The 56414-nt window shown below is 73.1% G+C and carries 48 protein-coding genes and 1 pseudogene (2 of these 49 only partly in view); 19 read left to right on the forward strand and 30 right to left on the reverse strand.

The features are described from left to right. Together ACZ5CW_RS05385 and ACZ5CW_RS05390 are read left to right on the forward strand one after the other, a co-directional pair. Window positions 1-218, forward strand: a pseudogene (locus ACZ5CW_RS05385) (ROK family transcriptional regulator) (it extends 968 nt beyond the left edge of the window). A 118-nt stretch (window positions 219-336) separates the two neighbouring features. After that, window positions 337-3063, forward strand: a complete 2727-nt coding sequence (locus ACZ5CW_RS05390; protein ID WP_468598576.1) for a glycoside hydrolase family 2 protein — start codon at window positions 337-339, stop codon at window positions 3061-3063. Window positions 3064-3103: 40 nt separating this feature from the next. Here ACZ5CW_RS05390 and ACZ5CW_RS05395 read toward each other — a convergent pair whose 3' ends face one another. Further along, window positions 3104-4552, reverse strand: a complete 1449-nt coding sequence (locus ACZ5CW_RS05395; RefSeq protein WP_468598578.1) for a hydrolase — start codon at window positions 4550-4552, stop codon at window positions 3104-3106. 225 nt (window positions 4553-4777) lie between these two features. Between ACZ5CW_RS05395 and ACZ5CW_RS05400 the strand changes: the two genes are divergently transcribed. Next, a complete protein-coding gene (locus ACZ5CW_RS05400; RefSeq protein ID WP_468598580.1) occupies window positions 4778-5041 on the forward strand; it encodes a GlsB/YeaQ/YmgE family stress response membrane protein in 264 nt (87 codons plus the stop codon). 9 nt (window positions 5042-5050) lie between these two features. Here ACZ5CW_RS05400 and ACZ5CW_RS05405 read toward each other — a convergent pair whose 3' ends face one another. Together ACZ5CW_RS05405 and ACZ5CW_RS05410 are read right to left on the reverse strand one after the other, a co-directional pair. Continuing rightward, window positions 5051-5827 carry a GNAT family N-acetyltransferase gene (locus tag ACZ5CW_RS05405; RefSeq protein ID WP_468598582.1) on the reverse strand — a complete coding sequence of 259 codons (777 nt, stop codon included), beginning with the start codon at window positions 5825-5827 and terminating at the stop codon, window positions 5051-5053. A gap of 41 nt (window positions 5828-5868) precedes the next feature. After that, window positions 5869-6255: a MerR family transcriptional regulator gene (locus ACZ5CW_RS05410; protein WP_468598584.1), complete on the reverse strand. Its 387-nt coding sequence runs from the start codon at window positions 6253-6255 to the stop codon at window positions 5869-5871. 164 nt (window positions 6256-6419) lie between these two features. Between ACZ5CW_RS05410 and ACZ5CW_RS05415 the strand changes: the two genes are divergently transcribed. Together ACZ5CW_RS05415 and ACZ5CW_RS05420 are read left to right on the forward strand one after the other, a co-directional pair. Then, window positions 6420-7577, forward strand: coding sequence for an MFS transporter (locus ACZ5CW_RS05415; RefSeq protein ID WP_468598585.1), 1158 nt, complete (start codon window positions 6420-6422; stop codon window positions 7575-7577). Further along, a complete protein-coding gene (locus tag ACZ5CW_RS05420) occupies window positions 7561-8052 on the forward strand; it encodes a nucleoside deaminase (protein WP_468598587.1) in 492 nt (163 codons plus the stop codon). Before ACZ5CW_RS05415 ends, ACZ5CW_RS05420 begins: the two co-directional genes overlap by 17 nt. A gap of 3 nt (window positions 8053-8055) precedes the next feature. Here the strand turns inward: ACZ5CW_RS05420 and ACZ5CW_RS05425 are convergent, their stop codons facing one another. Together ACZ5CW_RS05425 and ACZ5CW_RS05430 are read right to left on the reverse strand one after the other, a co-directional pair. Then, window positions 8056-8913 (reverse strand): GNAT family N-acetyltransferase, encoded by an 858-nt coding sequence (locus tag ACZ5CW_RS05425; RefSeq protein ID WP_468598589.1) that lies wholly within the window; start codon window positions 8911-8913, stop codon window positions 8056-8058. 216 nt (window positions 8914-9129) lie between these two features. Continuing rightward, the gene (locus ACZ5CW_RS05430; protein ID WP_468598591.1) at window positions 9130-9792 is read right to left on the reverse strand and encodes a chaplin; all 663 of its coding nucleotides are present in this window, start codon (window positions 9790-9792) and stop codon (window positions 9130-9132) included. 283 nt (window positions 9793-10075) lie between these two features. On the opposite strand from ACZ5CW_RS05430, the gene ACZ5CW_RS05435 reads away from it, so the two are divergent. Together ACZ5CW_RS05435 and ACZ5CW_RS05440 are read left to right on the forward strand one after the other, a co-directional pair. Then, window positions 10076-11680: an alpha/beta hydrolase gene (locus ACZ5CW_RS05435; RefSeq protein ID WP_468598592.1), complete on the forward strand. Its 1605-nt coding sequence runs from the start codon at window positions 10076-10078 to the stop codon at window positions 11678-11680. 151 nt (window positions 11681-11831) lie between these two features. Further along, complete coding sequence (locus ACZ5CW_RS05440) at window positions 11832-12356, forward strand: DUF4232 domain-containing protein (RefSeq protein WP_468598594.1); 525 nt, start codon at window positions 11832-11834, stop codon at window positions 12354-12356. 113 nt (window positions 12357-12469) lie between these two features. On the opposite strand, the gene ACZ5CW_RS05445 is transcribed toward ACZ5CW_RS05440, so the two are convergent. Then, window positions 12470-13249 carry an alpha/beta fold hydrolase gene (locus tag ACZ5CW_RS05445; protein ID WP_468598595.1) on the reverse strand — a complete coding sequence of 260 codons (780 nt, stop codon included), beginning with the start codon at window positions 13247-13249 and terminating at the stop codon, window positions 12470-12472. Between the two features lie 156 nt (window positions 13250-13405). Between ACZ5CW_RS05445 and ACZ5CW_RS05450 the strand changes: the two genes are divergently transcribed. Both ACZ5CW_RS05450 and ACZ5CW_RS05455 read left to right on the forward strand, forming a co-directional pair. Further along, a complete protein-coding gene (locus ACZ5CW_RS05450) occupies window positions 13406-14500 on the forward strand; it encodes a baeRF3 domain-containing protein (RefSeq protein WP_468598597.1) in 1095 nt (364 codons plus the stop codon). An 83-nt stretch (window positions 14501-14583) separates the two neighbouring features. Continuing rightward, window positions 14584-15594 (forward strand): Gfo/Idh/MocA family protein, encoded by a 1011-nt coding sequence (locus ACZ5CW_RS05455; RefSeq protein ID WP_468598598.1) that lies wholly within the window; start codon window positions 14584-14586, stop codon window positions 15592-15594. A gap of 55 nt (window positions 15595-15649) precedes the next feature. Here the strand turns inward: ACZ5CW_RS05455 and ACZ5CW_RS05460 are convergent, their stop codons facing one another. Beyond that, window positions 15650-16063 carry an SsgA family sporulation/cell division regulator gene (locus tag ACZ5CW_RS05460; RefSeq protein WP_468598599.1) on the reverse strand — a complete coding sequence of 138 codons (414 nt, stop codon included), beginning with the start codon at window positions 16061-16063 and terminating at the stop codon, window positions 15650-15652. A 346-nt stretch (window positions 16064-16409) separates the two neighbouring features. On the opposite strand from ACZ5CW_RS05460, the gene ACZ5CW_RS05465 reads away from it, so the two are divergent. Continuing rightward, complete coding sequence (locus ACZ5CW_RS05465) at window positions 16410-17840, forward strand: PP2C family protein-serine/threonine phosphatase (RefSeq protein WP_468598601.1); 1431 nt, start codon at window positions 16410-16412, stop codon at window positions 17838-17840. A 43-nt stretch (window positions 17841-17883) separates the two neighbouring features. On the opposite strand, the gene ACZ5CW_RS05470 is transcribed toward ACZ5CW_RS05465, so the two are convergent. Continuing rightward, window positions 17884-19377, reverse strand: coding sequence for a DNA-binding protein NsdB (locus ACZ5CW_RS05470; RefSeq protein ID WP_468598602.1), 1494 nt, complete (start codon window positions 19375-19377; stop codon window positions 17884-17886). Window positions 19378-19666: 289 nt separating this feature from the next. On the opposite strand from ACZ5CW_RS05470, the gene ACZ5CW_RS05475 reads away from it, so the two are divergent. Then, entirely contained in the window at window positions 19667-20812 is a 1146-nt protein-coding gene (locus ACZ5CW_RS05475) for an aminoglycoside phosphotransferase family protein (protein ID WP_468598604.1), read from the forward strand. A 311-nt stretch (window positions 20813-21123) separates the two neighbouring features. After that, window positions 21124-23094 (forward strand): N-acetylmuramoyl-L-alanine amidase, encoded by a 1971-nt coding sequence (locus tag ACZ5CW_RS05480; RefSeq protein WP_468598605.1) that lies wholly within the window; start codon window positions 21124-21126, stop codon window positions 23092-23094. Between the two features lie 14 nt (window positions 23095-23108). Here the strand turns inward: ACZ5CW_RS05480 and ACZ5CW_RS05485 are convergent, their stop codons facing one another. From ACZ5CW_RS05485 to ACZ5CW_RS05525, 9 genes are all read right to left on the reverse strand, one after another. After that, entirely contained in the window at window positions 23109-23606 is a 498-nt protein-coding gene (locus ACZ5CW_RS05485) for a hypothetical protein (protein ID WP_468598607.1), read from the reverse strand. Window positions 23607-23714: 108 nt separating this feature from the next. Continuing rightward, window positions 23715-25145, reverse strand: coding sequence for a 3-hydroxybutyrate oligomer hydrolase family protein (locus ACZ5CW_RS05490; protein WP_468598609.1), 1431 nt, complete (start codon window positions 25143-25145; stop codon window positions 23715-23717). Window positions 25146-25284: 139 nt separating this feature from the next. Then, window positions 25285-26610: an extracellular catalytic domain type 1 short-chain-length polyhydroxyalkanoate depolymerase gene (locus ACZ5CW_RS05495; RefSeq protein WP_468598611.1), complete on the reverse strand. Its 1326-nt coding sequence runs from the start codon at window positions 26608-26610 to the stop codon at window positions 25285-25287. A 208-nt stretch (window positions 26611-26818) separates the two neighbouring features. Further along, window positions 26819-27721, reverse strand: coding sequence for a universal stress protein (locus ACZ5CW_RS05500; protein WP_468598613.1), 903 nt, complete (start codon window positions 27719-27721; stop codon window positions 26819-26821). Between the two features lie 117 nt (window positions 27722-27838). Beyond that, on the reverse strand, window positions 27839-28081 hold the full coding sequence (locus tag ACZ5CW_RS05505) for a DUF397 domain-containing protein (RefSeq protein ID WP_468598615.1): 243 nt from the start codon (window positions 28079-28081) through the stop codon (window positions 27839-27841). Window positions 28082-28163: 82 nt separating this feature from the next. After that, a complete protein-coding gene (locus ACZ5CW_RS05510; RefSeq protein WP_468598617.1) occupies window positions 28164-29330 on the reverse strand; it encodes a thiolase domain-containing protein in 1167 nt (388 codons plus the stop codon). Then, entirely contained in the window at window positions 29327-30397 is a 1071-nt protein-coding gene (locus ACZ5CW_RS05515) for a thiolase domain-containing protein (RefSeq protein WP_468598619.1), read from the reverse strand. Before ACZ5CW_RS05515 ends, ACZ5CW_RS05510 begins: the two co-directional genes overlap by 4 nt. Continuing rightward, on the reverse strand, window positions 30394-31335 hold the full coding sequence (locus ACZ5CW_RS05520) for a Zn-ribbon domain-containing OB-fold protein (protein ID WP_468598621.1): 942 nt from the start codon (window positions 31333-31335) through the stop codon (window positions 30394-30396). The genes ACZ5CW_RS05515 and ACZ5CW_RS05520 overlap by 4 nt, the downstream gene beginning before the upstream one ends. A 14-nt stretch (window positions 31336-31349) precedes the next feature. After that, entirely contained in the window at window positions 31350-32150 is an 801-nt protein-coding gene (locus tag ACZ5CW_RS05525) for a crotonase/enoyl-CoA hydratase family protein (RefSeq protein WP_468598623.1), read from the reverse strand. Between the two features lie 187 nt (window positions 32151-32337). Here ACZ5CW_RS05525 and ACZ5CW_RS05530 point away from each other — a divergent pair, with 187 nt between their 5' ends. Together ACZ5CW_RS05530 and ACZ5CW_RS05535 are read left to right on the forward strand one after the other, a co-directional pair. After that, window positions 32338-33954: an acyl-CoA synthetase gene (locus tag ACZ5CW_RS05530; protein ID WP_468598625.1), complete on the forward strand. Its 1617-nt coding sequence runs from the start codon at window positions 32338-32340 to the stop codon at window positions 33952-33954. Between the two features lie 262 nt (window positions 33955-34216). Beyond that, entirely contained in the window at window positions 34217-35971 is a 1755-nt protein-coding gene (locus tag ACZ5CW_RS05535; protein WP_468598627.1) for an alkaline phosphatase family protein, read from the forward strand. A gap of 55 nt (window positions 35972-36026) precedes the next feature. Here the strand turns inward: ACZ5CW_RS05535 and ACZ5CW_RS05540 are convergent, their stop codons facing one another. Then, on the reverse strand, window positions 36027-36731 hold the full coding sequence (locus ACZ5CW_RS05540) for an alpha/beta fold hydrolase (RefSeq protein WP_468598629.1): 705 nt from the start codon (window positions 36729-36731) through the stop codon (window positions 36027-36029). A gap of 11 nt (window positions 36732-36742) precedes the next feature. Continuing rightward, window positions 36743-37636 carry an alpha/beta fold hydrolase gene (locus ACZ5CW_RS05545; protein WP_468598631.1) on the reverse strand — a complete coding sequence of 298 codons (894 nt, stop codon included), beginning with the start codon at window positions 37634-37636 and terminating at the stop codon, window positions 36743-36745. A 218-nt stretch (window positions 37637-37854) separates the two neighbouring features. On the opposite strand from ACZ5CW_RS05545, the gene paaK reads away from it, so the two are divergent. From paaK to ACZ5CW_RS05560, 3 genes are all read left to right on the forward strand, one after another. After that, window positions 37855-39150 (forward strand): phenylacetate--CoA ligase PaaK, encoded by a 1296-nt coding sequence (gene paaK, locus ACZ5CW_RS05550; protein WP_468598632.1) that lies wholly within the window; start codon window positions 37855-37857, stop codon window positions 39148-39150. 101 nt (window positions 39151-39251) lie between these two features. Next, complete coding sequence (locus ACZ5CW_RS05555; protein WP_468598634.1) at window positions 39252-39584, forward strand: ArsR/SmtB family transcription factor; 333 nt, start codon at window positions 39252-39254, stop codon at window positions 39582-39584. Window positions 39585-39683: 99 nt separating this feature from the next. Further along, window positions 39684-40565 carry a TIGR03620 family F420-dependent LLM class oxidoreductase gene (locus ACZ5CW_RS05560; protein ID WP_468598636.1) on the forward strand — a complete coding sequence of 294 codons (882 nt, stop codon included), beginning with the start codon at window positions 39684-39686 and terminating at the stop codon, window positions 40563-40565. Here ACZ5CW_RS05560 and ACZ5CW_RS05565 read toward each other — a convergent pair. Genes ACZ5CW_RS05565 through ACZ5CW_RS05575 form a run of 3 tightly spaced genes read right to left on the reverse strand, consistent with a single transcriptional unit; the run spans window position 40555 to window position 44764 of the window. Continuing rightward, window positions 40555-42051, reverse strand: coding sequence for an acyl-CoA synthetase (locus ACZ5CW_RS05565; RefSeq protein WP_468598638.1), 1497 nt, complete (start codon window positions 42049-42051; stop codon window positions 40555-40557). The genes ACZ5CW_RS05560 and ACZ5CW_RS05565 overlap by 11 nt on opposite strands. Window positions 42052-42104: 53 nt before the next feature. Continuing rightward, a complete protein-coding gene (locus ACZ5CW_RS05570) occupies window positions 42105-43655 on the reverse strand; it encodes an acyl-CoA synthetase (RefSeq protein ID WP_468598640.1) in 1551 nt (516 codons plus the stop codon). Then, window positions 43652-44764 carry an NAD(P)H-dependent flavin oxidoreductase gene (locus ACZ5CW_RS05575; protein ID WP_468598642.1) on the reverse strand — a complete coding sequence of 371 codons (1113 nt, stop codon included), beginning with the start codon at window positions 44762-44764 and terminating at the stop codon, window positions 43652-43654. Before ACZ5CW_RS05575 ends, ACZ5CW_RS05570 begins: the two co-directional genes overlap by 4 nt. Before the next feature lie 163 nt (window positions 44765-44927). Between ACZ5CW_RS05575 and ACZ5CW_RS05580 the strand changes: the two genes are divergently transcribed. Continuing rightward, window positions 44928-46727, forward strand: coding sequence for a serine hydrolase domain-containing protein (locus tag ACZ5CW_RS05580; RefSeq protein WP_468598644.1), 1800 nt, complete (start codon window positions 44928-44930; stop codon window positions 46725-46727). 19 nt (window positions 46728-46746) lie between these two features. On the opposite strand, the gene ACZ5CW_RS05585 is transcribed toward ACZ5CW_RS05580, so the two are convergent. The 5 genes from ACZ5CW_RS05585 to ACZ5CW_RS05605 form a co-directional block, all read right to left on the reverse strand. Further along, window positions 46747-48309, reverse strand: coding sequence for a phytoene desaturase family protein (locus ACZ5CW_RS05585; RefSeq protein WP_468598646.1), 1563 nt, complete (start codon window positions 48307-48309; stop codon window positions 46747-46749). A gap of 94 nt (window positions 48310-48403) precedes the next feature. Continuing rightward, on the reverse strand, window positions 48404-50605 hold the full coding sequence (locus ACZ5CW_RS05590) for a serine/threonine-protein kinase (RefSeq protein WP_468598648.1): 2202 nt from the start codon (window positions 50603-50605) through the stop codon (window positions 48404-48406). Between the two features lie 133 nt (window positions 50606-50738). Next, window positions 50739-51581: an oxygenase MpaB family protein gene (locus ACZ5CW_RS05595; RefSeq protein WP_468598650.1), complete on the reverse strand. Its 843-nt coding sequence runs from the start codon at window positions 51579-51581 to the stop codon at window positions 50739-50741. A 10-nt stretch (window positions 51582-51591) separates the two neighbouring features. Next, window positions 51592-52770, reverse strand: coding sequence for an acyl-CoA dehydrogenase family protein (locus ACZ5CW_RS05600; protein WP_468598652.1), 1179 nt, complete (start codon window positions 52768-52770; stop codon window positions 51592-51594). A 128-nt stretch (window positions 52771-52898) separates the two neighbouring features. Further along, complete coding sequence (locus ACZ5CW_RS05605; protein ID WP_468598654.1) at window positions 52899-53270, reverse strand: four-helix bundle copper-binding protein; 372 nt, start codon at window positions 53268-53270, stop codon at window positions 52899-52901. Window positions 53271-53434: 164 nt separating this feature from the next. On the opposite strand from ACZ5CW_RS05605, the gene ACZ5CW_RS05610 reads away from it, so the two are divergent. Beyond that, entirely contained in the window at window positions 53435-53800 is a 366-nt protein-coding gene (locus tag ACZ5CW_RS05610) for a DUF6479 family protein (RefSeq protein WP_468598656.1), read from the forward strand. Window positions 53801-53884: 84 nt separating this feature from the next. On the opposite strand, the gene ACZ5CW_RS05615 is transcribed toward ACZ5CW_RS05610, so the two are convergent. The 3 genes from ACZ5CW_RS05615 to ACZ5CW_RS05625 all read right to left on the reverse strand — a co-directional run. After that, window positions 53885-54340: an RpiB/LacA/LacB family sugar-phosphate isomerase gene (locus ACZ5CW_RS05615; RefSeq protein ID WP_468598657.1), complete on the reverse strand. Its 456-nt coding sequence runs from the start codon at window positions 54338-54340 to the stop codon at window positions 53885-53887. 319 nt (window positions 54341-54659) lie between these two features. After that, a complete protein-coding gene (locus ACZ5CW_RS05620; RefSeq protein WP_468598659.1) occupies window positions 54660-55910 on the reverse strand; it encodes an ANTAR domain-containing protein in 1251 nt (416 codons plus the stop codon). Between the two features lie 126 nt (window positions 55911-56036). After that, a protein-coding gene (locus ACZ5CW_RS05625) for an STAS domain-containing protein (protein ID WP_468598660.1) crosses the window boundary here: on the reverse strand, window positions 56037-56414 show its 3' portion. It continues 72 nt past the right edge of the window; the window shows 378 of its 450 coding nt (coding positions 73-450); its start codon lies beyond the right edge, outside the window; its stop codon occupies window positions 56037-56039.

The raw sequence follows: 56414 nt of genomic DNA on the forward strand, positions 1-56414 counted from the left end.
GCTCGACCCGGACCTCGTGGTGCTCGGCGGGGGCGTCGGGCACAGCGTCGACCTGCTGCTGCGCCCGGTCCAGGAACAGCTGCGCGCCCTCACCCCCCCTGCGCCCGCGGATCGCGCCGAGCCGGCTCGGCGAGGACGCGGTGCTGCTGGGTTCGGTGGCGACGGCCCTGGACACCGCCCGGGACCTGGTCTTCGAGCGCCGGACGGGCGACAGCTGACCGGTTCCTGCCGCCCGTCGAGCCGCACGGCCGCTACGGTCGTTGACACGCCCCTCGCCGGGTCCTACCGTGGCCCGAATTAGTAAAGTTTCCTAACTTTACGAGGCTGGAGACCACCGTGTTCCCTCGCCCCGCCCCCGGACGCAGGCTCGTCACGGCCACCGTGCTCCTGGGCCTGCTCGGCACCCTCACCACCGGCGCCTGGGCCGGGCCCCGGGACCGGAGCCCGGTGCCGCACGAGCGGCGGGCCGGGGTCACGCGCGTTCCCTCCGCCGCCGGCTCCGCCACCGCGCTCGCGGGGTACGCGATCCGGTCCACGGCCGAGGTGACCGACTCCGCGGCGACCGTCTCCTCCCCCGGCTATCCGGCCAGGGGCTGGCACCCGGCGGGCCCCCGCTCCACGGTCCTGGCCGCCCTGCTCGCCGACGGCGTGTACGCCGACCCCTTCTACTCCACCAACCAGCAGCAGATCCCGCGGGAGGACTTCCAGGTCCCCTGGTGGTACCGCTCCGACTTCGAGGTCGACGACACCTCCCGGCGCACCCACCTCGACTTCAGCGGGGTCGTATCGGCGGCCGACGTCTACGTCAACGGCCGGCGGGTCGCCGAGGCCGCGGACGTGACCGGCGCCTACACCCGCCACGAGCTGGACATCACCTCGCTGGTGAAGTCCGGGACCAACACGGTGGCCTTCCGGATCCGACCCAACGACCCGAACAAGAACCTCACCATGAGCTGGCTGGACTGGATCCAGCCGCCGGCCGACCGGAACATGGGCATCGTCCGTGACGTCCTGGTGCGCAGGGGCGGCCCGGTGGCACTGCGCGACGCACACGTGACGACCAGCCTGGCCGTGCCGTCCCTCGCCGCCGCGGACCTCACGGTCAAGGCCCAGGCCCGCAACGACACGGGGACGCCGGTCACGGCGGAGATCTCCGGCCGCGTCGGCGGGACGCACTTCACCAGGACCGTGCCGCTCGCGGCCCACGAGACCAGGACCGTCGCCTTCTCCCCCGCCGACGTGCCCGGCCTGCACCTGACCGAGCCGAAGGTGTGGTGGCCGGCCGGGATGGGCGGGCAGCCGCTGTACGACCTCGACCTCACCGCCACCGTCGCCGGCACGACGTCGGACACCGCGCACGAGACGTTCGGCATCCGTGACGTCCAGGCGCCCCTGAACCCGGACGGCGCCCGCCAGTACCGGATCAACGGCCGCAAGCTGCTGATCAAGGGCGGCGGCTGGTCGCCGGACGAGTTCCTGCGCTGGGACCCCGCCTATGTCGAGGACCGGCTCAAGTACGCCCTCGACCTCGGGCTGAACACCATCCGCCTGGAGGGCCACCTCGAGCCGGACGAGTTCTTCGACCTGGCCGACCGCCACGGCGTGCTCACGCTGCCCGGCTGGCAGTGCTGCAGCAAGTGGGAGGGCAACGTCAACGGCACCGAGGCCGGGGAGAAGTGGACCGCCGCCGACTACCCCGTCGCCAAGGCGTCCATGGCCGCCGAGGCCGCCCGGCTGCGGGACCACCCGAGCGTGATCTCCTTCCTGATCGGCAGCGACTTCGCGCCCGACGCCACGATCGAGAAGAACTACCTGGACGCCCTCGAGGCCGCCGACTGGCCGGCCCCGGTGGTCTCCGCCGCCTCCGACACCTCCTCGCCCCGGCTGGGCCGTTCCGGCATGAAGATGACCGGCCCGTACGACTGGGTCCCGCCGAACTACTGGTACGCCAAACGCGAGGGCGGGGCGACCGGCTTCAACTCCGAGACCAGTGCGGGCCCGGACATCCCCACCCTCGACACCCTGCGCCGGATGATGACACCGGCCGAGCTGGACACGCTCTGGAGGAACCCGGACGCCCGGCAGTACCACCGCTCCCCCTCGTCCGCCTTCGGCACGCTGAAGATCTACGGCGAGGCCCTCTCCGGCCGCTACGGCGCCCCCACGGACCTCGCCGACTACGTCCGCAAGGCGCAGCTGGCCCAGTACGAGAACGTCCGCGCCCAGTACGAGGCGTACGAGCGCAACGCGACGGACACGAGCAAGCCGGCCACCGGGCTGATCTACTGGATGTTCAACAGCGGCTGGACATCGCTGCACTGGCAGCTGACGGACCGGTACCTCGATCAGGGCGGCGCCTACTTCGGCGCGAAGAAGGCGAACGAGCCGCTGCACATCCAGTACTCCTACGACGACCGCTCGGTGGTCGTCGTCAACAACCGGCACGACCCCGCCGGCCGGCTCACCGCGCGCGCGACCCTGTTCGACCCCGACGGCACACAGAGGTACGACAGGACCGTGACCGGAATGACCGTGGGCGGCGACGGGGCGCACGGCACGGCGCTCACCCTGCCGTCGTCGGTGAGCGGACTGGCGGACACGTACCTGCTCCGGCTGACCCTGACCGGCGAGAACGGTAAGGAGGTGAGCAGGAACGTGTACTGGCTCTCCACCCGGGCCGACACGCTCGACTGGGCGCGCACCGACTGGTACCACACGCCGACCACGGGCCACGCCGACCTCACGGGGCTGTCCTCGATGGCTCAGGTGCCGGTGTCGGCGACGGCGTCGACCTCCTCGACCGGCGGTACGTCGACCACCACGGTGACCGTGCGCAGCACGGGCGGCGGCAGGACGCCGTCGCTGCTGACGGACGTCCATCTGGTCGACGCGCAGGGCAGGCCGGTGCTGCCGGTGCGCTGGTCGGACAACGAGGTGAGCCTGTGGCCGGGCGAGTCGGTGACGCTGACCGCCACCTACCGGACGGCCGACCTGCACGGCTCGGCACCGCACGTGCGGGTCACCGGGTGGAACACCCCGGAGCGGACGGTGCCGGCGAGCTGACCGGAGGGGGTGGGCGCATGAACCCACCCCCCGGCACGGTTCAGCTGACGTCGAGCGCCGTGTCGTCGACGACGAACGACGTCTGGAGGGTGGAACCCTCCGTACCGGTGAACTTGATCGTGACGGTCTGGCCCGCGTAGCTCGCGAGGCTGAAGCTGCGCCGTGTGTAGCCGCTCGCCGCATTCAGGTTCGAGTAGGTCGCGAGAGTCGACAGCACGGTGCCGCTGCTGCTGAGCACTTGCGCCTTCAGGGTGTCGTAGGCCGTCGAGGTGGTCGTCTCGGCGGTGTCGACGTGGAGGTAGAAGCTCAGGGTGGCGCTCGTGCACCCGGCGGGGACGGTCACCGACTGCGCGAGGGTGTCCGTGTGGGCGGCGCCGTAGCCGTTCAGCCAGGCCTTGTAGGAGCCGGTGCGGGCCGCCTCGCCGGTGTCGGCGGTGATGACGCCGCTGGAAGCCGTCCAGGTGGTGGCACCGGACTCGAAGCCGTTGTTGCCGAGAAGCTGGGCGGCGGTGCAGGTGCCGCCCCCGCCTCCTCCGCCCCCGGTGGAACCCGCACCGGCCAGCCAGGCGGTGGCGTTGAGGGCGAGCGGCGCGTTGGTGGCGCTGGAGTCGTTCCAGCCGTCGTAGAGGGTGTTGCCGGACTGGCCGGTGCCGTCGTCGACCGGGGAGCTGTCACCCCAGAAGGCGACCCGGCCGCTGCCGAAGGTGCTGGTGGCGAAGAAGGCGCCGGTGTTGCCGGAGTAACCGGTGCGGTACAGCAGTCCCTTGACGCTGGAGTTGTCGGCGGGCTTGAGCGTGGCCGTCGTACCGCTGGCGATCAGGCTCTTGGTGACCGTGCCGAACGAGCCGTGCAGCACCGGGTCGGCACTGTCGCTGATCGCCGAGGGGTGGTCGGAGCTGACGCTCAGCGAGTCGATGGAGAAGCCGAACGGGTCGGTGGAGTCGACGCTGTTGTTCGACATCAGGTCGTTGAAGATCTCGACCGCGTCGTAGCCGTCGTTGTTGCGGTCCGCTCCGGTGTGGTCGGAGATCATGAACAGACCGCCGCCGTTCTTGACGAACGTCATGATGGCGGTCTTCTCGGCTGCGGTGAACAGCGTGTTCGGCTCCGGCAGGACCAGCGTGTCGAAGTTCGACAGATCGGTCGCCGAGGAGCCGCCGTAACTGAGACCGGAGCCCGACGGCAACGTCTTCTGGCTGTAGCCGCCGGCCTTCTGCAGCGCGACGCCCCACGAGGAGAGGGCGCCGGTCCAGTCGGTCTCGGCGGACGGGGAGGAGGCCTGGCCGAGCGGGTCGGGCTGGCTGGTGGAGATGATCCAGTCGGCGTTGCCGGCCGTCTCGGCGTGGGCGTTGTCGAACAGGATGCGGTGCGTGGTGGCCGCGCGGGCAGGGGTACTGGTGCCGACCTGGAGGGCGGCTGCGCCGAGCAGCAGCCCGAATCCGGCCAGGGCGGTGGTGAGTCTGCGGCGGGATCTCCTGGATCCGAGCATCCGGCGAACCTCCATGAGGGGTGGGGAGAAGGCGGTGCGGGCGCCAAGTCTGCGCGCGTAGAACCCGCTTGAGGGTTCTACACGCGTCGATTGGTTGAAAGGTACATGGCATTAAGGCCCGGTGAACAGAAGCTCCCGGCAACAACCGGAGCGGAGTGCCTCCGCTTACAGCGGGCACACCCACCTCAGCGGGGTTCGCTGCGAAGAGCGTGGAAAGGGCGGGCCATGGAGATCTCCGGCATCATCAGCGCCATCGTCATCGGCCTCATCATCGGCGTACTGGGCCGGCTGGTCCTCCCCGGGCGCCAGCGCGTCGGCGTCCTGTGGACCATCGTCGTCGGCATCGTGGCCGCGCTGCTGGGCTCGGCGATCGCCGCCGGGTTCGGGGTCGCGGACACCAAGGGGCCCGACTGGGTCGAGTGGTTCATCCAGATCGCGCTGGCCGCACTGGGCATCGCGGCGCTCGACCGGTCGCGGGCCCGCCACTGAGTGCGGCGGTCAACTCCCGTACAGACAAGGGGTCGTGACGCTCAGCGCCCGGAAGCCGAGGCGTTCCAGGATCGGGCGGCTCATGGCCGAGGCGTCGACCTGGAGGTAGCGGTACCCGCGGGCGGCGGCGACACGGGCACGGTGGGCGACCAGGGCGCGGTAGACCCCCCGGCCCCGCCAGGCCTCGACCGTGCCGCCGCCCCACAGCCCGGCGAACCGGGTGCCGGGCACCAGTTCCATCCGGGCGGCGCTGACGGGTTCGTCGCCGGCGAGCGCGACCACCGCGACGACCGTGCCGGGATCGGCGGCGAGTCGGGCGAGCAGCCGGTGCCGCAGCCGGGTGCCGTCGGTGCCGAAGGCCTTCTCGTGCACCTCCACGACGAGGTCGACGCCGGCCGGGTCGGTGGCCGGCACCAGCCGGATGCCCGCGGGTGGTCCGGTGTCCAGGGCGAGGTGGGCCGCCTCGCCGATCATGAGCGTCTCCTCGGGCTCGGCCCGGAACCCGGCGGCGGCGAGCCGGGCGCCGAGATCCACCGGCCGGTCGTGGCCGTAGAGCTTCCACTCGAAGTCGAGGCCGAGGCCGGTGAAGTACGCGATCTGCTCCTGGATCGCCCGGTCGGCGCCCGCCGCGTCCAGCCCTGACCACAGCACGCCGTTCCAGCCCCGCGCGTCCGCGACCTGCCGCACCACCCGGCCGACCCGCTCGATGCGGGCACCGGGGCCGTCGGGACGGGCGCCCTCGCGCATGTCCCGGTCGTACAGGGCGAGCACCGCCGTGTGATCCATGCGTTCACTGCAGCACGCCGGCCCGGAGCGCGGCAACGGAGTTACCGGTCGCCCGGCGCACCCGCCGTCGGCCGGACGGCGGCCAGATAGGCGGCGAGCCGGTCGCGGTTGCGGCCCAGGCAGTCGATGCGGGCCTGGATGCGGTCGATGTGCCCCTGCAGCAGCGCCGCCGTCTGCGGGGTCACGCACTCGGCGGGCGGGTGGAGGTCCCCGGGGCCGGAGAGGTAGGGCAGGATCACGCGGATCATCTCGGTGGTCAGGCCGGAGTCGAGCAGGCCCCGGATCTGCTGGACGTCCGCGACCGCCGCCTCGGGATAGCTGCGGTAGCCGTTGCCGGTGCGCCCGGGGCGGAGGAGGTCCTGCTCCTCGTAGTAGCGCAGCAACCGGGTCGGTACGCCCGTGCGACGCGACAGTTCACCGATCCGCATGCCGACCTCCGGGGCCCTCGCTTGACCTTCACACTGATGTGAGGCTTCGACCATGGTCGCATGTCCGAGTCCTCCCAGGTCAGAGGCGGTCGGCTGCCGTGGTCCGGGCTGCTGGCCCTGTCCTGCGCCGCCTTCACCGCCGTACGGCGGGCCTGCTGCCCGCGATGGCACCCCCGCTCGGGGTCGCCGAGTCCCGGATCGGTTTCCTCGTCACCGCCTACGCGGCCGCCTCCTTCGTGGCCGCGGTCCCGGTGACCGCCGCGCTGCGCGGGCTGCCGCGGCGGCGAGTGCTGTGCGGTGCGCTGTGGGGATTCGCCGTCAGCAACGCGCTCGTCGCGCTCTCCTCGTCCTATCCGCTCACCTTCGCGGCCCGGCTGCTCGCCGGGGCGACGGGCGGCACGCTGTGGGCGATGCTGGTCGGCTACGCGGCCCGGATGGTGCCGGCCGAGCGGCGCGGCAGGGCCATCGCGATCGTGCTCGCCGGGATCACGCTGGCCCTGTCGCTGGGGGTGCCCGCCGGTACCGCGCTGGCCGGGGCGGTGGGCTGGCGGGCCGCGTTCGGCACGCCGGCCGTGCTCGCCGTCCTGCTCGTGGTGTGGGTACGGCTGCGGGTGCCGGACTTCCCCGGGGAACCGCCGTACGCGCGCGTGCCGCTCACCCGGGTCGCCCTGCGCCCCGGGATCCGCCCGGTGCTGTCGGTGACACTGTTCCTGCTGCTGGGCCACCAGGTGATGTACACGTACGTGGCCCCGTTCGCCGCGCGGGCCGGGTTCGGCCGTACGGGCCTGCTGCTCGCGGTGTTCGGGACCGCCACGGTGGCCGGGATCTGGGTCACCGGTGCGCTGATCGACCGGTGGCTGCGCCCCACGCTGCTCACGGCGCTCGGTGTGCTCACCACCGTCCTGCTGGTGCTGGGCCTGTGTGCCGGGCGGCACGCGCTGCTGGTGGGCGCCGTCGCGCTGTGGGGCGTGGCCTTCGGCGGGGCGCCGACGCTGATCCAGACCGCGCTGGTCGACGCCTCGGGTCCCGCCGACGCCGACGTGGCGACGTCGTTGCAGACCACGGTGTACAACGCGGGCATCACCGCCGGTTCGCTCACCGGCGGTGTGACGCTGGACGTCCTGGGTGCCGGTGCCCTGCCCTGGACCGCGCTGCCGCCGGTCCTGCTGGCGCTCACGACGGTCGCGGCGGGGCGCCGGTGCGCCTTCCCGGCCGGGCGGCGCGCCGTCGCCCCGGAGGCGGAGCCGCCCGCGGTGGCCGTAGTCTGCACCGCCGGGGATCATGCCGTCAGGAGGTCGGTGACCGATGGTGAAGGACAGTGAGTCGCGGCATCTGCGCCGCTGCGTGGAGCTGGCGGCCGAGGCGCTGGAAGCCGGGGACGAGCCCTTCGGGTCCGTGCTCGTGGCGGCTGACGGCACGGTGCTGGCGGAGGACCGCAACCGGGTGGCCGGCGGGGACCGGACCAGGCATCCCGAGTTCGAGCTGGCCCGCTGGTCGGCCGCGCACCTCACGCCCGGTGAGCGGGCGGCGGCGACCGTCTACACCTCCGGCGAGCACTGCCCGATGTGCGCGGCGGCACACGCCTGGGTGGGGCTCGGCCGGATCGTGTACATCGTCTCCTCCGAGCAGCTGATGGGCTGGCTGGCCGAGGCGGGCGTGCCCGCGCCGCCGGTGCGGCCCCTGCCCGTGCGGGAGGTCGCGCCCGGAGTGACCGTGGAGGGGCCGGTGCCGGAGCTGGTGGCACAGGTACGGGACCTGCACCGACGCTTCCGGGCGGCGCGCGCCGGATCCGCCTGAGGGTCAGCCGAGTTCGAGCGTGGTGACGCCGAACACGCGCTCCTGGGCGAGGTCGCGCACCGGGCCCGTGTACATGCGGGCGGTCTCGAACGAGGCGTGGAATCCGGCCGCTTCGGCGAGCGCGATGCCGGCCGTGTTCGGTTCGGGCACGTCGATGGCGACCTCGTGGCCGGCGGCATCGGCGACGAGGGCGGCGAACAGGGCGCGGGCGTCCTCGGCGGTGTCCGCGAAGAGGGGCCCGATGCGCAGGCTGTCGTGGCCGGGGCGGATCACGCCGTAGCCGACGAGCCGTTCGCCGTCGTGGCGGACGAAGGCGCGGTGGCCGGGTCCGGTGAGCCACGCGGCGAGGAAGCGCGGCCGGTCGGCCGGACAGCAGGCGCTGTCGTAGGCGGCGATCGCGGCCCGGTCCTCGGGCCCGGCAGGCCGTACGCCGCGGGCGGCGGCCTCCCCCTCGGGAGCGATGCCGGCGAACCGGATGGTGCGGTGGGCGAACGCGAAGCCGGACTGGCGGTAGTTGTCCTGCTGGGCGACGACCCCGTCGAGGCCCACGGTGCGGTCGCCGGCGTGGGCGAGGGCGGTCTTCCAGGTGGTGAGGCCGTGACCGTGACCGCGCAGGTCGGGGCGGACGAGATAGCAGCCGAGGAAGGCGTAGTCGGGGCCGTGGTTGACGACGGAGATGGCCGAGACCGGCTCCCCGTCGATCCGGCCGAGGAAGAAGCCGTCGGGGTCCTGGGCGAAGAACGCGGGTCCGTCGGACAGGCCGGGGTTCCAACCCTCCGCCGCCGCCCACCCGCTGATCACCGGCCAGTCGGCGAGGGTGGCCTGCGTGACGACGAGGTCGTGGGGGGCCGCAGAGGTCATCGGTGCGCTCCGTCTTCCGTCGGGGTCGGACTGCCGCGCAGCATCCTTCCGGATCAACGGGGGCCGCGCCACGGGGAGATCAGCCGTCCCGCACCGTGCGCCTCGGCCGCTCCCGCGCGGCCCGACCGGCCTCGCCCGCGCATGCCGTCGGCGCCGAGGCGCCTTGCGGCGCGTCCCCACCGAACCGGGGTGCGGTGGGAACGCGCAGGAGCCGGATCAGTGGCCGCGGCCCGGACGGAAGCGCCGGTACAGGACCGTGCCCGTGAGCAGGAGCGCGGCGCTGCCCGCGACGGCGGGGGCCGTCAGATCCGTCCCGGTGCGGGCCAGGGAGGAGGTCGCCGGCAGCGGGTCGGAGTGGCGCGGGGCGGGGTGGGACTCGGCGGGGGCCGGCGGCTTCGGGGCCGGGGTGCGGGGGCTTCGGGGTTTCTCGCCGGGGCCGTTGACCGACTGGTTGCCCACGGCCGGGTTGCCCACGCCGACCACGTCGACGCTGTTGCCGCTGATGTTCACCGGCAGGTGGACGGGGAGCTGGATGTCGTTGCCGGAGATCACGCCCGGCGAGTCCGTCACGTCCGCGTGGGCCACCGCCCCGCCGGACGAGGCCGATCCGTCCTTCCCGGTGCCGCCGGTGTTCGCGCAGGTGTTGCCCGCGGCCGGGTTGAGCAGCCCCACGACGTTCACGGTGTTGCCGCACAGGTTCACCGGCACGTGCACCGGGAGCTGGATGCCGTTGCCGGAGATCAGCCCGGGCGAGCCGGCCGCGGAGCCGTCGGCCGCGGCACCGTCGGCCGCGAAGGCGGCGGACACCGGCAGCGCCACGGCCATCGCGCCGGACGCGGCGGCGACGGCGATCACACCGTTTCGGGTAGCCCGTCTCATAGGTTCCCTGCCTTCCAGACATCGTCGCGGGCACTCGCCCGCATCTCTTCAAACGCACACGCACCATCCGAGTTATGGCTTATCGGTCTTTCACCCCATCGAGTGGCAGACTTATCGAACTGCACGTAAAGCCGCTCAATGATCATCAAGAGGGCCGTAGGGCGCGAAGGGTACGGCACCGAGTGCCGCCCCGCTCGTCGGGAGGCGGGCCGTCCGGGGCCCGCTTATGGTGATCCGAGGGCGCCGTACCCCGGTCCGTGACGGGCGCCCCGGGAGGCGATCGATGCTGGTCAAGCTGACCCCACGGCCCGCCGTCCGGCGCTGCACGGCTGCCGGAGCCCTCACTCTGGCGCTGCTCGGAGCCGGGCTGTCCGCGGCTGCCGCCGACGATCCGCAGCCCGACCTGTCGCGTTTCTACCGGCAGAAGGTGGCGTGGGCCGCCTGCGAGGGCCCGGATCTGCCGAAGGACCTCCAGTGCGCGAAGGTCACCGTGCCGCTCGACTACGCCCATCCGCGCGCGGGCACGCTGGACGTGGCACTGGCCCGCTACCGCGCCACGGGGAAGTCGCGCGGCTCGGTACTGCTGAACTTCGGCGGCCCCGGTGGTGCGGGCGTCGGCGAACTCGCTTCCGACGGCCGGCAGTTCATGGACCTGACCAACGGCTACGACGTGGTCACCTTCGATCCGCGCGGGGTCGGCCGCTCCTCCCCCGTCAGCTGCGGGGAGGGCGGCGACGACGCCTCGGCCGTGACGAACGAGAACGCCGACCTGGCCCGGCCGCAGGCAGTGCTGAAGAAGTTGCGGCAGGCCGCCGAGGAGTGCGCCCGGCACTCGGGGCCGGTGCTGCCCCACATCGGGACCGTGAACGCCTCCCGCGACCTGGACGTCATCCGCCAGGCACTCGGCGACAAGAAGCTCAACTACCTCGGCTTCTCCTACGGAACGCGGCTCGGCGCGGTGTACGCGGCACAGTTCCCGCACAAGGTGGGCCGGCTGGTCCTCGACGGGGTGGACACGCTGACCGAGCCACTGTCCGAGCAGGGGATCGCGGGCGCCGCGGGGCAGCAGACCGCGCTGGACGACTTCCTGGACTGGTGCACGACGGATGTCGCCTGCCCGTTCGGCAGAGACCGGCGCGCGGCCGGGGCCCAGGTCGTGGCCGTCGTGCGCTCCCTGGACGAGAACCCGGTGCCGACGGACTTCGGCGGCTCGTTCTCCGGCCAGGACCTGGTGGGCGCCATCGGGCAAGGCCTCTACGACAAGGAGCTGTGGCCCTCGCTGGAGCGTGCGCTGGCCTCACTGGTCGAGGACGGCGACACCCGGGGCGTGCTGAACTTCTCGGCCGCCGGCGCCGGCGTGGTGCGCGAACGGCACGGGAAGGACGGCGGGCTCGTCGACCCGGACGAGGTGCCGGCGGACAACCTGCCGGCCGCACTGATGGCGATCAACTGCGCGGACGACCCGGACCGGCCGACCGAGGCCCGGATCGCCAAGGACCTCAGGGAGCTGCGGGCGGCGTACGAGCAGGCCTCGCCGGTCTTCGGCCGCTTCCGGCTCACCCAGTTGCTGATGTGCTACGGCCGCCCCCGGGGCACGGACTTCATCCGGGACCGGGTCAAGGACGTCGACTCGGCGAAGATGCTGCTCGTGGGCACGCGCGGCGACCCGGCGACGCCCTACCGGTGGACCGTGGAGACGGCCGAACGGCTCGGCCCGTCGGCCGTGGTCCTCGACAACAAGGGCGAGGGCCACACCGGCTACTCCTCCTCCACGTGTGTGCACCGCAAGGTCAACGACTTCCTGCTCTACGGCTCCCTGCCCGCGAACGGCAGCTCCTGCCCGGCGGACGGGAGCGGCTGGAGCGGCAGCACGAACACCTCCGACTGAAGGCGCGAAATCCGCCCATCGATGACAGGAACGACACAAGCGCGCAACAGGGCCGAACCCGGAACAACCTTCCGGCCGCCCCGGCCGTCACACTGGGCAGGCGCGCTTCGGCCGCCATGTCCCGCACGTGACCGCGACAGGGGGAACCATCATGCGCATCCGCACCGCCATCGCCGTACCCGCCGCCTCGGCCGCCGCCGCTGCCCTGCTGCTGACCGCGCCGCAGAGCCAGGCCGCCACGGGCCGGGCCCAGCCCGCGCGCTGCACCGAGCAGGCACTGACGGTCCGGGCGAAGGCCGCGGCCGCCGACCGGACCGTGGTCCGCGTGAGCGTCACCAACCGGGGCACCCGTGCCTGCGTCGTCGACCGGGTGCCCACGGTGACCTTCGGGGATCTGGACGGGGCCGCCCTGCCGGTGCCGGAGGGCGGCACCGGCAGCTACCGGCTCGCGGCGGGCGGCACGGCCTACGCGGACGTCCGGACCATCGGCGACCCGGCGGACCCGGAGGCCCGCCGGGTGGACTCGCTCACCGTGGCCGCGTCGGCGGCGCACTGGGGCCGCTCCTTCACCGCCGCGCGGCTCGGCACCGGGAAGGAGGTCCTGGTGTGGGAGCCGGTGACGACGTGGTGGCAGCGCACGGCGGCGGCCGCGGACCGGGCCATCGGTCTCGGCTGAGGGCCGGCTCGGGCGCGCGGGCGTCCGGCCGGCGGGCGAGGTCCGGGGTGCGTGCCCTCGCCGGCGCCGTCAGAACGGGCCCGGGGTGAGAACCTCCTCGACCGCCGTGCGGTTCACTGCTTTCCCGTCACGAAACGGTCGAGCACGGCGGTCAGTTCGGCAGGCTTCTCCACGGGCAGTTCATGGCCCGCGTCCAGGATCCGCACGACCGCGTCCGGGTAGGCCTTGGCCATCCGGAGCATCTGGCGCACCGGCAGCTGGACGTCGTGGTAGCCGTGCACCATCAGGGTGGGCGTACGGATCTCACCGGCCCGGTCGAGGAGGTCGAAGGCGCGCATCGCGCCGTACAGGGTCATGACGACCTCGCGCGGGGTACCCGCGGAGGCACGGACGTGCTCCCGGATCTCCTCGCGCGGGTACCCGGGCGCGAAGGCCCGCTGGATGTTGGCGGCGACGAACAGCTTGAACGGCACCAGCGTGGAGGCCGCCATCAGCAGGCCCCGGCCGCGGCTGTACGCCATCCTGCCGATGGAGTTGACCAGCACCATCCGCTCGAGTCGCGCGGGGTGGGCGAGGGCGACGGTCTGCGCGATCATCCCGCCCATGGAGTGGCCGATCAGCACGAACCGCTCGACCTCGAGGTGATCGAGCAGGGACACGACGTCCTCGGCGAGTTCCGCGATCGTCCGCACTCCCGCCCCGGTGCTGTCCCCGTGGCCGCGCAGGTCGAGGCGGATCACCCGCCGTCTGCCGGAGAAGTGCGCCAGCTGGTGGTCCCAGCGGTGCCGGTTCGCGGTCCAGCCGTGCACGAACACCAGGGGCACGTCCTCCGCGTCGCGGGGCCCCTCGTCGTCGTACGTCAGGGCCGCTCCGTCGACTTCGAACTGCGGCATGGGGGCCTCCTGGGGCGCGGTACGGGGCGGTTACTGACGAGTACGGTAACCGGCCGTGCGGCACCGCGTCACCGGCGTCCGCCGGAGAGACCCCCCGCACCCGCGGCCCGGATTACCCCGAATGCCGTAGCGGCGAATCCGCCCTATCGTCGTCTCATGGAGCACGCACTGAGTCCCGCTACCCTCGCCGAACTGCGGCGCCCGCGTCCCTATCCGGCGGTGTCCGTGCTGACCCCGACACACCGCCGCGAACCCGAGAACGGCCAGGATCCGGTCCGGCTGCGCAACGTCGTGGCAGAGGCCCGCAAACGGCTGGAGTCCGACCCGGCCGTCACCCGCGACCGGCGCGCCGAGGTCGAGGCACAACTCGACCGTGCGCTGGCCGAGGTGGACCTGGCGCACGCCGAGGACGGCCTGGTGATCTTCGCCGCCCCCGGCGAGCACCAGGTCTGGTCCCTGGGCCGCACCGTCCCCGAACGGGTCGTCCTCTCGGACACCTTCCTCACCCGCAACCTGGTCGCCGCGCAGGCCGCCGAACGGCCCTTCTGGGTGCTGTCGGTCTCCGCGGACCGCGTCACGCTGTGGAGCGGCGGCCCGGACCGGGTCGTCGAGGACCGCTCCGCCGGCTTCCCGCTCGTCCGGAACCGGGAGAACTTCGACGCCGAGCGCCAGATGCGCGTCGGCGAGGTGCCGAGCACCTTCCGCGACGAGGGCACGCGGCAGTTCCTGCGGGAGGCCGACACCGCGATGGGCACCCTGCTGCGCGAGCAGCCCCGCCCGCTGTACCTCACCGGTGAACAGGCGGCGCTCTCCCTGCTGGAGGAGGCCGGCACCGTCGCCAAGGCCGCCGTGCAGGTGCGCCGCGGCGGGCTCGCGCACGCCGGTCCCGAAGCCGTGTGGCAGGCCATCCTGCCCGTCCTGGAGGCGGAGACGACCAAGGACACCTCGTCCGTGGTCCGGGAACTGACCTCCGCGCGCGGCCATCGCACCTTCGCGGCCGGGCTGGACGAGCTGTGGCAGAGCGCCCGCGAGGGCCGGGTACGGCTGCTCGCCGTGGAGGAGAACTACCGCGCGACCGTCCGTGACCTCGGCGCCCATCTGATACCGGCCGAGCCCGGTGACCTGGACGCCCGCGACGACATCGTGGACGAGATCGTCGAGCAGTGCCTGGAGACCGGCGCCGAGGTGCGCTTCGTACCCGACGGCGCCCTGGGCGACGCGGACGGCATCGCGGGCGTACTGCGGTACTGACCCGGTTCTCCCGAGGCCCGGGGGTAAGCGCTCTCCCGTCGGCGTACGCTACGGCGTGATCGTCGACGGGAGGGAGCGCGCGCATGGGTGACCTGCTGGGTGTGGCCGTACTGGGTGCCGGACACATGGGAGCCGACCACGTACGACGTCTTGGCCAAGTGGTCAGCGGCGCCAGGGTCGCGGCTGTGGCCGACCCCGACGTCGAGCGGGCGAAGGAAGCGGCGGCAGGCCTCACCGGCGTGACGGTGCATGCCGATCCGTCGGCCGCCCTCGACGCGCCCGGGGTGGAGGCCGTGCTGATCGCGTCCCCCGGTCCCGCCCACGAGGAGGCGCTGCTCGCCTGCTTCGCCCGCGGGCTGCCGGTGCTGTGCGAGAAGCCCATGGTGCCGGACGCCGCGGGCGCGCTGCGGGTCGTGGAGGCCGAGGCGCGGCTGGGGCGCCGGCTGGCGCAGATCGGCTTCATGCGCCGCTACGATGCCGAGTACCGGCGGTTGAAGGCCCTGCTGGACGGGGGAAGCCTCGGGCGGCCCCTGATGCTGCACTGCACCCACCGCAACGTCTCCTCGCCCGCCGGCTTCACCAGCGCCATGCTGATCAACAGCTCCGTCTCCCATGAAATCGACGCGGCCCGCTGGCTGCTCGGGCAGGAGCTGACGGCGGTGACCGTGCTGCGGCCCAGGTCTTCCGCGGGCGCCCCCGAGGGCCTGGCCGACCCGCAGTTCGTCCTGTTCGAGACCGAGCGGGGCGCTCTCGTCGACGTCGAGGTCTTCGTCAACTGCGGCTTCGGCTACCAGGTGCGCTGCGAGGTCGTGTGCGAGGCGGGCAGCGCCCGGATCGGCGCCGAGCACACCATGGTGGTCACCACCAGGGGCAGCGCCGCCGAGGAGGTGGCCCAGGACTACCTCGAACGTTTCGCGGACGCCTACGACCGCGAGGTGCAGGCCTGGGTCGACGCCACCCGGCGCGGTGAGGTCACCGGCCCGGACGTCTGGGACGGTTACGCGGTCTCGGCCGTCGCCGAGGCGGGGGTCCGGGCGCTGGAGACGGGCGGGCGGGTCACCGTGGACCTCGCCGAGCGCCCCGGCCCGCGGTAGGTGCGCGCCCCGGCCCGCGGTGGCGGGACGCGGCCGGGTGGACCCGGGCCGCGCCTCACACGCCGTCGAACAGGGCACTCAGCCCCCGCTCCACCAACGCCGCCATGTCCTCCTGCCCGGCCGCCACCACCTCATAGGTGTGCAGGAGGAACCGGCGCAGCGCCGAGGCCTGGAAGTGCACCAGGGCGAGGCCGTAGGGCGAGTGGAACTCCAGCACCGTCCGCGTACGGCCGTACGGCCATATCTGCACGTCCCCGTGGCCGGCCGGGGCCCGCAGCCCCTGATCGAGCAGGGAACGCGCGAAGGTCCAGGTCAGCTCCTCGCCGTCCAGGGCGGCCTCGGCGGGGAAGTGCACGAAGACGGCGAGCGGGTCGTCCGTGCTGTACCGAAGGGTGGCCGACACCGGGATCTCCCGGTCCTCGGCGGTGACGAGCCGGGCGAGCGCGGGCTGTTCGATGGAGAAGTCCATGCCTTTATGGAGTCCGCGGAGGCCCCGCGCATGGCGCCAAATCCGGTCAGACTTCGGCGGATACCCGTCAGTCGAACACGTCATGGAACACGCGAGCGTCGAACACGCGATTGAGCGCCGTGCCGGAGCCGTCGACATGCCCCAACTCCCGTAGAATTCCTACGACTTGTATCCGCAGACGCGTACGTCATCCGTACCCGAGGATCACTCCGGGAAGACTCTGGCATATGCCGGAAGCACCACCGTATCGTGTGTTGCCAAATCCCTTACGGGGCGTCGCGGGCTGTGCGACAGTCGTAACGGTCCCCCGTCCCCCTTGGCCGTATCGTCCCCATCGGAGTGCGTCATGCCGTCCCCAGTCTCCGCGGACCGCTCAGCCGCCCAGCCGCCAGGGCGTGGCTCGGTCGAGGCGTTGATCACGCAGGCGCGGCGACTCAAGGGCGACGTGGACGCCGTGCGGCGGGACACCGGGAACGACGGTTCGGACCCCGAGGAACGCTGGCAGCGCGCTCTGTGCGACCTCGCACTGCATCAACTGGAGGATCTGGACACCCACTTGGCGCAGCTGCGGGACGGCCCGGAGCCCGCCCCGGAGGAGTCCGCCGACGCCCCGGCCGCCCGGCCGTCCCCCGTCGGCACTCCGCGGGGATCGCTGCTCAGCCGCGTCGGCAGCGCGGAGTGGAACCTGCTGACGGACGAGGCCACGTGGTCCGGGGAGCTGTACCAGATCCTCGGCCGCGACCCGGCCGACCCCGCCCTCACCCTGGACGAACTGCCCTCCCTGGTCCTGGAGGAGGACCGGCCGAAACTGACCGCGATGGTGACGGACTGCCTGGTCGACGGCAAGCCGATCGACGGGGAGTTCCGCGTCCTGCGCGCCGACTCCTCCCTGCGGACCGTGCACATGATGGGCGAGCCCGTGCTCGGCGCCGACGGCGGCACCGCCTCGATGTGGGCGGTGCTGCGGGACGTCAGCGAACTGCGCCGCAGCCAGCGGACGGTGCGCGAGACCCGTGACTCGCTGCAGCACCGGCGCCGGCAGGAGCAGACCGAGCACCGGATCGCGGCCGAGCTGCAGGAGGCCGTGCTACCGCCATGGCGCGGCTCCCTGCGGCTCCCGCACCAGCGGCCGCCGGTTCTGGACCTCGCCGCCCACCACCTGCCGGCGACGACGGGCACGCTCATCGGCGGGGACTGGTACGACGCGCTGGAGCTGCCCGACGGGCAGACCCTGCTCAGCGTCGGCGACCTCACCGGGCAGGGCGTGGCCGTCGCCTCGGGCATGGCGATGCTGCTCGGTGCCGTACGCGGCATGGCGATGGCCGGCACGGCACCCGGCCAACTGCTCGCCATGATCAACCAGTTACTGGACGCCACCGTGCAGCCCGCCCTGGGCAGCGCCGTCTGCTGCCGCTACCGGCCCGAGACCCGCACCCTGCTCTGGGCACAGGCCGGACACCCCGCCCCGCTGCTGTACCGCGACGGGACGGGGCGCAGGCTGAACGCGCCGGACGGCGTCCTGCTCGGTGCCACCTCGGGCGCCGTCTACGGGCAGGCCGAAGTGACCCTTCAGCCGGACGACCTCCTCCTGCTGTACACCGACGGACTGTCCTCGGGACACAGTGGCTCGACGGCCGTGGACGGACTGCTCGACCTCGCCCCACGGTTCGACGCGGCGCGCACCGCGCAGGACTGTGTGCGGACGGTGGTGGAGGAGTTCGGCGGATCCGGGCGCGAGGACGACGCGTGCGTACTCGTCGCCAGGGTCACATCGTGAACCGACCTCGCTGACCTACCCGGATGACCCTGCGCACAGGCTCCTAGGCCTGTGCGCTGTTGTCGCCCCTGGCCCTCGGCTTGGGCAGGACGAGTCTGATCTCCTCCCGCAGTTCGTGGATCCTCGGGTATCCGGCGTACTCCGCGGTGAGCCGGTACATCTGGCGCAGCCGGTCCCAGGTGCGACGGGAGGAGTTCGACCCCATCGACATCAGGGCGAGCCGTGCGTAGCGGTCGGCCTGTTCGGGGTCGTCGGCGATGAAGCAGGCCGACGCCATGGACAGATGGTCGAAGATCTTCGACCGCTCGCGTCCGTCCACGCGCAGGGCGAGGGCCTTCTCCGCATAGTGCTGGGCGTGCGCGGCCGCGCTCGGGTCGAACTCCGCCAGCGTGCGGTAGGCCAGGGCCTGCATGCCGTACAGGTCCTCGTCCTTGAAGGTCTGCATCCAGTCCGGCGGTTCCACGTCCTGCCGGTCGGAGACGAAGAGGTCCTCCGCCCGGCCGAGCGTGCGGCGCATCGCCTGGCCCTTGCCCATCGACGCCTGCGCCCAGGCCTCGATGGTGTGGAACATCGCCTTCGTGCGCGGCTGCAGGCGGTCGCCGGCTCCGGACTGGGCGAGCTTCATCAGGTCCAGCGCGTCGTCCGGCCGGCCGAGGTGCACCATCTGCCGGGCCGCCCGGGACAGCGCCTCGCCGGCCCGGGGCCGGTCACCGCCCTCACGGGCGGCGTGGGCGGCGATGACGAAGTACTTCTGCGCCGTGGGCTCCAGGCCGACGTCGTGCGACATCCAGCCCGCGAGGACGGCGAGGTTGGCGGCGACGCCCCACAGGCGCCGCTGGAGATGGGGTGGGTGGTGGTAGGCGAGCATGCCGCCCACCTCGTTCAGCTGGCCCACGACCGCCTTGCGCTGCAGGCCGCCGCCACGGGCCGCGTCCCAGGCGCGGAACACCTCGACCGAGCGCTCCAGCTCCTCGATCTCCTGCGATCCGATGGGGGCGGCCTCGTAGCGGTCGAACCCGGCGGGGTCGGCGTGCAGAGGGTTGTCGAGAACAGGGGCGTCGGCCTTGAGGGCCGGGTCGGTGTGCAGCCAGTCGTACATGGCGCTGCTGAGTGTGGATCCCGCGGCGAGCGCGGCACCCGCGCCCACCAAGCCGCGTCGGTTGAGCATGAGGTCCATTCCCGTGAATTCGGTGAGGACCGCGGCGGTCCGTTCGGGCGGCCACGGCACTCCGTCGGGATGTTCCTCGATCCCGTCGCCCTGCCGTTTCCCCGCACGCCCGTGCCGTACCAGACCGAGGTCCTCGATGGTCACGACACGGCCGAGACGCTCGGTGAACAGAGCCGCCAGCACCCGCGGCACGGGATCACGCGGGACCTCGCCCGTGTCGATCCACCGCCGCACCCGGGAGGTGTCGGTCGCCAGCTGGGGGTGGCCCATGGCCGCCGCCTGCCGGTTGACCAGTCTCGCGAGTTCGCCCTTCGACCAGCCGGCCAGGCCGAACAGGTCCGCAAGGCGGGTGTTGGGTTGTCCGCTCACATCAAGCCCCCAGGTTCTCGGCTGAGTTGACAGTAGCCCGCTGGAGGTTGCCGGGCGACTATTCGCCACGGTTCGCCAGGGTCCGCCAGATGGTGTGCCACTGGGCATCGGGTGTCAGGTAGGAACGCGCCACCCCGACCCGGTCGCAGCCCTCGACACGAGGGCGCGGGACGGCAGTTGACGGCATCCGCCGGGCACATTCCCCAGGGTGTACCCGGGCGACCGGGCCGGGTTGCGCGTGAGACGCACAGGCAGGCACTGCAGGCACACGAAGGGACCTGTATCTCCCATGTACGCAGCATCGTCCTCCGTGTCCGCCCCGCCCCGGCCACTTCGCCCCCGCCCCGCGGGTGGCGGGCCGTACCTCGACCCGGTGGCGCGGCCGGGCGCGCCCGTGCTCGGCACAGGCCGGCTCCGGCGGGTGCCGGGTCAATCCGGTACCCAACCGCTCAGCGGGAGACTGGACCTGTCCGGCCCCCAGGGCGCGCAGCTCCGCACCGCGATCGCGTCGGTGCACCGGATCTGTCCGGAGTTCGCTCCGGTGCAGGTGCTGCGGCGCAGCGGACGGTCCGTCCTGCTCGTCGGGACGACAGGGCGCAGCACGGCCGTCGCCAAGTGTCTCCTGGACCACTCGCCCGCCTGGGCGGAGCGGATCCGCCACGAAATAGCCGCATACCGCTCGTTCGTCCGGCACCGGCCCCCGGTCCGCGTGCCGAGACTGATCGCGGCGGACCCGGACAACTGCACCCTGGTCGTCGAGCGGATGCCGGGCCGCGTGGCGGCGCTGCAGCGGCATCCGTCGGAGGCCCCGCCCCGCGCGGACGTCCGGACCGCGCTGGGTGCGATCTGCCGGCTGAACGCCTGGCGCCCCCCGGCCGGCACCTTCGACATGCCGCTGGACTACGCCGCCCGGATCTCCCGGTACCACGAGCTGGGCCTGCTCACCGACCGGGACCTGGGGGACCTGCAGAAGCTGCTGCACGGCATCGCTCATGAGGTGGGCCGGCACGGCATGCTCCAGTTCTGCCACGGCGATGCCCTGCTCTCGAACATCCTGCTCTCACCGGCCGGTCCAGTGCTGGTGGACTGGGAGCACGCGGGCTGGTATCTGCCGGGGTACGACCTGGCGACACTGTGGCTGGTGCTCGGGGACGCGCCGGTGGCCCGGCGGCAGATCAGCCAGATCGCCCAGTCGGCGGGCCCGGCCTCCCGGGACGCCTTCCTGGTGAACCTGATGCTCCTGCTCACCCGGGAGATCCGGACGTACGAGACGGCCGTGCAGCGTTCGATGCACGACACGGCCCCGGCGGCACCGGGTGCGGCCCACCCGGGTGCTGCGCCGTCCGGCGAGGAACAGCGGCTGCTGCTCAGGCGGCTGCACGACGACTGCCAGATGGCCCGCAAGGCCGTGCGCGCGGCGGTCGGCACTCGCTGACGGGGACGACGGCTCCGCGGTGCGCCCAGAGCGGCGGCGCACCGCGGGCCTTCGTGTGTACCCGGCCTTCGGACCCCGTGCCCGCGTCCGTCGGCCTTGCCCCGCATGCGTGCGGCCGCCCTGTCCACTGGTGTATGCCAGTGACGCTCCGCAGGCCCGCGCACCGCCGCCGCGAAACTCGCCGAAAACCCTCCGTGACGTGGGAAATCACCGCCGTGAAGGCATCATTGACGGATCGTCGGCAAGCCGGTACCACTGACCCAGCTCGGCGCCGCACGCCCCGCCACGCCCGCCCGTCACAGGAGGCCGCATTGCGAGGTTCCGCCACCGACCCCACGTCCGCCCCCGGCCACAGACATCTCCGGCGCACCGTCGGCCCGCTCGCCTCCGCGGCCCTGCTGCTGCCACTGCTCGGCGCGGTCCCCGCGCACGGTTCCACCGACTCCTCCACCACCCGGTTGCAGCACGCGTTCGCCACCGCCGCGGCCGAACACCACGTGCCGCAGAGTGTCCTGCTGGCCGTCTCCTATCTGCAGTCCCGCTGGGACCGGCACGGCGGCGCGCCCAGCGTGACCGGCGGCTACGGCCCGATGCACCTGACCGACGCCCGGACGGCGCTCGCCGCCACGGAGCACTTCGCCGAGGGCGCGGAGGACGCCCGGGGCGACGGCGCCCGCGCCGCCCTGCACCCCGCCGTCGAGGAGCCGGCCGCATCCGCGGTCCCGGCCCGCCTGCAGACGCTGCCGAAGGCGGCGGAGCTGACCGGCATCCCGGCCGAGCGGCTGCGTACCGATCCGGCGGCGAACGTGGCCGGCGGTGCCGCCCTGCTCGCCGCCGCGCAGAAGGACCTGGGCGAGCCGCTGAGCACCGACCCGGCCGACTGGTACGGCGCGGTGGCCCGGTTCTCCGGCGCCGACGACACCGCGACCGCCGCGGCCTACGCCGACGACGTCTACGACGTGCTGCGCACCGGCGAGGAACGCACCACCGACGACGGCCAACTGGTGGCCCTGGCCGCCCAGCCGAATCTGACCGCCGACACCGCCCAGCTCGAGCGCGCCGGTCTGCGCACCCTCCCCACGGACGGCACCGAGTGCCCGAGGTCGGTGTCCTGCGAGTCGGTCCCGGCGCCGTACGCGGAGTTCGGGGACAACGACTACGGCAACCACGACCTGGGCGACCGCCCGGCCTCGCAGCGCATCAAGTACATCGTCATCCATGACACGGAGGGCACCTGGGACGGGGTGCTCAACCTGGTCCAGGACCCGACCTATGTGTCCTGGAACTACACCATCCGCTCCACCGACGGCCTGATCGCCCAGCACGTCAAGGCGAAGGACGTGGCCTGGCACGCCGGCAACTGGGACGTCAACGCCCGGTCGATCGGCATCGAGCACGAGGGTTTCCTCGCCGATCCGGACGCCTGGTACACGGAGGCGATGTACCGGTCCTCGGCGCGGCAGGTGCGGTACCTGGCCGGCCGGTACGGCGTCCCGCTGGACCGGCAGCACATCCTGGGCCACGACAACGTGCCCGGACCGACCACGTCCACCATTCCCGGGATGCACACGGACCCGGGTCCGTACTGGGACTGGCGGCACTACTTCCAGCTGCTGGGCCACCCCTTCAAGCGCACGGCCGGCAAGAAGGCCGGGCTGGTGACGATCCTTCCGGACTACGCCGCGAACCGGCCCGTCTACACGGGCTGCACCGCCAAGGGCGAGCCCTGCACGGCGCACGGTTCCAGCGAGGTGCGGCTGTACTCCGACCACGATGTGAACGCGCCGCTGATCAAGGACATCGGTCTGAAGACGGACCCGACCAACGGGGTGAACGACCTGTCGTCACGGGTGTCCACCGGCCAGCAGTACGCGGTCGCCGACCGCTGGGGCGGCTGGACGGCCATCTGGTACCTGGGGCAGAAGGCCTGGTTCGAGAACCCGCGCAAGGAGCCGACGGCGGTGCCCGCGAGGGGGCTCGTGGTGACCCCGAAGGCAGGCCTGGCGAGCGTCCCGGTGTACGGCCGCGCCTACCCGGAGAAGGAGGCCTACCCGGCGGGCGTCCCCGCCCAGTCGGTGGTGCCGCTGCCGTACACGATCCCGGCCGGGCAGAAGTACGTGGTCGGTGACGAGGTACCGGGCGAGTACTACTACGCGGTCACCTTCACCCCCGACTCGCACCGGGTCGTGGTGGGCGAGGACCTGTACTACGAGATCCAGTACGGTCACCGGATCGGGTTCGTCCGGGCGGCGGACGTGACGCTCGAAGGCTCGGCCCGCTAGCGGCGGCCGGTGTCTCAGCCCTGCTGGAAAAGCTCCGCCGGGAGCGGCTTCAGCAGGGCGTACAGGTCGTCGGTGATGGGGCGGTCCCAGGCGGCGATCGTCACGAGGACGCCGTCGCTGCGGTCGAACTGCACACAGGAGATCCGGCTCTCGGAGAGCTTCAGACGCCGCACGATGAGGAGGTTGTCGCCCTGGAGGACCGGCGTGTCCTCGGTCTCGACGACGGTGATCTCCTCGTCGTTCTCCAGCGCCAGCAGGAGCTGGCCCACCTCGAAGGGGATCTCTCCCTCGGCGACCTCGCGGGCCGGGGAGCCCTCCGGCAGATTGCCGATGATCATGGCGGGGCCGCGGCCGCCGAAGAGGTCGTAGCGCAGGAAGACACCCTGGCAGGTGCCGTCGGGGGCGGGCAGCAGGCCCGCGCCGAGGTTGCCCGGCCAGTCGCCCGGGTCCATGGCCAGCACGTCGAAGTCGGGTCCGGCAGGGGTGGCGCTGCGGCGGCGGAGGAACGACATGCGGCCATGGTACGTGCCCGGGCTCGGGTGGGTGACCTGCGGGCGCCGGGCGGCGCACCCGGGCGCGGGCGTACGGCGCGGGCCCGGGCTGATCCGAACGAAGCCCCCCTAGCCCAGGGGGCAGCTGTCGAGCAGCGTGCCCGGGTCCGCGCCGGCCGGGCGGGCGACCGTGTGACCGGCGGGCGGCCGTCCGTGTCCGGAGATCCACCGTTCCAGTGCCGTGAACGCCGAGCGGTGGCAGGGCACCATCGGGCGGAGCCGGCCGGGGAAGGCGTCGACCAGGGAGTCGGTGTGCGTGCCGTCCTCGATGCGGTAGTAGCGCAGCAGCCCGCCGCGCCCGGCCGCGTGGACCATGCGCGCGTAGACGTCGGAGTCCTCACTGATCGGGAGCAGCACGTCCAGGGTGCCCTGCAGGGTGATCAGGGGTTTGCCGATGCGTCCGGTGAGGGCGATGCGGCCGACGGCGCGGTGGACGGCGGCGGGGCGGGACAGGTAGTCGTAGTCGGCGTCGCAGCCGGGGGTGCCGGAGGCGCAGTACGGGGTGCCCGCCTCGGTGGTGCCGTCGTATCCGGGGTCGAGTTCCTCGCGGTAGACGCGCTGGGTGAGGTCCCAGTAGACCTGGTGGTGGTACGGCCACAGGAACTCGGAGCCGGCCGGGAAGCCCGCCCGGTGCAGGGCTGTCCGGGCTTCGGCGGCTCCGGGGCCGCCGGCGGCGTACGCGGGGTAGTGGCGCAGCGCGGTGGGCAGGAAGGTGAACAGGTTGGGGCCGTCGGAGCGCCAGAGGGTGCCTTCCCAGTCGACTCCGCCGTCGTACAGCTCGGGGTGGTTCTCCAGTTGCCAGCGCACCAGGTAGCCGCCGTTGGACATCCCGGTCACGAGGGTGCGGTAGGGGGGCCGGTGGTAGCGCTGCGCGACCACGGTGCGGGCGGCGCGGGTGAGCTGGGTGAGGCGGGTGTTCCATTCGGCGATGGCGTCACCGGGTCGCCGGCCGTCGCGGTGGAAGGCGGTGCCGGTGTTGCCCTTGTCCGTGGCCGCGTAGGCGTAGCCGCGGGCGAGCACCCAGTCGGCGATGGCCCGGTCGTTCGCGTACTGCTCGCGGTTGCCCGGGGTGCCGGCGACCACCAGTCCGCCGTTCCAGTGGTCGGGCAGCCGGAGGACGAACTGGGAGTCGTGGTTCCAGCCGTGGTCGGTGTTGGTGGTGGAGGTGTCCGGGAAGTAGCCGTCGATCTGGATTCCGGGGACGCCGCTGGGCGTGGGCAGGTCCTTGGGGGTGAGACCCGCGTAGTCGGCGGGGTCGGTGTGCCCGGAGGCCACGGTCCCGGCGGTGGTCAGCTCGTCCAGGCAGTCGGCCTGCTGGTGGGCGGCGCCCGGCACCCGCAGCTGGGTCCGCCCGGCGCAGTGCGCGGCGGGTGCCTCGGAGGCCGTGGGCGCCGCCGTCGCCGGGGTGACCAGCAGGGAGCAGGCGGCGGCGAGCGACAGGGCGCCGAGCGCGGCGCGCCGTGCCGGCCGCCCGGTCGGTGACGTGCGGTGGGGAAGCATGCGGTACCTCCGGCGGGTTGGGGACGCGCTGGAGGTTAGGGCGCTGTGAGGGGGCCGGACATGTGTGGGGCCGCCATGATGGCGACCCCTACAGCGTTGCCGGCCACCATGGCGGCTGGTTCCTCCTGCTGACCTTCTGTCAGGGGCAGCCGCTGTCGGCGAGGGTGTAGTAGCCGGTGGGCGACTCCTTCAGGGTGTGGGTGACGAACGTGTTGTACAGACCCATGTTCTGGTGGGAGCCGCTCGCGTAGGTGTAGCCGCCGCTGGTGGTGGCCCGTCCCGCTTGGACATGGGCGTAGTTGCTCGCCGTCCAGCAGGACGCGGTGCCTCCGCCCCCTGGGTCGGAGCCGCCCGGGTCGGAGCCGCCGGGGTCGGAGGTGTCCAGGCCGAAGAACCGGGCGATCCAGCGGCTGGAGCAGATCGAGTCGAGGAAGTACGGGGCGCCGGTGCTGCCGCACTGCTCGCTGCCGGTGCCCGGGTCGACGGGGGTGCCGTGGCCGATGCCCGGGACGCGGTCGACCTCGACGGCGACCGTGCCGTCGGCGGCCAGGTACTGCTCCTGCCGGGTGGCGTCCGGCCCGATGGTCGTCGTGCGGGTGGGGGTCTGGGACAGGCCGTGCAGGGCCGTCCACTGGTCGCGCAGCTCGGTGGCGTTGCGCGGTACGACGGTGGTGTCCTGGTCGCCGTACCAGACGGCCGTGCGCGGCCAGGGTCCGGTGTAGGACGGGAAGGCGTCGCGGACCCGTTGGGCCCACTGGGCCGGGTTCAGGTCGACGCCGGGGTTCATGCAGGTGTAGGGGCTGTTGTCCTTGGTGCAGTCGTAGGGCAGGCCGGCGACGACCGCGCCGGCGGAGAAGACGTCGGGGTAGGTGGCGAGCATGACCGACGTCATGGCGCCGCCCGCGGACAGGCCGGTGACGTAGACCCGTCGGGGGTCGGCGCCGTAGGTGGTGACGGCGTGGCCGGCCATCTGCCGCACGGAGAGGGCTTCGCCCTGGTCGCGCCGGTTGTCGCCGGCCTGGAACCAGTTGAAGCACCTGGTCGGGTTGTTGGCGGTGGTGGTCTCGGCGAGCACCAGCAGGAAGCCGTCGGTGTCGGCGAGTTGCGGCAGCCCGGAGTTGTCCGCGTAGGCCTGGGCGCTCTGGGTGCATCCGTGCAGGGCGACCACCACCGGTGGGTTCGCCGACAGGGACGCGGGACGGTAGACGTACATGGTCAGGGCGCCCGGGTTGGACCCGAAGCCGGTGACCTCGGTGAGGGTGACGGACGCCTGGGCGGCGGGCACGGGACCGGCGAGCGCGGTCCCGAGGACGACGGCGACGACGGCCAGGAGGCGGGGCAGGACGCGGTACCGGCGGCGGGGCGCAGGTCCTTGGGCGTGGCGGGGCAAAGGTCCCTGGGCGTCGGCTCCGGCGACCGGCCCGCGGCGCGCTCCGGGCGGCTTCCTGAACGGGGGCAGTGACATGGGGCGGCTCCTTGGGTGGGCACACGTGTCCCGGCCGCTCCCGCGCAGGGGCGGCGCCTGGAGCGCCGGGTGTGGCGGAACCGTAGGTTCGGGCGTGTCCGGGCACCATGGCGCCGCGCACCACAGCCGTCGGGGCGTCAGTCCGCACCGGACGGATTGCGGGGCGGTGTGCGGTCTGCTACGCCGGGTCCGCCTCCACGCACCGGCCTCACCCCTCCGGCGGTCCCGGTGGCACCACCGCGATCGGGCTCGCCGCGTGCAGCAGCACGGCCTGGGTGACCGAGCCCATCATGCGGGCCGGGACGAGCAGCCGCCGCCGGTGCCGCCCGACGACGACCAGCTCGGCGCCCCTGGAGGCGGCTACGAGGTGGCCGGCCGCGTCGCCGGGCAGCGCCGCGGCGTCGGCGCGGACCTCGGGGTGCCGCTTGCGGTGCGGGGCGAGGAAGCCCTCGGCGAGGGTGTGGATCTCGTGCTCGACGGCGTCCCGGTCGACCGGGGGCGGCACCAGCTGGCCGGGGGCGGACCACGTCTGCACCGGCCACGGGTAGGCGGCGATCACCTGGACCCGGGCGTCGCGCAGAGCTGCCTCGGTGAACGCGAAGGCGAGGACGGCCTCGTCGGGGCTGTCGGCGTGCAGCCCGACGACCACCCGGGGCCCGGGCTCGGCGGGTCCGTCGCCGTGCACCTCGCGGCCGGGCGGGGGTACGACGACCACCGGGCACTCGGCGTCCCGGGCGGTGGCCAGGCCGTTGGAGCCGAGCAGCAGGCTCGCGAAGCCGCCGCGGCCCCGCGAGCCGAGGACCAACAGCTGGGCGTCCGTGCCCAGTTCGGGCAGTACGGCGCCCGGTACACCCTCCAGGGCGACGTACTCCACGGCCGGCTCCCCGGCGCGGCCCGTGAGCCGGGTCCGCACCTCGTCGAGCACGGGATCGCCTTCCGCGTCGGGCGGTCCGGCGACCAGGACGTCGGCCTGGCCCCAGGCGGCGTACTGCCGTACGTGCACCACCCGCAGGGGTGCCGCGCGGCGGCGGGCGGTGGCCAGGGCCCACTCCAGGGCCCGCATGCTGTCCTCGGAACCGTCGACCGCGGCGATGACCGGCGCAGTGCTCATCCTTCCTCACCTCCGGCAACACGACCTTCCCCTTGCTCGGGCCAGCCTCGCTCAGGCTCGGCCCGCTCGGGGCGCTGCTGGTCGCGTGTCCGGAAAACCGGTCGGAACACCCCTCGCTCAGGTCAGGTCGAACTCGCCCTCCCTCGCGCCGGAGACGAAGGCGCCCCATTCCGCGGGGGTGAAGATCAGGGAAGGGCTCTCCGGACGGCCGCTGTTGCGCATGGCGATGAAGCCTTCGACGAAGGCGATCTGGACATCCCCCTGACCTCGGCTGCTGGACTGCCAATCGGCCTTGCTGAGATCCAGCTCCGGCTTGTCCCAGCCCGTGAGCGGCTGCTGCTGGATGGTGCTCTCGGCCACGTCCGTGCTCCTCCCGGTTCGTCGTCCGCGGTCAGCCTAGCGACCGCTCACGACAGCCGACAGGCCACGTGGGAAGGACCTTTCAGGATTCGGGGGGCGCGGACCCCACGAGCCACATGGAGAAGAACTGCGAGCCGCCGCCGTAGGCGTGTCCGAGCACCCTGCGGGCCCCCTCCACCTGGTGTTCTCCGGCCTGTCCGCGTACCTGGAGGGCGGCCTCGGCGAAGCGGATCATGCCCGAGGCGCCGATGGGGTTGGTGGACAGCACGCCACCCGACATGTTGACGGGCAGATCCCCGTCCAGTTCGGTGACCCCGGACTCCGTGAGCTTCCAGCCCTCGCCCTCCTCGGCGAATCCCAGGTTCTCCAGCCACATGGGTTCGTACCAGGAGAAGGGCACGTACATCTCGACGGCGTCGATGTCGCGGCGCGGGTCGGCGATGCCGGCCTGCCGGTAGACGTCGGCGGCGCAGTCCTTGCCGGCCTGCGGGGAGACGAAGTCCTTGCCCGCGAAGAGGGTCGGTTCGCTGCGCATGGCGCCGCCGAGCAGCCAGGCGGGCGGCCGGGGCGCGCGGGCGGCGCCGGCCCGGTCGGTGAGGACCATGGCGCAGGCACCGTCGGAGGACGGGCAGGTCTCGGAGTAGCGGATGGGGTCCCACAACATGGGCGAGGCCTGGACCTTCTCCAGGGTGATGTCGTGCTCGTGCAGATGGGCGTAGGGGTTCTTCAGGGCGTTGCGCCGGTCCTTGTAGGCGACGAGGGAGCCGACGGTGTCGGGGGCGCCGCTGCGCCGCATGTAGGCGCGCACATGGGGGGCGAAGAAGCCGCCCGCCCCGGCGAGCAGGGGCTGCTGGAAGGGAATCGGCAGGGACAGGCCCCACATGGCGTTGGACTCGGACTGCTTTTCGAAGGCGAGGGTGAGGACCGTGCCGTGGACGCGGGCGGCGACCAGGTTCGCGGCGACGAGCGCGGTCGAGCCGCCGACGGAGCCGGCGGTGTGCACCCGCAGCATGGGCTTGCCGACCGCGCCGAGCGCGTCGGCGAGGTACAGCTCGGGCATCATCACGCCCTCGAAGAAGTCGGGTGCCTTGCCGATGACGACGGCGTCGATGTCGGCCCACGACAACTCTGCGTCGGCCAGGGCGCGTCGGGCGGCCTCGCGGACCAGTCCGGCGATCGACACGTCCCGGCGTGCGGCCACGTGCTTGGTCTGGCCGATCCCTGTGACGGCCACGGGCTCCTTGCTCATCGTGGATCCCCTTCGAGTACGGCGACCAGGTTCTGCTGCAGGCAGGGCCCTGAGGTGGCGTGGGCGAGGGCACGGTCGGACGCGCCGCGGTGGATGCGGGCGGCGGCCTCGCCGATGCGGATGAGCCCGGCGGCCATCACCGGGTTGGCGGCGAGCGCCCCGCCGGAGGGGTTGACGCGCACGTCGTCGTCGAGGCGGAGGGCCTTGCGCAGGATCACCTCCTGCGAGCTGAACGGGGCGTGCAACTCGGCCGTGTCCACGGGGCGTTCGAAGGCTCCGGCCCGTTCGGCGGCCAGCCGGGCGGAGGGCGAGTCGGTGAGGTCGCGCACGCCGAGTGCGTGGGCCTCGATGCGGTGGTCGATACCCCGGATCCAGGCGGGCCGCTCGCACAGTTCACGGGCCCGCTCCCCCGCCGCGAGGATCACCGCGGCGGCACCGTCGCCGATGGGCGGGCAGTCGCCGGTGCGCAGCGGGCGGACGCGGTGGTCGCCCTGTGCGACCGTGCCCCTGAGCTGGGCGTGCGGGTTGGTGCGGGCGTCGGCCCGGCTGCGTGCGCCGACGGCGGCGAGCGCGGCCTCGTCGGTGTCGCCGGCGTCGATGAGGGCCTGCGCCTGGAGGGCGGCGAGGGCTATGGCGTCGGGCCACAGGGGGGCCACGTAGTACGGGTCGAGCTGGCGGGTCAGCACGTCCCGCACCGAGCCGGGTGAGCACTTGCCGTAGGAGTACACGAGCGCGGTGTCGGCGTCCCCGGTCAGGAGCTTGGTCCAGGCTTCGTACAGCGCCCAGGCGCCGTCCATCTCGACGTGCGACTCGGAGATCGGCGGCCAGGCGCCGACGCCGTCGAGGGCGAGGGTGAAGGAGAAGGCGCGGCCGGCGAGGTAGTCGCTGGAGCCGGAGCAGGTGAAGCCGATGTCGGCGGCCCTGAGGCCGGTCTGTGCGAGGACCTCGTGCAGGACCGGCATGAGCATCTCGACCTCGGAGGACTCCTCGGTGGAGCGCCGGTGGTCGGTCTGGGCGAAGGCGACGACGGCGATGTCCCGGGGGGCGGGGGCTTTCTCGCGGGTCACAGCAGCTCCTTGTACGTCTCGTAGTCCGCGTCGGGCTCGCCGGTGGGCCGGTAGTGGTCCGGGTAGCGGGCGCCCTCGGTCCACACCGGCTCCACGCGCAGGCCCATGCGGACCCGGTCGTAGGGGATGCCGCCGATCCGGGCGTGGAGGGCGAGGTCGGCGCCGTCGAGGGCGATGTGCGCGTAGACGTACGGCACCTCGATGTCGAGGTTCTTCGCTTTGATGTTGACGATGCAGAAGGTGGTGACCGTGCCTCGGGGTCCCACTTCGACCTGTTCGTGTGTGGCGAGGCCACATGTGGGACACGCACCCCTCGGCGGCACGTACACCTTGCGGCACGAGGGGCAGCGCTCGCCGACGGTCCGCTGCGCGCAGAGGGCGTCGATATAGGCGGACTGGGCGCGGCCGGGCGAGTAGCTGTAGTCGAGGCGGGCGGGGGCGACGATCCCGGTGAGGGGGTTGTCGAACGCGCCGGTGTGGCCGCCCGGTTCCTCCGGTTCGCCGTCGTACGGCTCGAAGCAGGCGATGTCGGTGATGGCGCCGGTGCGGTCCGCGGCCCAGCGGATGCGCACCCGCATGCCGGTGTGCACGGCGTCGGGTCCGGGGGCGTCGAGGGCGTGCAGCAGGGCGGTGTCGGCGCCGTCGAGCCGGACCAGGACCCAGGCGAAGGGGGTGGCCAGGGGCTGGCCGCGGCGGGGGGCGTGGTTCCAGGCCCAGGTGGTGACCGTGCCGGTGCGGGCGACCTCCACCAGGTCGCGGATCTCGTCGGCGGTGACGGGGTCGTACTCGACGGGCGGGACGAGGGTGCGGCCGTCGGTGGTCTTCACGCCGAGGACGACGCCCTCGCGCAGGCCGGTGAGGAAGGCGCTCTGGACGGGTCCGAGGGAGCGGGTGAAGGGGAATTCGACGACGAGTGGCGCTTTGAGTACTTCGGGCATGGCAGCTCCTCGGGTCAGGCGCGCTTGTAGACGGGGGGCCGTTTCTCCACGAACGCGCGGGCGCCCTCCTTGGCGTCGGCGGTGTCGAAGACCGGCCAGCCGCGGATGAGTTCGGTGGCGAGTCCGTCGGTCTCCGTCATCTCGGCGGTCTCGTACACGGACGCCTTGACGGCCTCGACGGCGAGCGGACCGCAGGCGTTGATCTGTTCGGCGATCTCCAGCGCCTTGGCGAGCGCGGTGCCGTCGGGCACGACATGGCCGATGAGGCCGATGCCGGCGGCCTCCCGGGCGCTGTACGGCCGGCCGGTCAGCAGCATCTCCAGGGCGTGGGTGCGCGGGATCTGGCGTTGCAGCCGGACGGTGGAGCCGCCGATCGGGAACAGGCCGCGCCTGACCTCGAACAGGCCGAAGGTCGCGGACTCGCCCGCCACCCGGATGTCGGTGCCCTGGAGGATCTCGGTGCCGCCCGCGACGCAGTGGCCCTCGACGGCGGCGATCACCGGTTTGCGCGGGCGGTGGTGGCGCAGCATCGCCTTCCAGTGCAGGTCGGGGTCGGCCTTGAGCCGGGCGCGGTGGTGCTCCCCCTGCATGCCGTTCCCGGCCAGCGCCTTGAGGTCCATTCCGGCACAGAAGGCGCTGCCGGCCCCGGTGAGCACGACCGAGCGGATCTCGTCGTCCGCGTCGGCCTCGAGCCAGCCGTCGTAGAGGCCGACGAGCATCGGGAGCGAGAGCGCGTTCCTGGCGTCGGGTCTGTTGAGCGTGAGCACCAGCGTGGCACCCTCGCGCTGCACGGTGAGGTGTTCCGTCCCACCCATGGGTCATCTCCCCTCGGTAAGAACGAGAACAGGTTGCAGGAGGCGAGGGGGCACTTCAAGGGTTTCCTGACACCTAGTCAGATTTATTGTCGCGGGCCCTTCCCAGTTGCCGTCCGCTTTGCTCTGATGACCGGCGAACCGGCCGATGCGCCTTTCGTCGTCCGGACCGCCGGGGTCAGGAGGAGCGGTGGAGTACAACCTTGCCGATCTGTTCGAGTCGGTCGTCGACGTGGTCCCGGACCGCGAGGCGCTCGTGTACCTCGACCACCCCGGCACGGGCGGGGAGCGCCGGCTGACGTACGCCGAGCTGGACGCCGCCGCCAACCGCATCGCGCACCACCTGATCGACGGCGGCGTACGCCCCGGTGAGCACCTCGGACTCCACCTGTACAACGGGGTCGAGTACCTGCAGACGGTCCTGGGGTGCCTGAAGGCCAGGGTCGTCCCGGTCAACGTCAACTACCGTTACGTGGAAGACGAGTTGGTGTACCTCTACCGGGACGCCGACCTGGTCGCGCTGGTCTACGACGCGGAGTTCGAGGACCGGGTGGCGGGGGCGCTGCCGCGCACGCCGGGGCTACGGCGTCTGCTGCGGGTGGGCGCGGGGCCGGTGGGGGTGCCCGGGGCGGTGCCGTTCGCGGACGCGGAGGCCGCCGGGTCGCCCGGGCGCGGCTTCCCGGCACGGTCGGGGGACGACCAGTTCATCATCTACACCGGCGGCACGACGGGCATGCCCAAGGGCGTGATGTGGCGTCAGGAGGATCTCTTCTTCGCCGGGCTGGGGGGCGGGGCGCCGACCGGGGAACCGGTGAGGGCGCCGGAGGAACTGGCCGAGCGGGTCGCTGCGGGCGGCTCCGGGATCACCTTCTTCCCCACTCCCCCGCTGATGCACGGCACCTCGACCCTGACCGCGTTCATCGGCTTCCACTTCGGACAACGTGTCGTGCTGCACCGCAAGTTCGTCCCGGAGGAGGTGCTGCGGACCGTCGAGCGGGAGAAGGTCACCAGTATGTCGCTGGTCGGCGACGCGATGCTCCGGCCGCTGATCGACGCGCTGAACGGGCCGATGAAGGGCACCGACTGCTCGGCCCTGTTCAGCGTCTCCTCGTCCGGCGCGATCATGTCGGAGACGGTGCGCGGGCAGTTCCGCGCGCTGGTGCCGAACGCGATGCTGCTGAACAACTTCGGCTCCTCCGAGTCCGGTTTCAACGGGACGGCGACCGACGACTCCGGGCCCGAGCGCGGCTTCCGCATCCGCGTCAACTCCCGTACGCGAGTGGTGGATCCGGCGACGCACGAGCCGGTCGGCGTCGGTGAGATCGGCCGGGTGGCGCAGTGCGGCCATGTCCCGCTCGGGTACTACAACGACCCGCGCAAGACCGCCGAGACCTTCTTCGAGCGGGACGGGCAGCGCTGGGTGCTGCTGGGCGACATGGCGACGGTCGACGAGGACGGTGTGGTCACCGTCCTCGGCCGGGGCTCCCAGTGCATCAACACCGGAGGCGAGAAGGTCTACCCCGAGGAGGTCGAGCAGGCGCTCAAGGCGCATCCGGACGTGTACGACGCGCTGGTCGCGGGCGTGCCGGACACCAGGTGGGGCAATCATGTGGCGGCCGTGGTGCAGTTGCGGGAGGGAGCGCCGCGTCCGTCGCTGGCCGACATCCAGAGCCACTGCCGTACCCGGCTGGCCGGTTACAAGATCCCCCGCCAGCTGGTGATCACGGACGCCGTCCGGCGGTCTCCGAGCGGCAAGGCCGACTACCGGTGGGCACGGGAGACGGCGGTGGCGGCGGCCCAGCGCTAGGCCGGGCGCGACCGGCAGGCGGGGTACGACCGGCAGGCAGGGGCCGGCGGCAGGTCGGGGATCACCGGCAGGTGGGGATCCACCGGAGGGGCGCGGGGTGTCCCGTCCCGGCGATGACCTCGGAGAACTACTCTGTGCGCACAGCCGCCACCGTCCGTGCACGGACGGTGGCGGTCGACCGTCCGGGTGGCGAGGAAGCGGGGAGCCACTCCGCGCCCCGCCCGTCGCCCCCGCCCAGGGCCACGCACGGAAGGACCAGCGGGTGCCGTACCTCACGCCTGGACACCTGCCGGACAGCGAAGAGGCGGACACCGGCCGCGCCGGGACCGGGAGCCGTGACCGCACCACAGGGGCGGGCTCCGCGCCCGGCCCGTTCGGGCGGTGGCGCCGGCGCGCCGGTGTCGCACGGTTGCCGAGTGCGGGCACGACCGTCCTCGCCTCCGCCCTTCTCCTGGCCGCGCTGCTGCTCCCGGACCGTCTCGACCGTCTCACCCCCGTGGCGTTCCTGCGCCTCCCGGCCGAGGGCATCGTGCTCGCCGCCGCGCTGCTCGTGCTGCCGCCCCGGGCGCGGCGCGTCACAGCGGTGGTCACCGGCCTGCTGATCGGGCTGCTCGCCCTGCTCAAGTGCCTGGACATGGGCTTCCATGCGGTGCTCTTCCGCCCGTTCGACCCGGTGCTGGACTGGGGTCTGCTGGAGAACGCCGCGGACTGTCTGCGGGACACGTCCGGCCGGGCCCGCGAGCTGCTCGCCCTCTCCGGTGCCCTGCTCCTCGCGCTCGCGCTCCTCGTCCTGGCCCCGGCCGCCACGCTCCGGCTCACCTCCCTGATGACCCGGCACCGCCCCGGGGCCGTCCGCGTCACCCTGGTGCTGGGCACCGCCTGGATCACCTGCGTCACGCTCGGCCTGCGCTGCGGCGGCCTGCCCGTCGCCGCCACGGTCGACGCGGACCTCGTCGGCCGGCGGGTCCCGCAGGTCCGCGCGTCCCTCGCGGACGCGCGGCTCTTCCGCCGCCAGGCCGCCGCCGACGCCTTCGCGCACACCCCGCCCGAGCGGTTGCTGACCGGTCTGCGCGGCAAGGACGTGCTGTTCACCTTCGTGGAGAGTTACGGGCGTTCGGCGATCGAGGACCCGATGATGGCCCCGCGCGTCGGCGCGGTCCTCGAGGAAGGCTCCGCGGCTCTCCGCGCGGCGGGATTCGGGGCGCGCAGCGGCTGGCTGCGCTCGCCGGTGACGGGCGGGGGCAGCTGGCTGGCCCACTCGACCTTCCTGTCCGGCCTGTGGATCAGCAACCCGCAGCGGTTCCGCACCCTCACCTCCAGCGACCGGACCACCCTCACCGGCTCCTTCCGCAGGACCGGCGCCTGGCGGACGGTCGGCATCGTGCCGGGGATCCACCGGGCCTGGCCGGAGGGCGGGTTCTTCGGCCTGGACCACGTCTACGACGCCACCCGCCTCGGCTACCGGGGTCCGGTCTTCGGCTGGTCGCGGGTGCCGGACCAGTTCAGCCTGGAGACCTTCCGGCGCCTGGAGTTCGGCAGACGCGGCCGGGGCCCGCTGATGGCGGAGATCGTCCTCACCTCCAGCCACCATCCCTGGGCGCCCGTCCCCCGCCTGGTCGACCGGGCGGAGCTGGGCGACGGCTCGGTCTTCCGCCGGGTCAAGCGCGAGGCCAGGGACCAGGAGGAGGTCTGGCAGGACCCCCGGAGCGTGCGCGCCGCGTACCGTGACGCCGTCGCGTACGCGCTGCGCAGCCTCCTCGGGTTCCTGCAGCGGTACGGCAACGAGAACACGGTCCTGGTCTTCCTGGGCGACCACCAGCCCATCCCGGCCGTCACCGCGGGCAGCCCCCGCACGGACGTGCCCGTGACGATCGTCGCCCACGATCCGAAGGTGCTGGACCGGGTCTCCGGCTGGGGCTGGACGGAGGGGCTGAAGCCGGCCGCGAACGCCCCGGTCTGGCCGATGAGCGCGTTCCGGGACCGGTTCCTGCGGGCGTACGGGCCGCAGCCGGGCTGACCACGGCCACCGCGGTCCGTCGGCGCTCACGTCGCTGCCCGGCGCTCACCGGCGCTCACCCGTCGAGGAACTCCTCCACCACGGCGAGGAACTCCTCCGGCCGGGTCTCGTGGACCAGGTGCCCGGCGTCGACGGTCACCAGCCGGGCGCCGGGGATCAGCTCGGCCAGCTGGGCGACCTGGTCCTGCGGGACGAGGCTCGAGGGACCCCCGCCGATGACGAGCGTGGGCATGGTGATCCGGTCCATGTGCTCCCACCACACGGGATCGGGCGCATTGCGCTCCTGATCGGTGGCCCGCACCATCGCCCAGTCGAACGGCAGCTCGCCGTCGGGCCGTTCGGCGGGTGGCCGGGGCGGGTCCAGCGGCACCGGAGCGCACACGTCCTCCAGCACCAGGCGGCGTACGGTCGCCGGGTGGCGCTGGGCCAGCAGATACGCGACGAGGCCGCCCAGGGAGTGCCCCACGACGTCGGCGCCGGCGAGACCGAGAGCGGCCAGCAGGGCCCGGACGTCCTCGCTCATCGTCTCGGCCGCGTAGTCCCCGGGCCAGTCGCTGCGTCCGTGGCCGCGCAGGTCCGGGGCGTACACCCGGCGCGGGCGGGGTGGTGCCGCGAGCCGCTCGGCGATCCGGGTCCAGTCCGCGCCGTCGGCGCCCCGGCAGTGCAGCAGCAGCACCGGCGGGGCGTCCGCCGGCCCCCAGCTGCGGCAGGCCAGGGTGATTCCGTTCGCCTCGACGACGTGCGGGGCTGAGGTGTCCATGCCCGGCACGCTTAGCCGACCGGTCCGGCCGGGGCGGCCTGATCCGCCGACGGCGGAGCGGTACCCGCGGGCCGGTCGAGAAAGGCACGCGTACGGCCCAGGAACCACTCCGGGTCGTCCAGCCACGGGTAGTGGCCGGCACCGGGCTGGACGGCGAAGTCGGCGTTCGGGAAGGCCCGCGCGGCGCGGCGGGCGAGGTCGGGGCGCGGGCCGCCGTCGAGTTCGCCCGCGTACACCAGGACCGGGGCGGTCAGGGCGGCGAGGGCGGCACGGGTGGCATCCGGGGTGAACGCCCCGTCGCCGAAGTAGCGCTCCCCCGCCTCGTCGTTGGTCTGCTCCGGTTCGGCGTCCGCGTGCGCCCGGGCGGTGTCGTCCCAGCGACCGTAGAAGAACGGCAGGAACACGTCGTCGAAGTCGGCTTCCTGCGCGAGCCAGGCCCGGAAGGCCGGGAACGCGTCGTCGAACCACGGCTCCCGCGTGCGCAGTCCGGCCGCGGCGAGCCGGTCCTCGGGCGTCGCCCGCATGCCGAGGGCCGACGGGTTGGGAGTGATCAGCACGAGTCGCCGTACCCGGTGCGGGTGGCGGGCCGCGTAGAGCATCGCCAGGGCTGCGCCCGCCGAGTGGGCGAGCAGATCCATGTGCTCCATCCCCATGTGGGCACGCCACAGCTCCACGTCCTGGACCATCCGGTCGCAGCGGTACGTCGCCGGGTCGGCCGGCGCCGCGGAGTCACCGGTGCCTCGCAGGTCGAGCAGGGCCAGCCGGCGGTGCGCGCCGAGCCCGCCCAGATCCCCGAGATAGCCGGAGGCGCGCATGGGCCCGCCGGGCAGTACGGCGAGCGTCTCGCCCTCACCCCGCAGGTGGTAGGCGAGCCGAGTGCCGTCGGCCGCGGTGAAGGTCGGCATGGGGGTGATCATGGGCGCCGGCCCCGCCGGTGCGCAAGGCCTTTCCGCACACGGCCCGGGCGTCGCCGCCTCGGTTCCCCGGGGGTAGCGGGGCACCCCGCACGGAAAATCTCCGCCGCCCTCTTGCCTGGAGCCGCCTGGCCTGAATTACTGGCCCCGAACAGAGCGACCGAATGATCGGTCGTCCGAATTGTGCGGACGGCGAGGGAGACGGCTCGATGGCGGATGCGACGGATCTGCTCGATGCGGGAGAGCGGCTCGGGCCCGAGGAGCTGCGGGCGCTTCAGCTGGAGCGGCTGCGTGCCTCGCTGCGGCACGCCTACGACCACGTGCCGTTCTACCGGGAGTCGTTCGACAAGGCCGGCGTCCGCCCGGAGGACTGCCGCTCGCTCGCGGATCTGGCCCACTTCCCGTTCACGACCAAGGCCGACCTGCGGGAGAACTACCCGTACGGCATGTTCGCCGTGCCCCGCGAGCGCATCCGCCGGCTGCACGCCTCCAGCGGCACCACGGGACGCCCCACGGTGGTCGGCTACACGGACAACGACCTCTCCATGTGGGCCGACATGGTGGCGCGGTCGGTCCGTGCGGCCGGCGGGCGGCCCGGTGACATCGTCCATGTGGCGTACGGCTACGGACTGTTCACCGGTGGCCTGGGCGCCCACTATGGTGCCGAGCGCCTGGGCTGTACGGTCGTCCCGGCCTCCGGTGGCATGACGGCCCGGCAGGTGCAGCTGATCCGGGATCTCCAGCCGTCCGTCATCATGGTGACCCCCTCCTACATGCTCACCCTGCTGGACGAGTTCGAACGGCAGGGCGTGGACCCGCGCGGCACCTCGCTGCGGGTGGGCGTCTTCGGGGCCGAGCCCTGGACCGAGCAGATGCGCCGCGAGATCGAGGAGCGCTTCGCGATCGACGCCGTCGACATCTACGGGCTGTCCGAGGTGATCGGTCCCGGTGTGGCCCAGGAGTGCGTGGAGACCAAGGACGGCCTCCATGTGTGGGAGGACCACTTCTATCCGGAGGTGGTGGATCCGATCACGGGTGAGGTGCTGCCGGAGGGCGAGCGGGGCGAGCTGGTGTTCACCTCGCTGACCAAGGAGGCCATGCCGGTCGTCCGGTACCGGACCCGGGACCTGACCCGGCTGCTGCCCGGCACGGCCCGGGTGTTCCGGCGGATGGAGAAGATCACCGGCCGCAGCGACGACATGGTGATCCTGCGCGGGGTCAACCTGTTCCCCACCCAGATCGAGGAGATCGTGCTGCGCACGCCCGGGGTGGCGCCGCACTTCCAGCTGCGCCTGACCCGGGAGGGCCGCCTGGACGCGCTGACCGTCCGGGCCGAGGCCCGCCCGGGCGCGACCTGGGAGGTACGGCAGGAAGCGGCCCGGTCCATCGTCGCGGCCGTGAAGGACGGCATCGGCGTCTCCGTCGACGTGGAGATCGTGGAGCCGGAGTCGCTGGAGCGCTCGGTGGGCAAGATCCGCCGGATCGTGGACCTGCGTCGGCGTTAGCGCCGGCCGGCGAGGACCGGGAGAGGCCCTGCGCCGCAGGGCCACGGGGCGGTCGTATCGACGTACCTCGAAACGTCGCAGGGGATCTATACTCCGGACCCATGACGGACACCGCTCCCGCCCCGGATCCCGACCTGGTCAACGCGCTCCGCGCGCTGTCCAACCCGGTGCGGCTGCAGATGCTGCGGTGGCTGCGCGAGCCCGAGCGGCACTTCCCGATGGAGGCGGCCATCGCCGATCCGGCGGAAGTGGGTGTGTGCGTGAGCCACATCCAGGCGAAGGCGGGCCTGGCCCAGTCGACCGTGTCGGCCTATATGGCGGAACTCCAGCGGGCAGGTCTGGTGCGCGCGACCCGGGTCGGCAAGTGGACCCACTACAGGCGGGACGAGCAGCGCATCGCCGCCCTCGTCGCGGAGCTGGGACAGACCCTCTGACCCCGCGCCTCGCGGCCACCGGGGTCCCCCCTTGCGCTTCATATCGAAATTCTGCGATATTCCGATTTAGCGATGTAAGCCTCGTGAGGGAGCACACCGATGGACCTGGGCACGTTCGGGATCTACACCTTCGACTTCGAGCACCAGCCGGCCGCACGGGTGCGGGACTCGGTCCAGGAGCTGGAGGACCTGGGCTGGCGGGCCCTGTGGATCCCGGAGCTGCTGGGGCGGGACGCGTTCACGCACGCCGGCTTTCTGCTGGCCTCCACACGACGGCTGAACGTGGTCAACGGCATCGCCCGGATCTGGTCCCGGGAGGCGCGCTGGACGTACGGGGCCGCCCTGCTGCTCGCGGACGCCTACCCCGGCCGGCACGTGCTCGGACTGGGCTTCGGCGGCGACCCTCGGCCCGGGGTCAGGCCGCTGGCCGCCATGGCCGCGTACCTCGACGAGCTGGACGCCCCGCAGAGCCCGAACCCGCGCCCCGGAGCCCCGCTACGGCGCCTGCTGGCCGCCTACGGCCCGAAGATGCTGGAGCTGGCCCGCGACCGGGCCGACGGCGCCCATACCTACCACGTGAACGTGGCCCACACGGCGCAGGCACGGGAGATCCTCGGGCCGGACGCCTTCCTGGCCGTGGAGCACGCGGTGCTGTTCGAGAGCGATCCGGGCCGGGCCCGCGCCGTGGCGCGCGAGCACCTGCGCGGCTACCTCGAAACCCCGTACAACATCGCCAAGTTCCGCCGGCTCGGGTACACGGACGACGACCTCTCCGGCGGCGGCAGCGACCGCTTCGTGGACGACCTGGTGTTCTGGGGCGACCCGGACACGGTCGTGCGCAGGCTGCACGGCCACGTGGCGGCGGGCGCCGACCATGTGGCCGTGCAGGTGATCGGCGTCGAGCCGGGCGAATCCGCGCTGCCGCACTGGCGGTTGCTGGCCGACGCGCTGGCGCCGTCGAAGCGCCCGGCTAGCCGCTGAAGCGGTGCCGCAGCTCGCGCTTGAGGATCTTCCCGCTGGCGTTGCGCGGCAGCCCGTCGACGAACAGCACCCGCTTGGGGGCCTTGAAAGCCGTGAGCTTCTCCCGCACATGCGCGATCAGCTGCTCCTCCGACACCTCGCCGCGCGGAACGACGACCGCCGTGACCGCCTCGATCCACCGCTCGTCGGGCAGGCCGATCACGGCGGCCTCGGCGACGGCCTCGTGGGTGTACAGGGCGTCCTCGATCTGGCGGGAGGCGACCAGCACACCACCGGAGTTGATGACGTCCTTCACCCGGTCGACGACGGTGTAGTAACCGTCGGCGTCGCGCACCGCGAGGTCGCCCGAGTGGAACCAGCCGTCCCGGAACGCCTCGGCGGTCTCCTCCGGTTTGTCCCAGTAGCCCTCGCACAACTGCGGGGAGCGGTAGACGATCTCACCCGGTGTGCCGTCGGGGACGTCCTCGCCCTCGTCGTCCACGACCCGGGCGTCCACGAACAGCACGGTCCGGCCGCAGGAGTCCAGCCGGCCCTCGTGTTCGTCGGGGCCGAGCACGGTGGCGAGCGGGCCGATCTCGCTCTGCCCGAAGCAGTTGAAGAAGGCCAGTCCCGGCAGGCGTTCCCGCAGCCGCTCCAGCACGGGAACGGGCATGATCGACGCGCCGTAGTACGCCTTGCGCAGGCCGCCGAGGTCGCGGCTCATGAAGTCGGGCCGGTTCGTGAGGCCGATCCACACCGTGGGCGGCGCGAACAGGCTGTCCACGCGGCCCGCTTCGACGAGATCGAAGAGCCGGTCCCCGTCCGGCGCGTCCAGGATGATGTTGGTCGCACCGACCGCGAGGTAGGGCAGCAGGAACACGTGCATCTGCGCGGAGTGGTACAGCGGCAGCGCGTGCACCGGCCGGTCCCCGGCGCTCAGGTCGAGGGCCGTGATGGCGCTCAGGTACTCGTGCACCAGGGCCCGGTGGGTCATCATGGCGCCCTTGGGCAGGGCTGTCGTACCGGAGGTGTACAGCAGCTGCACCAGGTCCTCGGTGCGCGGCTCGGGCCCGTCGTACGAGGGCGCGTCCGCCAGCCGCGCGAGCAGGGAGTCCTCGGCGTCCCGCAGCGGCAGGACCCCTACCCCTCGCGGAAGCCGGCCCGCGAGGTCCGGGTCCGCGAGCACCAGCGTGCTGCCCGACTGGCCGACGAGGTACGCCAGATCCTCCCCGGTGAGGTTCTGGTTGACCGGCACATGGACCAGGCCCGCGCGGGCGCAGGCCAGGAATCCGATCAGGTAGGCGTCGGAGTTGTGGCCGTAGGCGCCGACCCGGTCGCCCGGGGTGAGCCCCTGCGCGCTCAGGACCGCGGCCGCGCGGGAGACGGCGTCGTCGAGTTCCTCGTACGTCCATCTGCGCTCGCCGTACTCCACCGCGACGCGCGCCGGGGTGCGCCGGGCGCTGCGCCGCAGGACCCCGTCGACCGTGCTGCCGTGTCCCTGCATCATGACAGCCGATCCTCGGGCCGCGGGACGTGCCGGTCAAGCACCTGGGACCGCCGTCATACCGGCCGGGTGCGCCCCGCCCAGTAGGGGTCGCGCAGCCGCCTCTTGTAGAGCTTGCCGTTGGGATCGCGGGGCATCTCGGCGATGAAGTCGACGCTCTTCGGCCGTTTGTAGCCGGCGAGCCGCTCGGCGCAGTGGTCGAGGAGGGCGGCGGCGAGGGCCGGGCCCGGTTCGTGGCCGGGGGCCGGTTCGACGACGGCCTTGACCTCCTCGCCCCAGTCGTCGTGCGGGATGCCGAAGGCGGCGGCGTCCGCGACGGCCGGATGGGAGAGGAGCACGGACTCGATCTCGGCCGGGTAGATGTTGACCCCGCCGGAGATGATCATGTCGATCTTGCGGTCGCGGAGGAAGAGGTAGCCGTCCTCGTCCAGGTAGCCGAGATCACCGACGGTGAAGAAGTCGCCTATGCGGTTCTTGCGGGTCTTGGCCTCGTCCTTGTGGTACGAGAAGCCGCCGGTGCTCATCCTCATGTAGACGGTGCCGAGCCTGCCGGGCGGCAGCCGTTCGCCGTCGTCGTCGAAGACCGCGAGTTCGCTGATGGGCCAGGCCTTGCCGACGGTGCCGGGTTTCTTCAGCCAGTCCTCGGCGGTGGCGAAGGCGCCGCCGCCCTCGCTGGCCGCGTAGTACTCCTCCACACAGTGCCCCCACCAGTCGATCATGGCCCGCTTCACATGGTCCGGGCAGGGGGCGGCGCCGTGGATGGCGTGCCGCAGGGACGAGACGTCGTAGCGGGCCTTCAGCTCGTCCGGGAGGGCCAGCAGACGGTGGAACTGGGTCGGGACCATGTGCGTGTGCGTGCAGCGGTGGCCGTCGATGCGACGGAGCATCTCCTGCGGCGTCCACTTGTCCATCAGCACCAGGCGGTGGCCGATGTGCAGGGACGCGCCGGCGAACTGCAGGACGGCCGTGTGGTAGAGCGGCGAGCAGACCAGGTGGACGTTGTCGTCGAAGGGCCTGATGCCGAAGATGCCGAGGAAGCCGCCGAGGTAGGCCTCCTCGGGTGTCTTGCCGGGCAGCGGGCGGCGGATGCCGCGCGGGCGTCCCGTCGTACCGGAGGTGTAGTTCATGACCCAGCCGAGTTCACGGTCCGAGGGCGCGGACTCCGGCTGTCCGGCGAGGAGTTCGGCGTACGGCCGGAAGCCCTCGACCGGTCCGACCGCGTAGCGGTGCGTGGCGGGAAGCCTCGCCTCGTCGGCCGCGGCACGGGCCGCGTCGGCGAACCGCTCGTGCGCGATGAGCACCTTGGCGCCGGAGTCGGCGACGATCCAGGCGATCTCCGGGCCGACGAGGTGGTGGTTGACCGGGACGAGGTACAGACCCGCCTGGCCGGCGGCCAGATAGGCCGTGAGGAACTCGGCGCCGTTGGGCAGCACGACGGCGAAGGCGTCGCCGCGTTCCAGTCCGGCCGCGCGCAGCCCGTGCACGAGCCGGTTGGCGGCGGAGTGCAGGCGTCCGGCGGTCCACTCCTCTCCGTCGGGGGCGATCAGGAGTGTGCGGTCGGGGTCCTGGGCGGCCTGCGCCCAGAAACCGGCGGGGGGTGTGCTCACGACTGGCCGCTCCTTCCGGCGATGCGGTTGATGCGGTCCACGGCCTGCTCGAAGCCTCGGGTGAGGTCGTCGAAGACGGCCTGGACGCTGCGTTCGCTGGTCATCCGGCCGACGATCTGGCCGACGGGCGTGCCGAGCAGCGGCTCGACCTCGTACTTCTGGATGCGGGAGACCGCCTCGGCGACCAGCAGGCCCTGCAGCGGCATGGGCAGGGTGCCGGGGCCGGCCGGGTCGTCCCAGGCGTCGGTCCACTCGGTGCGGAGCTGACGTGCGGGCTTGCCGGTCAGGGAGCGGGAGCGCACGGTGTCCCCGGAGCCGGCCGCGAGCAGCTTGCGGGTCAGGGCGGGTGAGTGCAGGTCGGCTTCCGTGGTGGTCAGCCACACGGAGCCCAGCCACACGCCCTGGGCGCCGAGGGCCAGGGCGGCCGCCACCTGCGGGCCGCTGCCGATACCGCCCGCGGCCAGCACGGGCAGCGGATCGACGGCTTCCACGACCTCGGGGGTGAGCACCATGGAGGCGATCTCCCCGGTGTGGCCGCCGGCCTCGTATCCCTGGGCCACGACGATGTCGATGCCCGCCTCCTGGTGCTTGCGGGCGTGCCGGGCGCTGCCCGCGAGGGCGGCCACGAGCACGCCCCGGTCATGGGCGCGGGCGACGACATCGGCGGGCGGGGAGCCGAGGGCGTTGGCCAGCAGCCGGATCGGGTAGTCGAAGGCCACGTCGAGCTGGGTGCGGGCGACCTGCTCCATCCACCCGGTGATGCGCCACCCGGACGCCTCCCCCTCGGCCAGTTCCGGCACTCCGTGCTCGGCGAGGGTGTCCCGCACGAACCGCCGGTGCCCCTCGGGGATCATCGCCTCGACGTCCGCCTCCGTGACGCCTTCGACCTTCTTCGCGGGCATGACCACGTCCAGCCCGTAGGGGCGGCCCCCGGCGTGCGCGTCGAGCCAGTCGAGGTCGCGCTTGAGGTCGTCGGGAGCGGTGTAGCGGACCGCGCCGAGCACGCCGAACCCGCCGGCCCGGCTGATGGCCGCGGCGACGGCGGGGAACGGCGTGAAGCCGAAGACGGCGTGCTCGGCGCCCAGGTGCTTGCTCAGCTCCGTCTGCATGGGCGCAGGATGCCGCAGTCACCCGGACGACGGAAGACCTTTTCTGATGCTCCGTCAGATTTCCTGGGCCGGCACGCGCCCCGTTGACACCCCCCCGCCTGACAGGAAAGTTTCACCGTGCAGGGCAAGCCCCGAAAGATACTTTCAGACGGGAGGCCGCACCATGACGGACGACGACCTGGCAGGCGGACGAGCGAGCGGGCTGACGCGACGCCGGCTCGTGGCGGGCTCACTGGCGTCGGGCGGCGCCCTGGCCCTCGCCGCGCTGCCCGCGGGCCCGGCCGCCGCGGCACCCGCCTCGGGGCGCCACGTCCCGCGCCGCACCCTTCGCCACGGCACACCCGAGCGCGCCGGGCTGCTCCCCGCACACCTGCGGCAGCTCGTCACGGACGCGGAGGCGTTCCTCGGCCCCTCCCCCAAGCATCCCTGGTACGCGGGCGCCGTCCTGCTCGCGGGGCGCGGCGGCACCGTGGCCCTGCACGAACCGGTCGGGTCGGCGGTGCGTTACGCCGCCTACGACGAGAGGACCGACACCGGCGTCGAGTTCCCTCCCGACCGGCAGCTCCCGATGACCCGGGACACCGTCTTCGACCTGGCCTCCGTCTCCAAGCTGTTCACCTCACTCCTCGCCGTGCAGCAGATCGAGCGGGGCACGCTGGCACTGGAGGGGAGGGTCGCCGCGTACGTCCCGGAGTTCGGCGCCGCCGGCAAGCAGGACGTCACGATCCGTCAGCTCCTCACGCACACCTCGGGATTGCGCGCCTGGCTCCCGCTGTACAACGCGCCGACGTACGAGGAGAAGCTCCGGCTCATCTGGAACGAGGCACCGATCGGCCGGCCGGGCACCGCCTATCTCTACTCGGACCTGAACCTCATCTCCCTCCAGCTGGTGCTGGAGCGGATCACCGGCCGCGCCCTCGACGTCCTCCTGCGCGACGAGATCACCGCCCCGCTGGGCCTGCGGCGCACCCGCTACAACCCGCCCGCCTCCTGGAAGCCGGTGATCGCGGCCACGGAGGACGCGCGCCGGCCCTGGTCCGGGCTGGACCGCGGGCTGGTGTGGGGCGAGGTGCACGACGAGAACGCGTTCAGCCTCGGGGGCGTGGCCGGGCACGCGGGGGTGTTCTCCTGCGCGTGGGACCTCGCGGTCCTCGGCCGTACGCTGCTCAACGGCGGCTCCTACGGCCGCAGCCGCATCCTGCGGCCGGAGTCGGTGGATCTGATGTTCACCGACTTCAACACCGCCTTCCCGGGCGACGAGCACGGCCTCGGCTTCGAGCTGTACCAGCACTGGTACATGGGGGCGATGGCCACCCCGCGCACGGCCGGCCACACCGGCTTCACCGGCACCTCGCTCGTGCTCGACCCCACGACCGACTCCTTCCTGGTCGTCCTCGGCAACTCGGTGCATCCGGTGCGCACTTGGCGGTCCGGGTCCGCGCCGCGGGTCGCCGCCGGGAACAACCTGGCCCGTGCGGTGCCGGTGCGCCCCGCACGGGGCCGTACGGCCTGGTTCTCGGGCATGGGCAGCGCCCTGGCCGCGACGCTCACCCTCCCCGCGCTGGACACCAGGCCCGGCCCGGCCCACCTGCGGTGTGCCCTGTGGTGGGACACCGAGCCCGCATCCGACGTCCTGGCCCTGGAGTCCAGCACGGACGGCGGTACGACCTGGCAGCCGCTTCCGTTCACCACCACCCGTCACGGCGAGGACTCCCAGGACCACCCGTCGGGCACGGTCACGGGCTGGTCGGGCCGCGTCTGGCACCGGATGACCGCGCTCTTGCCGGCCGACCGCGGGCTGGCCCTGCGGTGGCGGTACAGCACCGACCGGCTGTACGCCGGGCGGGGCGCGTACGTCGACGCCCTGCGTGTCGAGGCCGGCCGGGAGGTCCTGTTCGACGGGGCACGCCCGGCGGACACCGCCCGCATCACGGCCGTGGGATGGCAGGAATCGGCCGACTAGGGCGGCCCCGCGGGAGAGGTCAGCCGCGCTCCAGCACCGCCCTCGCCGCGTTGTGTCCCGGTACCCCGCTCACCCCTCCCCCGCGCACCGCGCCCGCGCCGCACAGCAGGACGTTGGGGTGCGGGGTCTCCACGCCCCAGCGCCCCGTGTCCTCATGGGTGTACGGCCAGGACAGGGCTCGGTGGAAGATGTTGCCGCCGGGCAGCCGCAGATCCCGTTCGAGGTCGAGGGGGGTCTTCGCCTCGATGCAGGGATGGCCGTCGGCGTCGGTGGCCAGGCACTCGGCGAGCGGTTCGGCGAGGTGGGCGTCGAGCTGGGCGAGGGTGGACTTCAGCAGTTCCTCGCGGACGGCGTCGTTGTCCCGGTCGAAGAGCCGGGCGGGGGTGTGCAGCCCGAAGAGGGTGAGGGTCTGGTAGCCGCGCTCGGCGAGGCCGGGACCGAGGATGGTGGGGTCCGTCAGGGAGTGGCAGTAGATCTCCGAGGGCGGCGTGGCGGGGAGTTCTCCGGCGGCGGCCTGCGCATGGGCGGTGGCCAGCTGCCGGTAGCCCTCGGCGATGTGGAAGGTGCCGGCGAAGGCCTCCCGGGGATCGGCGTCGGGGTCGCGGAGCCTCGGGAGCCGCGTGAGCAGCATGTTGACCTTGAGCTGGGCACCCTCGGCCGGCTCGGGCGCGGTGTCGCCGGTCAGGGCGGCCAGCGCCTGCGGGGAGGCGTTCACCAGGACGTGCCGGGCGGCGGCGACGCCCTCCCCGTCGGCGGTGCGGTAGGCGACCTCCGCGGTGTGCCCGTCGGTGTCGATGCGGACCACCTCGTGTCCGGTGGCGATGACCGCGCCCGCCGAGCGGGCCGCCGCCGCCAGCGCGTCGGTGAGGGCGCCCATGCCGCCGACAGGCACGTCCCAGGCGCCGGTCCCGCCACCGATGACGTGGTAGAGGAAGCAGCGGTTCTGGGCGAGGGAGGGGTCGTGGGCGTCGGCGAACGTGCCGATCAGAGCGTCGGTGAGCACGACGCCGCGGACCAGGTCGTCGGTGAACGCCTCCTCGACGGCGACACCGATCGGCTCCTCGAACAGGGCTCGCCAGGCGGCCTCGTCGTCGATGCGGCGGCGCAGCTCGTCGCGGGTCGGCAGGGGTTCGGTGAGCGTCGGGAAGACGCGCTGGGCGACCCGGCCGGTCATGTCGTAGAAGCGCTGCCAGGCCGCGTACTCGCGCTCGCCGCCGGTCAGCCGGGCGAAGGCCTCCCGGGTGCGCTGCTCGCCACCGCCGACGAGGAGTCCGGTCGGGCGTCCTTCCCGCTCCACGGGGGTGTACGAGGAGATGGTGCGGGTGCGGACACGGAAGTCCAGTCCGAGGTCGCTGACGATCTTCGGCGGGAGCAGGCTGACCAGGTACGAGTAGCGCGACAGACGGGCGTCGACACCGGCGAACGGGCGGCTGGAGACGGCGGCGCCGCCCGTGTGGTCCAGCCGTTCCAGCACCAGCACGGAGCGGCCGGCCCGGGCCAGGTAGGCGGCGGCGACCAGGCCGTTGTGGCCGCCGCCGACGATGACGGCGTCGTACGCGCGGGTTCCCTCGTTGGCAGGCATGGTTCTTCGTAACACGCGCTGATCCGCGGGGCCAGAGGCCGGTCCGGGCAGAGATCACGGTCCACCGGACACCGGCACCCGGCTCCCGGCCCCGTCAGGCTCCGCCGGACGCCCGGCGCCGGCGGATCACCGCGACCCGGCGGTACAGTTCCGCGGCCTCCGTGTCGCGGCCGAGGCGCTGCAGGCAGTGGGCCTCGTCGTTGCGGCCGGCGAGGGTGTCGGGGTGGTCCGGGCCGAGGACGTGCTCGCGGGCGGTGGCGACCCGGCGGTACTCGGTGAGGGCGTCCGCCCAGCGGCCCAGCCAGCCGAGGGCGACCGCGACCTCGCGGCGGCTGACGAGGGTGTCGGGATGACCCGGGCCGAGGACGTGCTCGCGCAGCGCGCACACGTCGCGGGCCTCGGTCAGGGCCTCCTCCCATCGGCCGAGCCTGCCGAGGTGGACGCCGAGTCCGTGCCGGGCGCGCAGGGTCTCGGGATGGGTGGGGCCCTGCACGCGGGTGCGGTCCTCGACGAGGTCGCGGTACAGGCGCAGGGCGTCCGCGCTGCGGCCCAGCCGGCCGAGGCTGAGGGCGCTCTCGTAGCGGGCGGCGAGGGTGTCGGGGTGGTCGGCCCCCAGCGCCCGCGCTCTGGCCTCGGCGACCTCGCTGTAGAGGTGCAGCGCCTCCTGCCAGCGGCCCGACTGGCCGAGTGCGTAGGCGACTTCGCAGCGGGAGGCCAGGGTGTCGGGGTGGTCCGGGCCGAGCAGCCGCGCCCGGGTGGCGGCCACGTCCCGGGCCATGCGGCAGGCGTCGTCCAGGCGGCCGAGCCGGCCGAGCGTGCAGGCGAGGTTGTGCCGGCAGCGCAGGGTGTCCGGGTGCTCGGGGCCCATGGCACGCTCCCGGGCGGTCAGCACCTCGGTGTACACCCGGTGGGCCTCGAAGTGGCGGCCGAGCCGGCCCAGGGCGTAGGCGGTCTCCTGCCGGGCGGCGAGGGTGTCGGGGTGGTCGGCCCCGAGCGCGCGCGCCCTCGCCTCGGCGACGTCGGCGTAGGCGCCCAGCGCCTCGGCGGCGCGGCCGGTGCGGATCAGGGCGAAGGCGGCCTCGTGGCGACTGGCCAGGGTCTCGGGGTGGTCGGGTCCGAGGAGGGCGGCCCGCTCTGCGGCGACCGCCCGGTGCACCTCGCCCGCCTCCGTCCAGCGGCCCTGCCCGGCCAGCCGGACGCCTTCGCGGTGGCGGGCGGTGAGGGCGGCGAGCGCGTCCGGCGCCGGGGCGGTGAGCGGTGCCGAGGCGTCGGCCGCCGCGGGGGCCCATCGTCCCCTCAGGGCCGCGCCAGGGTCCGGGGACAGGGCGTGCGGCCCGGCGCCGACCGCCTTGTGGCCGGTGGTCATGCCCCGGGTCCAGGACGGCAGGGGGGCTGCGCGCGCGAGATCGAGGAGCGCGGAGGAGACGGTCGGCACACCGGCGCCGGTCGTCCGTCCGGTCTGGATGCGCAGGCACAACTCGGCGGCGTCGTAGGGCCGTTCCTCGGGCCGCTTGGCGAGCAGGTCGAGGATGACGCGGTCGAGGAAGGGCGGCAGTTCCGGGCGCTGCTCGCGGGGCGGCCGGGGCGGGGTGTCGCGGTGTCCGATGAGGATCGCCCAGGCGTCCTCGAGGTCGAACGGCGGGGCGCCCGTGGCGATCTCGTACAGGACGCAGCCCAGTGAGTACAGGTCGCTGCGCCGGTCGACCGCGTCGCCGCCGATCTGCTCCGGGGACATGTAGTGCGGGGTGCCGAGGGCGACACCGGTGCCGGTCAGCCGGGCGGTGAAGCCGATGTCGTGGCCGAGACGGGCGATGCCGAAGTCGCATATCTTCACGGTGCCGTCGGTCAGCAGCACGATGTTGGCGGGCTTCAGGTCCCGGTGCACGATGCCCTGTCGGTGGGTGTAGGCGAGGGCGGCGGCGACCTGGCCGGCGATCTCGGCCACGTCGTCCACGGGCAGCGGATGCCCTTTGTTGTCCTCCAGCAGCCGGCTCAGGTCGCGACCCGCCAGCAGCTCCATCACCAGGTAGGGGACGCCGTCGTCCTCGCCGAAGTCGTGGACGACGGTCACCCCGCGGTGGGAGAGCGCGGCGGCCACCCGGGCCTCCCGGCGGAACCGCTCCCGCAGCACCCGGGTCAGGTCCGGATCGTGGTACGGACCGGGCGGCTTGAGGCACTTCACCGCGACCTGCCGGCCCAGGGACTCGTCCCGGGCCCGCCACACCTCGCCCATCCCGCCCCGCCCGATCAGGTCGAGCAGCCGGTACCGGCCCTGAATGAGCCTGTGCTCCCCCATAGCGATCCGCCGCCCCCGTCGCCGTCCGCCCCGCCCCGCGCCAGGGAGTCGTCGCCGCACCGCACGCGGCCGCGTCCGGCCGTCCGGGTCGGTCCGGTCCGCGACACCCCCCCTGCTCGTCCAGTATGGCGGTCTATGGCCCGACTTTGTATGGTGCGGGACGCACGTCCGGGCCCAGCCGCGCCATGGCACGCAGGATGTGTTTGGGCGGAAGCTGCCAGCGCACACGTGCGGGAACGCCGCGCAGCAGGGCACCTGTGGTCCGGAGTCTGCGGGTGACGACGGCGGGTGCCGGCGCGGGTCTGCCGTACAACTGGTGGGCGTACGGCGGCAGGGCGGCGTACGCCAGGTGCGCCACGCGCCGCCACAGCACCTCGCGCGCCGGGACGAGGAGGGGGTGCGTCGGCGGACGGAGCAGGAAGTCGTCCACCTCGCGTGCCTCGGGTCCGGCGGCCAGTTCGGGCCGCACCCGCTCGAAGTACGCGGCGAGTTCCGCCCGGTCGGCCGGTACCGTGCCGGGATCGAGGCCCACCAGGCGGGCGCTGACCCGGTGTTCGGCGATGTACCGGTCGGCCTGTGCGTCGGTGAGCGGGAAGCCGGAGCGGCGCAGCACGTGCAGATAGGAGTCGATCTCCGCGCAGTGCACCCACAGCAGCAGTTCGGGCTCGCCCACGCCGTACCGCTCACCGGTGTCCGGGTCGGTCGCCGTCAGCACGCTGTGGATCTTCCGCACGCGGGCGCCCGCGCGTTCGGCGGCCTCGGTCGTGCCGTACGTCGTGGTGCCCACGAAGTCGGCCGTGCGCATCAGCCGTCCCCACGCGTCGCGGCGGAAGTCGGAGTTCTGCATGACGCCGCGGACCGCGCGCGGATGCAGGGCCTGGAGGTACAGCGCACGGACGCCGGCGACCCACATCATGGGGTCGCCGTGCATCTGCCAGGTCACGGAGTTCGGCGTGAACAGCCCGGGGTCGCCCATGCCCCGAAGGCTAACGCCGTACCCGCGGCATCCCCAGACCGATCCAGGAGATGATCTCGCGCTGGATCTCGTTGTTGCCGCCGCCGAAGGTGAAGATGACCGCCGAGCGGTAGCCGCGCTCCAGTTCACCGTGCAGGACGGCGCCCGCCGAGCCCTCCTTGAGGGGGCCGGACGCGGCGACGATCTCCATGAGCCAGGCGTAGGCGTCCCGGCGGGCCTCGGAGCCGTAGACCTTGACGGCGGAGGCGTCCTGCGGGGTGAGCGTGCCGTCCTGGACGGCCGCGACCATCTGCCAGTTGAGGAGCTTCAGGGCGTCGAGCCGGACGTGGGTGCGGGCCAGCAGCCGGCGCACCCAGGGCAGGTCGGCCACCCGGCGGCCGTCGGCCAGCTTGGTCTCCCGGGTCCAGCGCTGCACGTCGTGCAGGGCGCGGACGGCCATGGTGCCGTGGGCGGCGAGGGTCACGCGCTCGTGGTTGAGCTGGTTGGTGATCAGCCGCCAGCCCTGGTTCTCCTCCCCGACCCGGCGGGAGACGGGGACGCGGACGTTCTCGTAGTAGCTCGCGGTGGTGTCGTGGGAGGCGAGGGTGTTGATGACCGTGCAGGAGTAGCCGGGGTCGGAGGTCGGCACCAGCAGCATGGTGATGCCCTTGTGCGGCGGTGCCCCGGGGTCGGTGCGCACGGCCAGCCACACCCAGTCCGCCGTGTCGCCGTTGGTCGTCCAGATCTTCTGCCCGTTGACGACGTACTGGTCGCCGTCGCGTACGGCCCGGGTCCTGAGGGAGGCGAGGTCGGTGCCGGCGTCGGGCTCGCTGTAGCCGATCGCGAAGTCGATCTCGCCGGACAGGACGCGCGGCAGGAAGTACGCCTTCTGCTCCTCGGTGCCGAACCGCATGAGCGTCGGGCCGACCGTGTTCAGGGCCATCAGGGGCAGTGGTACGCCGGCCTGCGCGGCCTCGTCGAAGAAGATGAACTGCTCCATCGCCGTCATCCCACGCCCGCCGTACTCCTCGGGCCAGCCGACACCGAGCCAGCCGTCCGCGCCGAGCCGGCGGATGGTGTCGCGGTAGAACCGCTTCTGCGCGATCCGGTCGCCGTACCGGGCGTAGGCGTTGTCCGGGACCAGCTGGGCGAAGTAGGCGCGCAGGTCGGCGCGCAGTCGTTGCTGCTCGGGCGTGTGATCGAGATGCACGGCGCCTCCAGGCTCCCCAAGGGCGGTCCTGACGGCGCACACCGTAGAACGTGTTCCAGAAATTGGGAATGGCGGGCCACGGGCGATTTCCGGCGGCCCGGGCGGCGCGCGGCGTCATGCGAGGGCGGTCACCGCAGGCTCTCCAGGAAGTCCGTGCAGGCGTCGGCGCAGGTCCGGCACGTCTGCGCCGCCGCCTCGGCGCCGGCGTGCTCGTCGAAGGCGCGGGCGCACTCGAGGCAGACCGAGCGGCACCACTCCAGCCGGACCCGGATGCCCTCCTCGTCCTGACGGTTCTCCTCGCACAGCATTCGGCAGGTCGCGTCGCACACCTCGGCGCACATGATGCCCAGCCGGCGCACGCGCTCCTGCCGCTCGGTGCCGTCCGGGTCGACGAGGCTGGCGTGGACCGCGCAGGCCCGGGCGCACTCCGTGCAGGCCTGGGCACAGGTGAAGCGGTCCTCCAGGAACCGGTAGAGCTGTTGCGAGGTCGGCGATGTCACACCGTGCGGGTAGCCGGGCCGGGGAGCCGCAAACCACTGTTTCCCGGCCCGGAGAGGCAGCGGCGCGGACGTGGGCGGCAAGCGGGCCCGGTATCGCCGTCCGTCGGTACCCGGCCACCGATTGTGTCCGGTTCGTACCGTTCTGGGCGGGGTACTCCTGTTCTATGACTACCGCATCGACGCAGCTGGCAGCAGCGAGCGGCCTGATGAGCCTCGTGCTGTTCATCGTGGCCATGGGTGTCCTGGCGCTGCTCGCCGGCGGCTTCTGGATGAACTCCCGCATCAAGTACCGCGAGCCCGCCCGGCCGCGCCCCGAGGAACAGCCCAAGCTCCCACCCGACGGCCCGGTGCACGAGATCCGGGAGAACCGGGAATCCGCGGAGGTTCCGCAGGTCCCCAAGGGTGGACGCCCGCTCACCCCGTACGAGCTGAGCAACATGGACTCCAGGCCGAGCGAGTCCAAGGACCGCCCGCGCTGGAGCCGGGGGTCCAGCGGCTCGTTCGGCGGTGGCGGACTCGGCGCTCACTGAAGTCCACCGCCCCGCGCCACGAACCGGTCACCGTCCCCGCGGCACGCGAACCGCTCACGGTCCGCGCCGGACCGCCGGACGCCCCTACGAGACCTTCCGGGCGGCGTCCAGGCGGCCGACGCGGGCCACGTTGCGTACGTCCTCGGGGTCCTCGCTGGGCTCGGCGGCGAACCAGGCGTCGAGGATCTCCTTCAGCACCGGCTCCGAGGTCAGTCGCAGGCTGAGCGCCAGCGCGTTGGCGTCGTTCCAGCGGCGGGCGCCGTCCGCCGTGGTGGCGTCCGCGCACAGGGCGGCCCGCACGCCCGGCACCTTGTTGGCCGCGATGGACGCGCCGGTACCGGTCCAGCAGCACACCACCGCCTGCTCGGCCAGGCCCTCGGCGACATCCCGGGCGGCCGCCTCCGAGCAGGCCGCCCACTGGGCGTCGGCCCCGGGCCGCAGCGCGCCGTGCGCGCGCACCTCGTGCCCGCGCCGCCGCAGCTCCGCCACGAGGAGGCGGGCCACGGGTTCGTCCATGTCGGAGGAGACGGAGATCCGCATATGCGGAGGGTAGCGCCTGCCGGGCGGCGGCAGCCCTGGCGGCCGTCGGAGCGGTCAGGACACAGCCATGACTCACCGGGCGTGGTCAGGGGTGATCGGGCTCCTGTGCCGGAGGCACTCCGCCCGCGCTGCGGCCGGCCGTCTGGCGGGCCCTGAGTTCACCGCTGTCCTGCGGGGATGGCGCCTCCCTTGTCACTGCGCCGCTGCTCGGGCTGCTGCGGATCGGACATGCGCCGGATTCCCTCCGGGTGGTGCGTGCTCCGTGCGGGGTCCGGGTTCCCGGTGCCGCGCGGGTGACGCACCTCCGCCGTGGATCGCCTCACGGGGCGGAGCCCGCCAGCCCCTGGTGGAGGTGCTCGAGGGCGTCGAGAAGCACCGAGCGGTGGTACCAGCTCAGCCAGGCGGCCGTGTCGGAGGCCAGCAGGGCGAGGGCCTCGGCCTGCGCGGCGGTCGGCCGGCGGCCCGCGTCGGGCCAGTGCAGGGTGATCACACCGGTGCAGGAGCCGGCCGAGGACAGCACGGGGATGCTCTGCAGGGCGTGCGTGCCGATGGTCAGCAGGACGCGCCGGCACTCGTCGGAGAGCAGCGCGTCGGCGGCCACGTCGGGCACGCTCACCCGGCGTCCCCGCGTCCGGGCGACCGCGTCGGCCGTGCCGTCGTCCCGGCCGCGCACGAGATGGTCAAGGAACGTTTCCGCACAGCCGTGGTGAGCCTCCAGCATCAGTGTGCCGACGGCGGGGTCCACGCACTGCACATACCCGGCGGGCGCCCGCCCGATGGCCTGTGCCTCGCACAGCACCGCGTCGATCATCTGCCGCCGGTAGCGCGGGTCCCGGCCGCCCCGGCCCAGCAGCCGCAGCTGCGGCACGGGCAGGGCACGGCGGCCCGGGAACCACACGTCGCCGTCCGGGGGCCGGGCCACCACCACGGCGGAGACGAGGACGCGCAGCGGTACGTTGAACCGCTGCGAGGCATCGCGCAGCACCCGGAAGGCGCTGCCGGAGTCGGACAGGCCGTAACGGACCATCAGCGTGCCCTGCGCCATGCCGATCACCGGGGCGGTGCGCACCCGGGCGCGCAGCGCGCGGACCTCGTTGTGCAGGTCCTCGTACGAGGGCCGCAGCGGGTCCGCCATCTGCGACCGCCAGGCGGGCAGTTCCTCCACCCGGGTGGAGGTGCGGGCCAGCTCGCGCACCGCCTCGTCGAGGGTGGCGTACAGCTGGACGCCCTCCAGGCGGGCGAGGTGCACCGCCTCGCGCACTCCGGGCCGGGCCCGGACGATGATCAGGTCCGGGCGCCCGACGCGGGTCCTGGTCGTCTCGCTGAGCGTGCGCAGCACGGCGGCGCCGCCCAGCTGGACGTGGGCCATGTCGAGGACGGGCCGCAGTCCGGCGCGGTCCGCCTCTTCCAGATGGCCGCGCAGCTGCGCCGACCAGGCCTGCGCCCCGTGCGTGTCGAGGCTGCCGGACATCCGCAGGAGCAGGGCGCCCTCGGCGGGCAGTCCCTCGACGACGGAGGACTCGATGACCAGGGAGGCCGGTGCGCCGGGACGGTCGGAAGGGGCTTTCATCGCATCACCCACACAAGACGTCACAGAAGACTCGATCGGCCTCTTCCAGACCACCTTGCACGGTAGGTGACCGGCGCTCAACCGCGCCATCCACCGCGCCGGGCGGGCGAACCGCCGGTGCTCGTGTCAGCCGGCGCCGCCGGATTCGGCCGGTCCCGGTCTCCGGGACTCCAGCGTGTGCAGGGCCGACGCCATCGTGGCATGCACCTGCACGCCCGGCAGGCCGGCCGTCCGCAGCGCCTCCCGCACGTGGGGTCTCGGCTGGACGACGGGCAGGGCCCGGCCGGAGCACGCGAGGACACCGGTCGCCCGGTCCAGGGAGCGTACGGCGGCCGCGCAGGCCAGATACGCCTCGGTCAGGTCCAGCAGGGGGTGTTCCGTGGCCCTGTCGGCGTGCGCGATGTGCTCGGCGAGGGCCTTGCAGAACGTCACGGCGTTCCCGGCGTCGACCGTGCCCCGGGCTTTCAGGACGCTGATCTGCCCGACCTCCGGGCGGTGCTCGTG

This window comes from Streptomyces sp. NPDC031379 (genome assembly GCF_055569615.1).

Bases quoted from the DNA above. Each gene is read 5' to 3' on its own strand.
- ACZ5CW_RS05395 (WP_468598578.1), bottom strand. From the start codon at position 4,552: ATGCTCGGATCCAGGAGATCCCGCCGCAGACTCACCACCGCCCTGGCC.
- ACZ5CW_RS05400 (WP_468598580.1), top strand. From the start codon at position 4,778: ATGGAGATCTCCGGCATCATCAGCGCCATCGTCATCGGCCTCATCATC.
- ACZ5CW_RS05405 (WP_468598582.1), bottom strand. From the start codon at position 5,827: ATGGATCACACGGCGGTGCTCGCCCTGTACGACCGGGACATGCGCGAG.
- ACZ5CW_RS05410 (WP_468598584.1), bottom strand. From the start codon at position 6,255: ATGCGGATCGGTGAACTGTCGCGTCGCACGGGCGTACCGACCCGGTTG.
- ACZ5CW_RS05415 (WP_468598585.1), top strand. From the start codon at position 6,420: ATGGCACCCCCGCTCGGGGTCGCCGAGTCCCGGATCGGTTTCCTCGTC.
- ACZ5CW_RS05420 (WP_468598587.1), top strand. From the start codon at position 7,561: ATGGTGAAGGACAGTGAGTCGCGGCATCTGCGCCGCTGCGTGGAGCTG.
- ACZ5CW_RS05425 (WP_468598589.1), bottom strand. From the start codon at position 8,913: ATGACCTCTGCGGCCCCCCACGACCTCGTCGTCACGCAGGCCACCCTC.
- ACZ5CW_RS05430 (WP_468598591.1), bottom strand. From the start codon at position 9,792: ATGAGACGGGCTACCCGAAACGGTGTGATCGCCGTCGCCGCCGCGTCC.
- ACZ5CW_RS05435 (WP_468598592.1), top strand. From the start codon at position 10,076: ATGCTGGTCAAGCTGACCCCACGGCCCGCCGTCCGGCGCTGCACGGCT.
- ACZ5CW_RS05440 (WP_468598594.1), top strand. From the start codon at position 11,832: ATGCGCATCCGCACCGCCATCGCCGTACCCGCCGCCTCGGCCGCCGCC.
- ACZ5CW_RS05445 (WP_468598595.1), bottom strand. From the start codon at position 13,249: ATGCCGCAGTTCGAAGTCGACGGAGCGGCCCTGACGTACGACGACGAG.
- ACZ5CW_RS05450 (WP_468598597.1), top strand. From the start codon at position 13,406: ATGGAGCACGCACTGAGTCCCGCTACCCTCGCCGAACTGCGGCGCCCG.
- ACZ5CW_RS05455 (WP_468598598.1), top strand. From the start codon at position 14,584: ATGGGTGACCTGCTGGGTGTGGCCGTACTGGGTGCCGGACACATGGGA.
- ACZ5CW_RS05460 (WP_468598599.1), bottom strand. From the start codon at position 16,063: ATGGACTTCTCCATCGAACAGCCCGCGCTCGCCCGGCTCGTCACCGCC.
- ACZ5CW_RS05465 (WP_468598601.1), top strand. From the start codon at position 16,410: ATGCCGTCCCCAGTCTCCGCGGACCGCTCAGCCGCCCAGCCGCCAGGG.
- ACZ5CW_RS05475 (WP_468598604.1), top strand. From the start codon at position 19,667: ATGTACGCAGCATCGTCCTCCGTGTCCGCCCCGCCCCGGCCACTTCGC.
- ACZ5CW_RS05485 (WP_468598607.1), bottom strand. From the start codon at position 23,606: ATGTCGTTCCTCCGCCGCCGCAGCGCCACCCCTGCCGGACCCGACTTC.
- ACZ5CW_RS05490 (WP_468598609.1), bottom strand. From the start codon at position 25,145: ATGCTTCCCCACCGCACGTCACCGACCGGGCGGCCGGCACGGCGCGCC.
- ACZ5CW_RS05495 (WP_468598611.1), bottom strand. From the start codon at position 26,610: ATGTCACTGCCCCCGTTCAGGAAGCCGCCCGGAGCGCGCCGCGGGCCG.
- ACZ5CW_RS05500 (WP_468598613.1), bottom strand. From the start codon at position 27,721: ATGAGCACTGCGCCGGTCATCGCCGCGGTCGACGGTTCCGAGGACAGC.
- ACZ5CW_RS05510 (WP_468598617.1), bottom strand. From the start codon at position 29,330: ATGAGCAAGGAGCCCGTGGCCGTCACAGGGATCGGCCAGACCAAGCAC.
- ACZ5CW_RS05520 (WP_468598621.1), bottom strand. From the start codon at position 31,335: ATGCCCGAAGTACTCAAAGCGCCACTCGTCGTCGAATTCCCCTTCACC.
- ACZ5CW_RS05525 (WP_468598623.1), bottom strand. From the start codon at position 32,150: ATGGGTGGGACGGAACACCTCACCGTGCAGCGCGAGGGTGCCACGCTG.
- ACZ5CW_RS05540 (WP_468598629.1), bottom strand. From the start codon at position 36,731: ATGGACACCTCAGCCCCGCACGTCGTCGAGGCGAACGGAATCACCCTG.
- ACZ5CW_RS05545 (WP_468598631.1), bottom strand. From the start codon at position 37,636: ATGCCGACCTTCACCGCGGCCGACGGCACTCGGCTCGCCTACCACCTG.
- paaK (WP_468598632.1), top strand. From the start codon at position 37,855: ATGGCGGATGCGACGGATCTGCTCGATGCGGGAGAGCGGCTCGGGCCC.
- ACZ5CW_RS05555 (WP_468598634.1), top strand. From the start codon at position 39,252: ATGACGGACACCGCTCCCGCCCCGGATCCCGACCTGGTCAACGCGCTC.
- ACZ5CW_RS05560 (WP_468598636.1), top strand. From the start codon at position 39,684: ATGGACCTGGGCACGTTCGGGATCTACACCTTCGACTTCGAGCACCAG.
- ACZ5CW_RS05565 (WP_468598638.1), bottom strand. From the start codon at position 42,051: ATGATGCAGGGACACGGCAGCACGGTCGACGGGGTCCTGCGGCGCAGC.
- ACZ5CW_RS05575 (WP_468598642.1), bottom strand. From the start codon at position 44,764: ATGCAGACGGAGCTGAGCAAGCACCTGGGCGCCGAGCACGCCGTCTTC.
- ACZ5CW_RS05580 (WP_468598644.1), top strand. From the start codon at position 44,928: ATGACGGACGACGACCTGGCAGGCGGACGAGCGAGCGGGCTGACGCGA.
- ACZ5CW_RS05585 (WP_468598646.1), bottom strand. From the start codon at position 48,309: ATGCCTGCCAACGAGGGAACCCGCGCGTACGACGCCGTCATCGTCGGC.
- ACZ5CW_RS05590 (WP_468598648.1), bottom strand. From the start codon at position 50,605: ATGGGGGAGCACAGGCTCATTCAGGGCCGGTACCGGCTGCTCGACCTG.
- ACZ5CW_RS05595 (WP_468598650.1), bottom strand. From the start codon at position 51,581: ATGGGCGACCCCGGGCTGTTCACGCCGAACTCCGTGACCTGGCAGATG.
- ACZ5CW_RS05610 (WP_468598656.1), top strand. From the start codon at position 53,435: ATGACTACCGCATCGACGCAGCTGGCAGCAGCGAGCGGCCTGATGAGC.
- ACZ5CW_RS05615 (WP_468598657.1), bottom strand. From the start codon at position 54,340: ATGCGGATCTCCGTCTCCTCCGACATGGACGAACCCGTGGCCCGCCTC.
- ACZ5CW_RS05620 (WP_468598659.1), bottom strand. From the start codon at position 55,910: ATGAAAGCCCCTTCCGACCGTCCCGGCGCACCGGCCTCCCTGGTCATC.